This window comes from Terasakiella sediminum (assembly GCF_033100395.1).
Classification (GTDB): domain Bacteria; phylum Pseudomonadota; class Alphaproteobacteria; order Rhodospirillales; family Terasakiellaceae; genus Terasakiella.
In genome coordinates this window covers 1-57,671 of record NZ_JAWLVJ010000002.1, presented here as the reverse complement: position 1 = coordinate 57,671, position 57,671 = coordinate 1, and the positions used below count along the sequence as shown (strand labels likewise).

At 49.3% G+C, this 57,671-nt stretch carries 56 protein-coding genes and 1 tRNA gene (1 of these 57 running past the window's edge); 21 read left to right on the top strand and 36 right to left on the bottom strand.

What is annotated here, in order from left to right; all coding sequences use genetic code 11:
- Nucleotides 1-311, top strand: partial view of a Co2+/Mg2+ efflux protein ApaG gene (gene apaG, locus RYZ26_RS01575; RefSeq protein ID WP_317681373.1) — the 3' portion only. 85 nt of this gene lie to the left of the window's left edge; the window shows 311 of its 396 coding nt (coding positions 86-396); its start codon lies off the left edge, out of view; it ends in the stop codon at nucleotides 309-311.
- Here the strand turns inward: apaG and RYZ26_RS01570 are convergent.
- On the bottom strand, nucleotides 308-1,162 hold the full coding sequence (locus tag RYZ26_RS01570; protein ID WP_317681372.1) for a LysR family transcriptional regulator: 855 nt from the start codon (nucleotides 1,160-1,162) through the stop codon (nucleotides 308-310). The two genes, apaG and RYZ26_RS01570, sit on opposite strands and share 4 nt — an antisense overlap.
- Nucleotides 1,163-1,267: 105 nt before the next feature.
- Here RYZ26_RS01570 and RYZ26_RS01565 point away from each other — a divergent pair, with 105 nt between their 5' ends.
- The 7 genes from RYZ26_RS01565 to pheT all read left to right on the top strand — a co-directional run bounded on the left by RYZ26_RS01565 (nucleotide 1,268) and on the right by pheT (nucleotide 7,379).
- On the top strand, nucleotides 1,268-1,876 hold the full coding sequence (locus RYZ26_RS01565; RefSeq protein WP_317681371.1) for a LysE family translocator: 609 nt from the start codon (nucleotides 1,268-1,270) through the stop codon (nucleotides 1,874-1,876).
- 80 nt (nucleotides 1,877-1,956) lie between these two features.
- Complete coding sequence (locus RYZ26_RS01560; RefSeq protein ID WP_317681370.1) at nucleotides 1,957-2,439, top strand: carboxymuconolactone decarboxylase family protein; 483 nt, start codon at nucleotides 1,957-1,959, stop codon at nucleotides 2,437-2,439.
- 111 nt (nucleotides 2,440-2,550) lie between these two features.
- Entirely contained in the window at nucleotides 2,551-3,033 is a 483-nt protein-coding gene (locus RYZ26_RS01555) for an RrF2 family transcriptional regulator (RefSeq protein ID WP_317681369.1), read from the top strand.
- Nucleotides 3,034-3,201: 168 nt separating this feature from the next.
- A complete protein-coding gene (gene rpmI / locus RYZ26_RS01550; protein WP_317681368.1) occupies nucleotides 3,202-3,399 on the top strand; it encodes a 50S ribosomal protein L35 in 198 nt (65 codons plus the stop codon).
- Between the two features lie 32 nt (nucleotides 3,400-3,431).
- Entirely contained in the window at nucleotides 3,432-3,788 is a 357-nt protein-coding gene (rplT, locus tag RYZ26_RS01545) for a 50S ribosomal protein L20 (RefSeq protein WP_317681367.1), read from the top strand.
- A gap of 118 nt (nucleotides 3,789-3,906) precedes the next feature.
- Complete coding sequence (gene pheS, locus RYZ26_RS01540) at nucleotides 3,907-4,983, top strand: phenylalanine--tRNA ligase subunit alpha (protein ID WP_317681366.1); 1,077 nt, start codon at nucleotides 3,907-3,909, stop codon at nucleotides 4,981-4,983.
- A complete protein-coding gene (pheT, locus tag RYZ26_RS01535; RefSeq protein WP_317681365.1) occupies nucleotides 4,980-7,379 on the top strand; it encodes a phenylalanine--tRNA ligase subunit beta in 2,400 nt (799 codons plus the stop codon). The genes pheS and pheT overlap by 4 nt, the downstream gene beginning before the upstream one ends.
- A gap of 108 nt (nucleotides 7,380-7,487) precedes the next feature.
- On the opposite strand, the gene RYZ26_RS01530 is transcribed toward pheT, so the two are convergent.
- A complete protein-coding gene (locus RYZ26_RS01530; RefSeq protein WP_317681364.1) occupies nucleotides 7,488-7,973 on the bottom strand; it encodes a hypothetical protein in 486 nt (161 codons plus the stop codon).
- A 293-nt stretch (nucleotides 7,974-8,266) separates the two neighbouring features.
- Here RYZ26_RS01530 and RYZ26_RS01525 point away from each other — a divergent pair, with 293 nt between their 5' ends.
- The 4 genes from RYZ26_RS01525 (at nucleotide 8,267) to RYZ26_RS01510 (ending at nucleotide 11,785) form a co-directional block, all read left to right on the top strand.
- On the top strand, nucleotides 8,267-8,716 hold the full coding sequence (locus RYZ26_RS01525; RefSeq protein ID WP_317681363.1) for a hypothetical protein: 450 nt from the start codon (nucleotides 8,267-8,269) through the stop codon (nucleotides 8,714-8,716).
- Between the two features lie 52 nt (nucleotides 8,717-8,768).
- Complete coding sequence (locus tag RYZ26_RS01520; protein ID WP_317681362.1) at nucleotides 8,769-9,191, top strand: hypothetical protein; 423 nt, start codon at nucleotides 8,769-8,771, stop codon at nucleotides 9,189-9,191.
- A gap of 20 nt (nucleotides 9,192-9,211) precedes the next feature.
- Entirely contained in the window at nucleotides 9,212-9,832 is a 621-nt protein-coding gene (locus tag RYZ26_RS01515; RefSeq protein ID WP_317681361.1) for a hypothetical protein, read from the top strand.
- A 309-nt stretch (nucleotides 9,833-10,141) separates the two neighbouring features.
- Complete coding sequence (locus tag RYZ26_RS01510; RefSeq protein WP_317681360.1) at nucleotides 10,142-11,785, top strand: SulP family inorganic anion transporter; 1,644 nt, start codon at nucleotides 10,142-10,144, stop codon at nucleotides 11,783-11,785.
- A gap of 115 nt (nucleotides 11,786-11,900) precedes the next feature.
- Here RYZ26_RS01510 and RYZ26_RS01505 read toward each other — a convergent pair whose 3' ends face one another.
- Both RYZ26_RS01505 and RYZ26_RS01500 read right to left on the bottom strand, forming a co-directional pair.
- A complete protein-coding gene (locus RYZ26_RS01505) occupies nucleotides 11,901-12,989 on the bottom strand; it encodes a site-specific DNA-methyltransferase (protein WP_317681359.1) in 1,089 nt (362 codons plus the stop codon).
- 128 nt (nucleotides 12,990-13,117) lie between these two features.
- Nucleotides 13,118-13,906 carry a substrate-binding periplasmic protein gene (locus tag RYZ26_RS01500; protein WP_317681357.1) on the bottom strand — a complete coding sequence of 263 codons (789 nt, stop codon included), beginning with the start codon at nucleotides 13,904-13,906 and terminating at the stop codon, nucleotides 13,118-13,120.
- 151 nt (nucleotides 13,907-14,057) lie between these two features.
- On the opposite strand from RYZ26_RS01500, the gene RYZ26_RS01495 reads away from it, so the two are divergent.
- Nucleotides 14,058-16,550, top strand: a complete 2,493-nt coding sequence (locus RYZ26_RS01495; protein WP_317681356.1) for a hybrid sensor histidine kinase/response regulator — start codon at nucleotides 14,058-14,060, stop codon at nucleotides 16,548-16,550.
- 60 nt (nucleotides 16,551-16,610) lie between these two features.
- Here RYZ26_RS01495 and infC read toward each other — a convergent pair whose 3' ends face one another.
- The 7 genes from infC to dgcN all read right to left on the bottom strand — a co-directional run bounded on the left by infC (nucleotide 16,611) and on the right by dgcN (nucleotide 22,808).
- Nucleotides 16,611-17,147: a translation initiation factor IF-3 gene (infC, locus tag RYZ26_RS01490; protein ID WP_317681355.1), complete on the bottom strand. Its 537-nt coding sequence runs from the start codon at nucleotides 17,145-17,147 to the stop codon at nucleotides 16,611-16,613.
- Between the two features lie 65 nt (nucleotides 17,148-17,212).
- Nucleotides 17,213-19,132, bottom strand: coding sequence for a threonine--tRNA ligase (gene thrS / locus RYZ26_RS01485; RefSeq protein WP_317681354.1), 1,920 nt, complete (start codon nucleotides 19,130-19,132; stop codon nucleotides 17,213-17,215).
- A 109-nt stretch (nucleotides 19,133-19,241) separates the two neighbouring features.
- Nucleotides 19,242-19,436 (bottom strand): hypothetical protein, encoded by a 195-nt coding sequence (locus tag RYZ26_RS01480; protein WP_317681353.1) that lies wholly within the window; start codon nucleotides 19,434-19,436, stop codon nucleotides 19,242-19,244.
- Between the two features lie 132 nt (nucleotides 19,437-19,568).
- Nucleotides 19,569-19,769, bottom strand: a complete 201-nt coding sequence (locus RYZ26_RS01475; protein WP_317681352.1) for a hypothetical protein — start codon at nucleotides 19,767-19,769, stop codon at nucleotides 19,569-19,571.
- A gap of 186 nt (nucleotides 19,770-19,955) precedes the next feature.
- The gene (locus tag RYZ26_RS01470; RefSeq protein ID WP_317681351.1) at nucleotides 19,956-20,807 is read right to left on the bottom strand and encodes a D-amino-acid transaminase; all 852 of its coding nucleotides are present in this window, start codon (nucleotides 20,805-20,807) and stop codon (nucleotides 19,956-19,958) included.
- Between the two features lie 22 nt (nucleotides 20,808-20,829).
- Complete coding sequence (gene dgcA, locus RYZ26_RS01465) at nucleotides 20,830-21,813, bottom strand: N-acetyl-D-Glu racemase DgcA (RefSeq protein WP_317681350.1); 984 nt, start codon at nucleotides 21,811-21,813, stop codon at nucleotides 20,830-20,832.
- On the bottom strand, nucleotides 21,810-22,808 hold the full coding sequence (gene dgcN, locus RYZ26_RS01460; protein ID WP_317681349.1) for an N-acetyltransferase DgcN: 999 nt from the start codon (nucleotides 22,806-22,808) through the stop codon (nucleotides 21,810-21,812). Before dgcN ends, dgcA begins: the two co-directional genes overlap by 4 nt.
- 116 nt (nucleotides 22,809-22,924) lie before the next feature.
- Between dgcN and RYZ26_RS01455 the strand changes: the two genes are divergently transcribed.
- The gene (locus RYZ26_RS01455) at nucleotides 22,925-23,398 is read left to right on the top strand and encodes an Lrp/AsnC family transcriptional regulator (protein WP_317681348.1); all 474 of its coding nucleotides are present in this window, start codon (nucleotides 22,925-22,927) and stop codon (nucleotides 23,396-23,398) included.
- 92 nt (nucleotides 23,399-23,490) lie between these two features.
- Here RYZ26_RS01455 and folE read toward each other — a convergent pair whose 3' ends face one another.
- The gene (gene folE / locus RYZ26_RS01450; RefSeq protein ID WP_317681347.1) at nucleotides 23,491-24,120 is read right to left on the bottom strand and encodes a GTP cyclohydrolase I FolE; all 630 of its coding nucleotides are present in this window, start codon (nucleotides 24,118-24,120) and stop codon (nucleotides 23,491-23,493) included.
- 121 nt (nucleotides 24,121-24,241) lie between these two features.
- A complete protein-coding gene (gene serA / locus RYZ26_RS01445) occupies nucleotides 24,242-25,477 on the bottom strand; it encodes a phosphoglycerate dehydrogenase (RefSeq protein WP_317681346.1) in 1,236 nt (411 codons plus the stop codon).
- Between the two features lie 248 nt (nucleotides 25,478-25,725).
- Here serA and RYZ26_RS01440 point away from each other — a divergent pair, with 248 nt between their 5' ends.
- Nucleotides 25,726-26,805, top strand: coding sequence for a DUF2336 domain-containing protein (locus RYZ26_RS01440; RefSeq protein ID WP_317681345.1), 1,080 nt, complete (start codon nucleotides 25,726-25,728; stop codon nucleotides 26,803-26,805).
- Nucleotides 26,806-26,815: 10 nt separating this feature from the next.
- Here the strand turns inward: RYZ26_RS01440 and RYZ26_RS01435 are convergent, their stop codons facing one another.
- The 9 genes from RYZ26_RS01435 to RYZ26_RS01395 all read right to left on the bottom strand — a co-directional run bounded on the left by RYZ26_RS01435 (nucleotide 26,816) and on the right by RYZ26_RS01395 (nucleotide 35,406).
- The gene (locus RYZ26_RS01435; RefSeq protein WP_317681344.1) at nucleotides 26,816-27,616 is read right to left on the bottom strand and encodes a hypothetical protein; all 801 of its coding nucleotides are present in this window, start codon (nucleotides 27,614-27,616) and stop codon (nucleotides 26,816-26,818) included.
- Nucleotides 27,617-27,760: 144 nt separating this feature from the next.
- A complete protein-coding gene (gene pxpB / locus RYZ26_RS01430) occupies nucleotides 27,761-28,498 on the bottom strand; it encodes a 5-oxoprolinase subunit PxpB (RefSeq protein ID WP_317681342.1) in 738 nt (245 codons plus the stop codon).
- 43 nt (nucleotides 28,499-28,541) lie between these two features.
- Entirely contained in the window at nucleotides 28,542-28,811 is a 270-nt protein-coding gene (locus tag RYZ26_RS01425) for an amphi-Trp domain-containing protein (RefSeq protein WP_317681341.1), read from the bottom strand.
- Complete coding sequence (locus tag RYZ26_RS01420) at nucleotides 28,808-30,175, bottom strand: metallophosphoesterase family protein (protein WP_317681340.1); 1,368 nt, start codon at nucleotides 30,173-30,175, stop codon at nucleotides 28,808-28,810. The genes RYZ26_RS01425 and RYZ26_RS01420 overlap by 4 nt, the downstream gene beginning before the upstream one ends.
- Nucleotides 30,176-30,182: 7 nt before the next feature.
- Nucleotides 30,183-30,875, bottom strand: coding sequence for a histidine phosphatase family protein (locus tag RYZ26_RS01415; RefSeq protein ID WP_317681339.1), 693 nt, complete (start codon nucleotides 30,873-30,875; stop codon nucleotides 30,183-30,185).
- Entirely contained in the window at nucleotides 30,872-31,825 is a 954-nt protein-coding gene (locus RYZ26_RS01410; RefSeq protein ID WP_317681338.1) for a histidine phosphatase family protein, read from the bottom strand. The genes RYZ26_RS01415 and RYZ26_RS01410 overlap by 4 nt, the downstream gene beginning before the upstream one ends.
- Nucleotides 31,819-32,892, bottom strand: a complete 1,074-nt coding sequence (locus RYZ26_RS01405) for an HprK-related kinase B (protein WP_317681337.1) — start codon at nucleotides 32,890-32,892, stop codon at nucleotides 31,819-31,821. The genes RYZ26_RS01410 and RYZ26_RS01405 overlap by 7 nt, the downstream gene beginning before the upstream one ends.
- Nucleotides 32,889-33,779, bottom strand: coding sequence for a GAK system ATP-grasp enzyme (locus tag RYZ26_RS01400; protein ID WP_317681336.1), 891 nt, complete (start codon nucleotides 33,777-33,779; stop codon nucleotides 32,889-32,891). The genes RYZ26_RS01405 and RYZ26_RS01400 overlap by 4 nt, the downstream gene beginning before the upstream one ends.
- A gap of 1 nt (nucleotide 33,780) precedes the next feature.
- Nucleotides 33,781-35,406 carry a PhoU domain-containing protein gene (locus RYZ26_RS01395; RefSeq protein ID WP_317681335.1) on the bottom strand — a complete coding sequence of 542 codons (1,626 nt, stop codon included), beginning with the start codon at nucleotides 35,404-35,406 and terminating at the stop codon, nucleotides 33,781-33,783.
- Nucleotides 35,407-35,765: 359 nt separating this feature from the next.
- On the opposite strand from RYZ26_RS01395, the gene RYZ26_RS01390 reads away from it, so the two are divergent.
- Together RYZ26_RS01390 and RYZ26_RS01385 are read left to right on the top strand one after the other, a co-directional pair.
- Nucleotides 35,766-36,959 carry a GAK system CofD-like protein gene (locus tag RYZ26_RS01390; protein WP_317681334.1) on the top strand — a complete coding sequence of 398 codons (1,194 nt, stop codon included), beginning with the start codon at nucleotides 35,766-35,768 and terminating at the stop codon, nucleotides 36,957-36,959.
- Nucleotides 36,960-36,994: 35 nt separating this feature from the next.
- A complete protein-coding gene (locus RYZ26_RS01385; protein WP_317681333.1) occupies nucleotides 36,995-38,167 on the top strand; it encodes a S8 family serine peptidase in 1,173 nt (390 codons plus the stop codon).
- A gap of 61 nt (nucleotides 38,168-38,228) precedes the next feature.
- On the opposite strand, the gene RYZ26_RS01380 is transcribed toward RYZ26_RS01385, so the two are convergent.
- From RYZ26_RS01380 to RYZ26_RS01365, 4 genes are all read right to left on the bottom strand, one after another.
- On the bottom strand, nucleotides 38,229-40,373 hold the full coding sequence (locus RYZ26_RS01380; RefSeq protein WP_317681332.1) for a methyl-accepting chemotaxis protein: 2,145 nt from the start codon (nucleotides 40,371-40,373) through the stop codon (nucleotides 38,229-38,231).
- A 392-nt stretch (nucleotides 40,374-40,765) separates the two neighbouring features.
- A tRNA-Gln gene (locus RYZ26_RS01375) sits at nucleotides 40,766-40,840 on the bottom strand.
- Between the two features lie 65 nt (nucleotides 40,841-40,905).
- Nucleotides 40,906-41,760 (bottom strand): 4-(cytidine 5'-diphospho)-2-C-methyl-D-erythritol kinase, encoded by an 855-nt coding sequence (locus RYZ26_RS01370; RefSeq protein ID WP_317681331.1) that lies wholly within the window; start codon nucleotides 41,758-41,760, stop codon nucleotides 40,906-40,908.
- Entirely contained in the window at nucleotides 41,760-43,466 is a 1,707-nt protein-coding gene (locus RYZ26_RS01365; RefSeq protein ID WP_317681330.1) for a tetratricopeptide repeat protein, read from the bottom strand. The genes RYZ26_RS01370 and RYZ26_RS01365 overlap by 1 nt, the downstream gene beginning before the upstream one ends.
- Nucleotides 43,467-43,597: 131 nt before the next feature.
- On the opposite strand from RYZ26_RS01365, the gene RYZ26_RS01360 reads away from it, so the two are divergent.
- Both RYZ26_RS01360 and RYZ26_RS01355 read left to right on the top strand, forming a co-directional pair.
- Entirely contained in the window at nucleotides 43,598-45,412 is a 1,815-nt protein-coding gene (locus RYZ26_RS01360; RefSeq protein ID WP_317681329.1) for a PAS domain-containing protein, read from the top strand.
- Nucleotides 45,413-45,471: 59 nt separating this feature from the next.
- On the top strand, nucleotides 45,472-47,214 hold the full coding sequence (locus RYZ26_RS01355; protein WP_317681328.1) for a hypothetical protein: 1,743 nt from the start codon (nucleotides 45,472-45,474) through the stop codon (nucleotides 47,212-47,214).
- On the opposite strand, the gene rodA is transcribed toward RYZ26_RS01355, so the two are convergent.
- From rodA to RYZ26_RS01320, 7 genes are all read right to left on the bottom strand, one after another.
- Nucleotides 47,215-48,393, bottom strand: coding sequence for a rod shape-determining protein RodA (gene rodA / locus RYZ26_RS01350; protein WP_411576846.1), 1,179 nt, complete (start codon nucleotides 48,391-48,393; stop codon nucleotides 47,215-47,217).
- A 3-nt stretch (nucleotides 48,394-48,396) separates the two neighbouring features.
- Entirely contained in the window at nucleotides 48,397-50,286 is a 1,890-nt protein-coding gene (mrdA, locus tag RYZ26_RS01345) for a penicillin-binding protein 2 (RefSeq protein WP_317681326.1), read from the bottom strand.
- A 9-nt stretch (nucleotides 50,287-50,295) separates the two neighbouring features.
- Complete coding sequence (mreD, locus tag RYZ26_RS01340) at nucleotides 50,296-50,805, bottom strand: rod shape-determining protein MreD (RefSeq protein WP_317681325.1); 510 nt, start codon at nucleotides 50,803-50,805, stop codon at nucleotides 50,296-50,298.
- Complete coding sequence (mreC, locus tag RYZ26_RS01335) at nucleotides 50,802-51,773, bottom strand: rod shape-determining protein MreC (RefSeq protein WP_317681324.1); 972 nt, start codon at nucleotides 51,771-51,773, stop codon at nucleotides 50,802-50,804. The genes mreD and mreC overlap by 4 nt, the downstream gene beginning before the upstream one ends.
- A 63-nt stretch (nucleotides 51,774-51,836) precedes the next feature.
- Nucleotides 51,837-52,877, bottom strand: coding sequence for a rod shape-determining protein (locus RYZ26_RS01330; RefSeq protein WP_317681323.1), 1,041 nt, complete (start codon nucleotides 52,875-52,877; stop codon nucleotides 51,837-51,839).
- A 232-nt stretch (nucleotides 52,878-53,109) separates the two neighbouring features.
- On the bottom strand, nucleotides 53,110-53,775 hold the full coding sequence (locus RYZ26_RS01325; RefSeq protein ID WP_317681322.1) for a zinc metallopeptidase: 666 nt from the start codon (nucleotides 53,773-53,775) through the stop codon (nucleotides 53,110-53,112).
- Nucleotides 53,775-54,125: a winged helix-turn-helix transcriptional regulator gene (locus tag RYZ26_RS01320; RefSeq protein ID WP_317681321.1), complete on the bottom strand. Its 351-nt coding sequence runs from the start codon at nucleotides 54,123-54,125 to the stop codon at nucleotides 53,775-53,777. The genes RYZ26_RS01325 and RYZ26_RS01320 overlap by 1 nt, the downstream gene beginning before the upstream one ends.
- Before the next feature lie 108 nt (nucleotides 54,126-54,233).
- Between RYZ26_RS01320 and RYZ26_RS01315 the strand changes: the two genes are divergently transcribed.
- Both RYZ26_RS01315 and RYZ26_RS01310 read left to right on the top strand, forming a co-directional pair.
- Nucleotides 54,234-54,887 carry a cupin domain-containing protein gene (locus tag RYZ26_RS01315; RefSeq protein ID WP_317681319.1) on the top strand — a complete coding sequence of 218 codons (654 nt, stop codon included), beginning with the start codon at nucleotides 54,234-54,236 and terminating at the stop codon, nucleotides 54,885-54,887.
- Nucleotides 54,888-55,093: 206 nt separating this feature from the next.
- Nucleotides 55,094-55,312 carry a DUF1127 domain-containing protein gene (locus RYZ26_RS01310; RefSeq protein WP_317681318.1) on the top strand — a complete coding sequence of 73 codons (219 nt, stop codon included), beginning with the start codon at nucleotides 55,094-55,096 and terminating at the stop codon, nucleotides 55,310-55,312.
- A 90-nt stretch (nucleotides 55,313-55,402) separates the two neighbouring features.
- On the opposite strand, the gene RYZ26_RS01305 is transcribed toward RYZ26_RS01310, so the two are convergent.
- The 3 genes from RYZ26_RS01305 to RYZ26_RS01295 form a co-directional block, all read right to left on the bottom strand.
- A complete protein-coding gene (locus RYZ26_RS01305) occupies nucleotides 55,403-55,765 on the bottom strand; it encodes a hypothetical protein (protein ID WP_317681317.1) in 363 nt (120 codons plus the stop codon).
- Nucleotides 55,766-55,894: 129 nt separating this feature from the next.
- On the bottom strand, nucleotides 55,895-56,953 hold the full coding sequence (locus RYZ26_RS01300; RefSeq protein ID WP_317681316.1) for a hemolysin family protein: 1,059 nt from the start codon (nucleotides 56,951-56,953) through the stop codon (nucleotides 55,895-55,897).
- Between the two features lie 249 nt (nucleotides 56,954-57,202).
- On the bottom strand, nucleotides 57,203-57,671 hold a 469-nt coding region (locus RYZ26_RS01295; RefSeq protein WP_317681315.1), incomplete at its 5' end, for a hypothetical protein.

The window sequence follows — 57,671 nt, the reverse complement described above, 5'->3', positions numbered from 1 at the left end:
CCTATATGTGGGCCTATCACATTCGTATCGATAACGAAGGGCACGAACCTGTCCAACTGATCTCACGCTATTGGAAAATCACAGATGGCTTGGGCCGCATTCAGGAAGTGCGCGGCGAGGGCGTGGTCGGCGATCAACCCCTTTTGGAACCGGGCGAAACATACGAATATACCAGTGGCGTTCCCCTGCAGACCCCAAGCGGCTTCATGGGCGGATCATATGAAATGATCAGCGGTGTGGGGGAACGTATCAATGTGATTGTGCCAACCTTTTCATTAGACAGCCCCTTTGATCGTCACACAGTCAACTAGGTCATAACGCAAAGAAAAGCATCGACCATCCTTTCCTTAGCTGAATTGGATCGATAGGCACTAATGATGGTGCGTTCAAATCGATGGTCCGTGATCTTTGTCTTTTTGACATTCAGATTATCGATCCAGAATTCCCCCCAGTCCGGGACCAGCGAAATGCCCAGCCCCTGATCAATGTAAAAAGGGATCACTTCAAGCGCATCCAGCGTACACAGATAATCCGGCGTGATCTGGCGATCCTTTAAGAAAGCCTCAGCGCGCATGCCGCCCCAGGATTGCGGGTCATAGCAAATATAAGGATAATCTTTGAACATCTCTTCCAGCGATCCGGTTGCCTCCTTTGGAGACAGAAGCACCAAGGCGTCTTTTCTGATTTCCTGAAACTGAAATTCTTTTGGCAGATCAAATGGTGGTTTGATCATGATCACCACGTCCAGTTCCCCCGCAACAAACTGCTCATAAAGCAGGCGCGATGTACCAGGATAGATTTGCACCTGAATAAAAGGGGCCGTTTCTTTGATCTTACGCAAAGCCTCTGCCACCAGCTTGGGCATGGCCGTCACAATTGCCCCCACCTTCAGGGGACCACGCAAATGTTGATCTTGAATTCTGGATTTTAGGCGATGGGTGCGTTCAACCACATCCCCCATTTCGCCCAGCATCTGCAGGCAGGCCTCGCTCGCCACCACTTGACGGCCAGAACGTTTAAACAATTCGACCTGAAATTCAGCTTCCAGTGCCTTGATCCGCTGGCGAACAGCTGCGGGCGTAATGCCCTGCATACGGGCGGCAGCCGTGATGGATTTATGCTGAACGACTGCCAGGACACTTTCCAGAAATGACGTCTCCAAAAGATACCTTCTCTATCATTTAAACATATAAAAACAAATTTTTTCTATCTTTTAAAATATGGGAGGCTGAGGAAATTACAAACAGTTAATTGAAAGAGACCTTCAATGACCTACTGGATTTTCCTCGTCATGGCGCTGACGACAGTTGCCAGCCCCGGCCCCGGCGTCATCCTGACTTTAAACAACACGATGAGGTCTGATGGCCTTTCTACATTTTTTGGCATCTGTGGTCTTGCCGTCGGCGCTTTGATCGTATCGGTTTTTTCTGCAACCAGCGTGGGCGTTTTGATCACTACATCAGAAACCGCTTTTACCATCATGAAATATAGCGGCGCACTCTATCTCTTTTGCCTAGGCATCAAAATGTTGAGGGCACATTCAACCGAGCAGACAAGTGGACCTCAAAGCAATAGACACGATTATTTCCTACAAGCCCTCTATCTGCAATTCAGCAACCCAAAAGCCGTCTTCTTTTTTCTGGCAACCTTTCCGCACCTCAATACGCACGCCAGCAATGTGGTTGCTTCTTTTTCAATTGGGGTCTTCACCTATTGCGCCTTGATTATAATCGTTCATAGCATTTATGCCGTCTTCGCCCGTCGCATCCGTGGTCATATTTCTTCAGAAAAAGGTAGCCGTGTGATCAGCTTTTTAAGTGGAGCCATGTTCATCACCTTCAGCCTGGTCATGATCCTGAGCGACCCGCCTCAATGATCCAAAATTCACAGAGGCTTGACTCTCTTTTTAATTAAGGATATTTTTTATCCGTAATTAATTTTCAAAGGACATCCCCCATGCAACAACGCCTCAACCATTTTGAACTGTCTGCCCCTCTTTATGAAAAGATGGCCGCCTTTTCCATGGCGACAAAAGAAAAGTCATCCATTGATAAAAAGCTGCTGCACCTGATCGACATCCGGGTTTCTCAACTAAACGGCTGTGCCTTCTGTCTGGATATGCATGTCAAGGAAGCCAAGATCGCAGGTGAGCGTGAACTACGCGTCCATCATGTCGCCATCTGGGCAGAATCTCCACTTTTCACCGACAAGGAAAAAGCCGCCCTCGCGTGGGCAGAAGCAGTCACCAAGCTGGGTCACGACGGAATTTCGCAAGATTTCTTCAATGAAGTGCGTGAAGAACTTTCTGAACAGGAACTCTCTGATCTGACGTTTGCGGTTGCAAGCATCAACAGCTGGAACCGACTTGCCATCCCCTTCACAGTCCCGCCGGGTTCCGCCGATGAATTCTTCGGCCTGAATCGCGCAGGTCTTTCTTAAATAAGAAAGGCCATCTGGCCGCCTTTGTTCTCCCCCCAGGCAAAGGCGGCTTCTTTTTTTTATAAATTATGGGTACAAAGGAACGAAGACCAACCAGCAAAGGCCAAAGATATGATCCTCAAAAACCAGGTAGAATGGGCACTTCATTGCTGCGCCGTGCTCGCAGCCCTGCCACCGGAGACATATCTCTCAACCAAAGCTCTGTCTGAATTCCACGACGTGCCGAAAGAATATCTCTCCAAGGCGCTGCAAAGCCTCTCACAAGCGGGATTGGTAGAAGGCACACTTGGTCCCAAAGGGGGCTACCGGATGGCGAAACCCAATCAAGACATAACCTTTTTAGATATTGTCGAAGCCGTTGAGGGCAAGAAAAGCACGTTTAAATGTAGCGAAATCCGCGCGAACAACCCCTGCCTTGACAAAAAACCGGACCTCACCAAACCCTGTTCCATCGCACGTGTCATGTGGGATGCCGATGAAGCCTGGCGTGAAAAACTGCGTAGCGTCACTCTGGAAGATTTGCAGGCCATGGTCGTCAAGGAAGTACCTGCTGATCAACTTGAAAAAAGCGCTGAATGGCTTTTATCCTACTGACAGGCAGAATCTTCTTGAAACAATTCAAACATGAGTCTATAACCCGCTACCTCGTCGCAGACAGATAAGTCTGTGGCGCTTATTTTGTTAAAGGCATTAAATGATGACGCGTATGGCTAAGGCATGCCTCTCCGTCGGGTTTAATGTAGATATCTAAAGGATAATGAAATGCCTAAAATGAAGACAAAATCTGGCGCTAAAAAGCGTTTCAAGATTACTGCGACTGGTAAAGTTCGCGGTGCATACGCATTTAAATCTCACAACCTGCGCAAGCGTTCCAACAAAATGAAACGCCAGGCACGTGGTTCATTCGTTCTGTCTGCTGCTGATGCACGCATGGCAAAAACAATGTTGCCTTACGCTTAATCGCCGCACACGTTATATAAAGGTTTAAAAAAATGCGTTCTACTACAGCAGTATCATCTCGCAATCGTCGCAAAAAGATTGTTGCACAAGGCAAAGGCTACCGTGGTCGTAATAAAAACGTCCTCAGCGTTGTTCGTCAGAAAGTTGACAAAGGCCTGCAGTATCAATACCGCGACCGTCGCGCCAAGAAACGTAACTTCCGCTCTCTGTGGATTCAGCGTATCAACGCTGGTGCACGTCAGTACGGTGTTTCTTACTCTCAATTCATGAATGGCCTCAAGCTGGCTGGTATCGAGCTGGACCGTAAAGTCCTGGCTGACCTGGCTGCACGTGAGCCAGAAGCGTTTAAATCTTTGGTAGACCAGGCTCAGGCCGCTCTTGCCAAGTAATAAAACGCTCATGTAAAGCTGCTTGCTTTACATTGAAAGTTATTGGAAAAGGGGACTGAAGCCTTATGGCTTTAGTCCCCTTTTTTCTTGTCACACATTTTTCCATTTAGGAACGGATATGGAAAACCTAGATCAAATTAAAGAAGACGTATTGAGCGCTGTTGCAGCTGCAACAGACTCAAAAGCTCTCGACGACATTCGTGTCTCAGCCTTGGGTAAAAAAGGCTCCATCACCTCCATGATGAAAAACATGAAGGATCTGAGCCCAGAGGAGCGCAAAGAAACTGGCATGAAGCTGAACCTTGTCAAAGGTGAAGTGGCCCAGGCTATTGAGGCGCGCAAAACCGACCTGGCAGATGCTGAGCTTAACGCCCGTCTGATGGCAGAAAAAGTGGATGTGACTTTATCCACACGCCCTGAAACATCCGGCACCGTTCACCCGGTCAGCCAGACCATTGATGAAGCCATCGCGATTTTTGGCGAAATGGGTTTCACCGTTGCAGAAGGCCCGAATATCGAAGATGACTGGCGTAACTTCGGTGCGCTGAACATCGGCCCGGAACACCCAGCCCGTCAGGACCACGACACCTTCTATCTGCCACGTGAACAAGACGGCAACCGCATGGTCTTGCGTACCCACACCTCTCCTGTACAAATCCGTTCCATGCAGGAAAAAGGCGCACCGATCCGTATCGTTTGCCCGGGTCGCACGTATCGTTGTGATTATGATGCGACACACACACCCATGTTCCATCAAATCGAAGGTCTGGTCATTGACGAAAAAACACACTTTGGTCACCTCAAGGGCTGCCTGATCGATTTCTGCAAAGCATACTTCGGTGTGGATGACCTGCCTGTTCGTTTCCGCCCAAGCTACTTCCCCTTCACAGAACCGTCTGCGGAAGTGGATATCGGCTGTACCCGTGAAGGCGGTGAATTCAAGATCGGGGCTGGCGATGACTGGCTTGAGATTTTGGGCTGCGGCATGGTTCACCCGAAAGTTCTGGAAAACTGCGGTATCGATTCTTCAAAATACCAGGGCTTTGCCTTCGGCATGGGGATCGAACGGATTGCCATGCTGAAATATGGCATTCCTGACTTGCGCACATTCTATGAATCAGATTTACGTTGGTTGCGTCACTACGGCTTTAAAGCCCTGGATGTGCCATCTATGGTGGGAGGGCTGACCCGATGAAATTCACATATAGCTGGTTGCTTGAGCACCTCGACACGGACAAAACATTCGACGAGATCGTTGAAAAACTCTCCATGATCGGCCTTGAGGTCGAAGGCGTGGAAAACCGCGCAGAAGGTCTGGAAACGTTTAAGGTTGCGGAAATTCTTTCTGCAGAACGTCACCCGGATGCGGACAAGCTGCAAGTGCTTAAAGTCTCTGATGGGGAAAAAGAATATGATGTGGTCTGTGGGGCACCAAACGCACGTGCGGGCCTGAAAGGCGTCTTTGCCACATCCGGTTCTTACATCCCGGGTCTGGACGTCACGCTCAAGCCAACCAAAATTCGCGGCGTGCCATCAGAAGGCATGATGATGTCGGAAGCAGAAATGAAACTGTCTGAAGACCACGACGGGATCGTTGATCTGCCTGCCGACGTTGAAGTTGGGGCGCGCGCTGTTGACGTGATGGGTCTGACTGATCCGATCATTGAAATCGCCATTACACCAAACCGTGGCGATTGTGCAGGCGTGCGCGGTATTGCCCGCGACCTGGCCGCAACAGGTTTCGGCACACTTAAAGACATCAATACGGATGCGGTTGAAGGTACCTTTGAAAGCCCGATCAAGATCAACATTCACGATACAAAAGCCTGCCCGCAATTTGCAGGTCGCTACATTCGTGGCGTGAAAAACGGCCCGTCGCCCAAATGGCTGCAGGACAAGCTGCTGGCTGTGGGCTTACGTCCGATCTCCAAGCTGGTAGATGTGACTAACTATTTCTCTCAAGGTCTGTGCCGTCCGCTGCACGTCTTTGATGCTGACAAGCTTTCCGGTGACATCAACGTGCGTCTGGCCAAGGATGGCGAGACCATGAAGGCACTGGACGAAAAAGAATATACGCTGGATGCGGAAATGACGGTTGTCTGTGATGACACCACTCCACATGCCCTTGGCGGCATCATGGGCGGTGAAGACTCAGGCTGTCAGGACGATACCACCAACGTCTTCCTGGAATGTGCGTTGTTTGATCCGATCCGCACCGCCATGACAGGCCGCAAGCTGGATATCATCTCTGATGCGCGTTACCGTTTTGAGCGTGGCGTGGATGAAGCTGCTGTTATCGAGATGACCGAGATGGCAACCCGCCTGATCGTTGAGCTTTGCGGCGGTGAGGTTTCCAACCTGGTTGTTGCGGGTGAAGAGCCCCAATGGCAACGCACCATCACGCTGCGTAAAGCCCGCGTCAAACAATTGACAGGCGTGGACGTACCCGAAGCCGAAATGGTTCGCATCTTGGAAATCCTCGGCTGTCAGCTGGAAGACCGTGGCGAAACGTTTGAAGTGAACCCGCCAAGCTGGCGTTCAGACATCGAACTGGAAGCTTGCCTGGTTGAAGAAGTCATCCGTGTCTTCGGCTATGACCATATCGAAGAAGTCTCTTTGGAACGTGAAAGCAATCTGCCAAAGGTCGCTTTGACCCCTGCCCAGCAAAAACGCGATGCAGCCCGCCGCACGCTGGTTGCACGCGGTGTGTCCGAGGCTGTCACTTATGCCTTCCTGCCAGAAAAACAAGCCAAGCTCTTTGGCTGGACAGATGAAAACCTGCGCCTGACCAACCCAATCAGTACTGATTTGGAGATTATGCGTCCGTCCCTGCTGCCAAACCTTCTGGCGGCGTGCCAGCGCAATAACGATCGCGGCATGCCAAACGGCTGCCTGTTCGAAGTTGGCCCGCAGTTTGATGGCGACGAAGCCGACCAGCAACCCGTTGTGGTTGGCGGTGTGCGCACAGGCCAGACCGGCCCGCGCAACTGGGCAGAAGGTCCGCGTCGTGTGGATGTGTTTGACGCCAAAGCAGACGTGATCGCTGTTCTGGAAGCTGCTGGTGCCAAGGTTGACAGCCTGCAGGTTGACCCGGAAGGAGCGCCAGCACATTACCACCCGGGTCGTTCTGGCGCGTTGAAGCTTGGTCCGAAAAACACATTGGCTTACTTTGGGGAACTGCACCCCGGTGTGCTTGCGAAGATGGGATATAAAGGCATTGCAGTTGGCTTTGAAGTCTATCTGGGCAACATCCCGGCGGGCAAAGCCAAGAAAACAGGAGCGTTGCGTCCGCTTCTGGTACTAAGCCAGTTCCAGCCTGTTGAACGTGACTTCGCCTTTGTGGTCGATAGCGACATCCCAGCTGCCAAGATCATCCAGTCCGCCAAAACGGCTGACAAAAAACTGATTACCGCTGCCAGCGTGTTTGACGTCTATGAAGGGGAAAATATGGAGGCCGGTAAAAAATCCGTTGCCATCAACATCACTTTGCAGCCCACAACCGAGACCCTGACCGACGAGCAAATCCAAGCCGTCTCTGACAAAGTCGTGGCTTCTGTTGCCAAAAACACAGGCGGTGAGCTACGCGGGTAATTCACGACGCTTTATTGCCTGAATGAGTAAAGCCCTGCTGGAAACAGCGGGGTTTTTTCTTAGGCTACAACACCTCATTCCTGCGCAGGCAATCATATGCTAATTATCTTACAATTGGCATATTGATAGATTTGACGATCCCCAAATTGGCCACGGCTTTATTGGCCAAGTTGCAGATGAAGGGCGCACCATCAAAGTATAGCCACCTGTTACAGATAATTGTTTCCCATTCACCTCCGCGCGCTGGGTTGCTCCAACCGACACTCCTCGTGGAAACTTAAAAGTGTATCTAGTCCCGTCCGCATATGTAACGGCTTTCAGTTCAAGATTGATCAACCAGTCTTTGTAAGTTTTCGTAAGCTGATATTGAAAATGGAGAATGTCATTTGGACAAATTTTCTTATTTGATATGTATATTGGAGAAACAGAAGAACCTTCTATTTCAACATTCCGCCATCCTTTAGCCGAAGAAATTTCTCCTGCAATGGTAACCGGGAAGTTAGGAACATAAACTAGATTGAAATTTAAATCTTTGCACCCTGTGAACATAACGAACAAGCAAACAAAACTTAGACGCCCTTTCCATTTCATCATGTCCTCATCACTTCACCGAAACTCAACACCAAACAAATAAAGATCAAAAACTAAAAGCTGTCAACATTACCAGACAACACAACCATATAAACATCACTAGCAGCTCCATGCTAACCTCACCTCAATAATATCAGAGAGAATCAACCAAATACGTTCTCCAGCGCATGCGTCAACCAACTGCTAAATGTAGAATATCTTTAAGATCATTTAACAGCGCTTAAAAACACTAAGGATTGCGATCCAAATTAATAGGTGCTACCCATGCTAGAACAATCAAGCGCAAGGGATAGACTATGCATTCAATTTTAAACACTTATAACTGCAAGCTTTTATCTTTATTAAGCATCCTCATAATCGTTGGCTTAACAGGATGTGTTGGACGTGAAAAACCAGTTCTTTCGCTGACTGCAAAGCACGCAATTAATTCAAGTGAAATATTCCTAAACAATAAATACGCAGACTTAAAGGCTGATATTCAAGGCTCGAATGCCACCCAGATTATGGGAGGCGGATTGCTTTGGGCTGCGGCAGATATTGCAGCCATGACAGTACAAAGAAATCAACAGCAAGAACTTATGGCCCCTATCCTAGCTGAAATTAAAGACGTTAATCTGCAAAATGAAATTAGAGAAAAAAATCAGCAATGCACTTGCCACTTTCAAGTCAGTGAAGTTTTCCGACACCCCTCTTACAAAAACAGATCTCGACACTTACCTGTCTTCCAACCCAAACAATATAGATAGCATTGGCATTCTTACCCCTAGGTTCAGATTTTCCGAAGATTTATCTACGCTTATGACAACAATTAAAGTGGATTTGTACCCCGTATCCTCAGAGCTAAAGCATGCTCTTGGTGTAAGTGAGAAGTTTGATCGTACTTTCCTAAATACTACTGTGACATTTGAAAGTAAACCCGATGAAACAACCCAGGCACATCCAAGAAGCAGAGAGCTAAAAGCCCAGGCAAAGGAAAATCTTGGTGAAAAATTGCGCTCGGCATATCAACGAGATGTATATAATATGATCTCAACAGAAGTTAAACGCCTGCGCAACCTTATCAAAGAGAAGAATGCAACGATCTGGACCGATAACAACGGTCTTAAAATTAAGGATGCAATAGATAATTCTGCGACCCAGGTTAGCAAACAACTGAAAGACACACTCTCCATTGTGTTCATTAAAGGGACTGAACGTGCCCAGCTTCCCTCCAAACAATAGAATTTATGGTTAGAAGAATAATGAAAAGCAAAAGAGTATTTTCAACAATCGCAGGACTGTGCCTTAGCATCCTAATTACGGGATGCTCCAGCTCTCCTTACAACGACTATCAAGCACTTGTAGAGCGTAAACCTGGCAAAATCTTTGAAAACATAAATGAAATTGTCAAAACCGTACCTGCTAAAGAACTGTCCACAACAAAAGAGCAACTTGCCAAAATTCGAATTACTGACCCGGTTATGCGTCTTGGCAAAGTCGTATCAAATTTTAAACTTTTTAAAAGCGTAGAACTAGACATCGCAACTTATCAGGTCGATATCGTAAGCGACTGCTACGAATGTGTCGGATTTCGAAAGAAAACCGTGCTGCCTTACTTAGAACTTTATGATTCAAATCAAAATGTTGTCAAAACTATCGACACATTGAATCTACTTGGTACGGGTCATTCCATAAACAAAAGCTTCAATGTACTACAGCCTGGATATTATTACTTCTTGGTAGCTGCAGACAATCGAAGTTTAGACGACTCACAAATTACAACGTCTAAAATCTCTACAAGTACTGGCAGCTTTAGTGTACCAATATCCGTGCAAAATAGTCCGGAAGGAGACGTGAAGATTAAACTCTCAAAAATCGAATAGGTCTAGGTGCCGAGAAAAGGTAAATCCGAATATCTCAACCATCTTTTCACTTCATATATTCATAGAAAACTCTGAATACCAGTTAAAACAAAAGCCCACGCTGGTCGAGGGCGTGGGACTTTTACTTTGGGAGCCATTGCTTTGGCCTATGCCCCCCTTTTGGTGTGAGCAGAGTTTCACCAAATTCCAAGACTCTTTCACGACCAACACGTGATCCTTTCGTGACAATCTTCGTTACATATCATCAGTAGCTTTTTCATTCCCTTTATGAAACAATTACTTGCTCATAAAAATAAAGGACGATGGAATATGATTGCCACGTTACGTCTGGACAACCTCAAAGGGGATATATTCGGCGGATTGACTGCAGCTGTGGTTGCCCTGCCACTTGCCCTTGCCTTTGGTGTCGCGTCCGGCGTGGGACCGATGGCAGGATTGTATGGCGCCATACTTGTTGGCTTTTTTGCTTCCCTCTTCGGCGGCACACCTGCGCAAGTTTCAGGCCCTACAGGTCCGATGACGGTTGTGATGACCGCGACAGTCATGCAATATGCCGATCAACCAGCCGTGGCCTTTACCGTTGTCATGATGAGCGGACTTTTCCAGATTGCATTTGGACTAGCGCGCATCGGACGCTTTATCAGTTTTGTCCCTTTTTCCGTTATTTCCGGCTTTATGAGCGGGATTGGCGTAATCATCATCCTACTGCAACTTGCCCCGCTATTGGGTCACAATGTGGCTGCTGGAGGTACAGTGGGGGCAATATTATATTTGCCAGACCTGCTCTCCAATATTCAGATAGATGCCGCTGTTGTAGGGCTCCTCAGCCTCGGCATCATGATCTTCTGTCCCCAACGAATTTCCAAAATTATCCCCGAACCGTTGATTGCCCTTGTAACCTGTACAGTCTTATCCATTTCCCTGCTGCCCACAGCACCTATTATCGGCGATATCCCAAGTGGCCTGCCCGACCCTTACATCCCCCATATCCTGTGGGAACGCTTTCCCGATATGCTGGGCTCTGCCATGATGCTTGCCCTCCTTGGCACCATCGACAGCCTTTTGACCTCGCTGATTGCCGACAATATCACCAAGACAGAACACAATCCGAACAGGGAACTGATCGGTCAGGGGATTGGCAACGCATTGGCCGGCGTCATGGGGGCCATTCCCGGTGCCGGAGCGACCATGCGTACCGTCATCAATGTGCGCGCAGGCGGACAAACACCAATTGCCGGAATGATCCATGCCCTTGTATTGCTGGCAATTGTGTTGGGGCTAGGTCCTCTTGCCAGTCACATTCCCCATGCTGTTCTGGCAGGTATTCTTTTGAAAGTTGGATGGGATATTATCGATTGGCCCTTCCTTAAAATCATCAAAAACGCCCCGAAAATGAGCATCTTCCTCACCAGTTCCGTGCTTATCCTGACGGTGTTTGTCGATCTGGTCATAGCCGTAGGTTTCGGGGTGGTCTCGGCGAGCATGATCACACTGCATCAAATGTCACAATTGCAGCTTCAGGCCATCCGCACCAGCAAGGGAAGCCATGGTAAATCACATTTATCACAGAAAGAAAATGATTTGCTTGCCGACCTGGGGGACCATGTTTTCTACTGCCATTTTGGCGGACCCGTTACATTTGGGGCGGCACGTGGTATGGCAGAAATTCTAAGACCCGATGACAGCTGTGACCTTTTGATCCTGGATATGTCTAAAGTCACCTACATCGACCTGACAACGGCCTATGCCTTGCTTGAAATTATTGAAAATGCCAAAAGCAACGACCTTGAAGTCCTGATGGTTGCAATGTGTGAAACCGTCGCCCAGGTTCTGGAAACATTGGGTATTCTTAATGAGATCAATGAACATCACATCCATCTGACGCGAACAGAATCCTTTAAAAATGCAAAAGCCTATCTTGAAAATAAATACCCCCATCCTGATCAGGGATGAGGGTATTACTGATCTTTCCCCTTTTTATGAAAACGCTACCGGGGAAAGATCAAAACAAAGAAGGCAGAGATGCGAGCGTATACAGCCGCTGCCCGATCATCAGTATGATGAAATATTAAGATGCCATTTCGGCACGGACCACTTCGCGAAGTTCATCGATACAAACGCGATTGCCCGCTTTTTCCATATGCCAGAATGTCCAGCCGTTACAGGCCTGCGCATCCTGAACCTTGGCACCCACCTGATGGATGGAACCACGGAAGTTGGCTGCACTTAAGGTTCCGTCCGCACGGACCTTGGCTTCGTAACGTCCTTTGGCGTCCGTAAGCGTCGCACCAGGTTCCAGCAAACCGCGTTCCAGCAACGTACCAAATGGCACGCGTGGCGCCTGACGTTTGGCTGGTGTGGTCAACAGTGATGTATCGACTTCGGTCTTGATAGACTTGATGCGTTTTTCAGCAACCTTGATGTAATCGGTTTCACGTTCCAGACCGATGAAGTTACGACCCAGTTTCTTGGCAACCGCACCTGTTGTGCCTGTACCAAAGAACGGATCAAGCACCACATCACCGGGCTTGCTTGATGCCATGATCACACGATAAAGCAGGCTTTCCGGCTTTTGCGTTGGATGTGCTTTTTCGCCTTCTTCGTTTTTCAGACGTTCCCCGCCGTTACAGATTGGCAACAGCCAGTCTGAGCGCATTTGAACATCGTCATTGAAGGCCTTCATGGCTTCGTAGTTAAAGTTATATTTGGCTTTTTCCGACTTGGAACACCAGATCATGGTTTCATGCGCATTGGTAAAACGACGACCACGGAAGTTTGGCATCGGGTTAGTCTTGCGCCAGATCACGTCATTGAGCATCCAGTAGCCCAGATCTTGCAGCGTCACACCGACACGGAAAATATTATGGTAGGAACCGATCACCCAGATGGTGCCGTCGTCCTTGAGAATGCGGCGTGCCGCTTTCAACCATTCTTTGGAGAATTCGTCATAGGCCTTGAAGCTGTCGAACTGATCCCAATGATCATCACAGGCATCGACCTTTGTGTTGTTGGGGCGATGTAAATCACCACCGAGTTGCAGATTGTAAGGCGGGTCCGCAAAGATCAGATCGACTGACTTTTCCGGAAGGCTGTTCATCAGTTCAATACAGTCACCCTGCAGGATCTGATTCAGCGGAATTGTTTGTAGCGTTTTCATGAGCCCAATATGGGCGAATCGGGTTAACAAATCGTTTAACCCTTTGAATCTAAAAGGTAAACAAAACCTTAACAACAAACAAAAGCCCCCGAAAACCAACGTTTCGAGGGCCTTTTAAGCAGCAAAAATTATTTTGCGACAATCGGTGTCAATCCATGTTTTTCAGCAGAGGCGGCCAGACGTCCGTCTTTCTTAACCGTTGCCAGAAAATCATTCACAACGCCCAACCAATCAGGCTCATTTTTTGGCACTGCATAAGCATATGGCGTTGGGGCCAAGATTTCGGCAGGTTCCATCAAATGTGCCCAGGTCGTCAGGGCGGCCATCCGTTTGCCGTATGGGTAATCAGTCATGAAAACATCGGCACGCCCGGCTTCTACTTCCTGCTCACGCGCCTTGAAACTATCCACGACAGACAGTTCCGCCTTTTTAAGATAATCGCGCATGACAGGTTCCATATAGGTGCCTTTTTGCACAACAACCACATTGCCCTCCTGGTCAATATCGTCCCATTTTTTGATGATATCGTTGGATTTCATGGAAACGGCGTAAATTCCGCTGATCAGATGCGGCTCACTAAAATCCATGAAAGGTTTGCGATCATCACGCACCCCCACCCCATGCATGGAGATATCACACGCCCCGTTGGTCATATTCTCTTTGATCTTGCCAAAGGAACTATCAACAAAGGTTAGTTTCACACCGAGGTGATCCGCAAAATCCTTTGCCATATCAATGTCGATGCCTTCCAGCATGCCATTACGCGGATTGCGATACGAAATGGCGAAATATCCCGGCCAGATACAGACCCTGACTTCACCCGTTGATTTAATTTTTTCCAGTCGGCCGCCCGCCTGTGCCTGTGTGGAAAGTACAATAAGGCAACATAAAAACATTGCTTGAATAATTTTGATCATGAAATACCTCCTTCCCGTTTCCTAGCGCACATGATAACCCAGAGTCATGACCTAGGACAATTCATGGCAAAGGTTTTCCTTTTATATTAATATAAACAATTCTAAGCCTTCAACCCCAGCGGGACTTTCCCTCAAGACTACGAGCGTAAACGTGAAAAATAACCGACCACGCATATTGAAACGCAACAGACCACCGTTTTTGCGCTACGCCATTATCTCGTTCGGCGTGGTGGGCTTGGTGTTTGCCATGTTGTTGGCGAGCCTGAATAACGAGATTGAAAACCGCAATCAACTGACCCAAGTTTACACCCGCATGATTGAGGGAACCATCACCCGAACCCTTGAATCGGTAGAGAACAGCCTTTTTCCCCTGCTGCTGGAAATGAATGATACCAACAAGACGCCTATTGACGTGAATGACCTGAAAAAACGCATTGATGCGCTGATCTTTTTTGCCCCCCATATCCGGCAAATGGTCGTGTTGAAAGATGGTCAGGCGATTCTGGACAGTAATCCACGGGCAAAAGGAAACTTTGATCTGTCAAAACTGACTTTTCCAAAGTTAGATGCAACCCATTTTTCAGTCAGTATGAATATCGGTAATCCTATAAATGGTCGCTTCCTGCCCATTAAAGAACAATCCGTTTCAAGGAAATCAAACCGTCAACTCATTCCAATTTTACTGGAACGACAATTCCCCAATAAAACCGGACAATATGCCATCCTTGTTGCACTAAATGCAGGCCACCTGGAAGGGATGTTCAGACGACTTGATCTGGAAGAAGCCGACCAGCATTGCCTGATGCGCCTTGATGGCGAGCAACTGCTGAACCGACAAAAAATGATGCATACTGATGCCGTGGCAGAAGGCGTACGCAAGGCCGTTGCAGATAGCAGAGATGACTATATTGTCCAGACTAAGGAAGGCATATTCGTCACCGCGCAATCTTCCATTCAGCTGTCGGCAAAATATCCACTGGCCATTGTCATTACTGCCAACCACTTTCATTCGGTAAAACTGTGGTTTGAGAATAACAAAACCCTGATCATTACCCTGCTGCTTGCGACCGTAGTCGTACTCATCGCTGCCTTTTTGCTCTATCTGGATTTCCATCGCACCCGGCGGCTGCAAAAAGAAGTACAGCTGCTGTCAACGGCTGTGCACCAATCTCCGGTATCCGTTCTGATTACAGATCGCAACGGCATTATCCAATATGCAAACATCGCCTTTGAGCAGGTCTTTGGATATAACAAAGAAGACTGGCAGGGGCGAACGCCATCGCTGTTAAAAAGCGGCCTGACGGGGGAAGATGTCTATCAAAGCCTTTGGTCTCATCTAAAAGTCGGCAAAGCCTGGCAGGGTGAGTTTATGAACAAGACGAAAGACCGTGGTCTGTTGCCCACCATGTCGGCCATCTCCCCTGTGACGGATGAACATGGAAACTTCACTCATATCATCGGTATTCTCTCCGATATCAGCCCGCAAAAAGCCCTACAGGAAAAAGCGCAGGAAGCCTCGCGGCACGCCAAACTCGCCAATGAAGCCAAATCCAACTTCCTTGCGACCATGAGCCACGAGTTACGCACGCCCATGACCGGTATTCGGGGCGTCATTGATCTTTTAAAGGGCCATGATATCAATACAGAAGAAGCCAGGACCTTCCTGAATGACCTGGATAAATCCTCCAACACCCTGATGCTGTTGCTCAATGACATTCTTGATCTCTCAAAGATCGAAGCAGGCAAGTTGCAGATCGAAAGAATCCCCTGTAATCCAAGCGAGATCATCCAGACCGTCTGTCATCTGTTCCAGGATGCGGCGGAACGCAAACGCGTTGCTCTGATTACCAATGCGGATCAATTTAAAGACCAATGGGTCATTTGTGACAGTCTGCGCCTGCGCCAGATCAATTCCAACCTGATCAGTAATGCCATCAAATTCACCATGGACGGCCAGGTCGATGTGCATATGGATGTGATGGCGCTGGATGATCGTCATCTGGAACTCACAATCACCGTCAGTGACACTGGCATTGGAATGAGTGAAGAACAGACCAAACATATCTTTGAACCCTTCACCCAGGCTGATTCGTCCACATCGCGTAAATTTGGCGGCACGGGTCTGGGCCTTACCATCACCAAACAACTGTGCAACCTGTTGGGTGGGGAACTGACACTTTCCAGCACGCCGGGCAAGGGCACCAAATTCAGCATTCGCCTGAAACTTGAAAAAGCTGATGCACCATCTGATAAGAACATCCAGAGCCCTGATCTCGGCAGCCTCAATATCCTGCTGGCCGAAGATAATCCGGTAAACCGCAAAGTCATTTCCACCACCTTTGAGAAAAAGGGCCATCAGATCACCACAGCGGAAAATGGCAAAATCGCTGTTGCCAAGGCAGCACAGAACAAATTTGATCTGATTTTAATGGATGTTCAGATGCCGGAGATGGACGGCATGGACGCCACCAGCCTGATCCGAGAAAGCTCGCCACATAACCAACAAACCCCGATCATTGCCCTGACGGCCGATGCCTTCCCCGAACATCACAAACGGTTTAAGGAAATCGGTATCAACGAAGTGGTAACCAAGCCGATCAAGTGGGATTTGATGGATCAGGCCATCGCGCGCAATCTCAAATAAAAAACGGCACCTGCCACAATAGGCAGATGCCGTTTTAATCATTCAGACAAAATAAATGTCTTATTTTGCACCAGCTGGAAGTGGGCCAAGGATCATGATCATCTGGCGACCTTCCATCTTGGGCTGATGTTCAACCTTTGCCACTTCCGTTGTATCGGCTTTGACGCGGTTGAGGATTTCCATACCCAGTTCCTGGTGGGCCATTTCACGGCCACGATAACGCAGGGTAACTTTTACTTTGTCACCGTTATCAAGGAATTTGAAAACATTGCGCATTTTGACATCATAATCGTGCTGGTCGATGCCCGGACGCATCTTGATCTCTTTGACCTGAACGACTTTTTGCTTCTTCTTGGCTTCGGCTTTACGCTTTTGGGCTTCGTACTTGTATTTCCCGCTATCGAGAATTTTACAAACGGGCGGTTCTGCGTTCGGTGAGACTTCGATCAGATCGATCCCGACACGCTGTGCTCTTTTCAATGCCTCTTCAATCGAGACAACACCAACCATTTCCCCATTTTCATCTACGAGCCGGACTTGCGGTACGCGGATTTCGTTATTGACGCGTGGACCCTCTTGGGACGGTTGCGCCTTCATCGGACGACGAGCTATTGTATTCTCCTATATCTAGCCAAAGTCTAAATGCACGAAAAGTGCGGTCCTCATTTGCCCTGAGGACTCGCAGCTTCACCTACTAGTTTAGTCACAGCTTCATCAAGTGCAAGAATTTCTTGCGTTTTTCCGCCCAAACGACGCATCGCGACGGATTTTGAGGCAACTTCCTTGTCCCCAACGACCAAAATCACCGGAATTTTGGCGTGAGAGTGTTCGCGAATCTTGTAATTGATCTTTTCATTACGAAGATCGGTCTCACAAGAAATGCCAGCCTGACGCAGCGTCTCACAAACTTCACGGGCATAATCATCCTGCGCGCTGACGATTGGGGCAACAACCACCTGCTGCGGGGCCAACCACAATGGGAAACGACCCGCATAATGTTCAGTCAGGATACCTGTGAAACGTTCCAGCGATCCAAAGAGCGCACGGTGCAGCATCACTGGACGCTGTTTTTCACCTTTTTCATCGATGTAAGTCACATCCAGACGCTCTGTCAGGTTCATATCCACCTGCAGCGTACCACACTGCCAGTCACGACCGATGGCATCACGCAGCACGAACTCAAGCTTCGGACCGTAAAACGCGCCTTCACCCGGGTTGAAGCTGTAATCCAGCCCCATGGATTCGAGCGGACGGCGCAGCGCTTCTTCCAGCAGGTCCCATGTTGCATCATCCCCGATCCGTTTTTCCGGACGATCAGAGAATTTGATGCGGATATTTTCAAAGCCAAAGTCTTTGTAGATATCCAGGATCAGCTTGATAACGATCTGACACTCTTCTTCCATCTGCGCAGGTGTACAGAAGATATGCGCGTCATCTTGTGTAAATTCACGCACACGCATCAAACCATGCAACGCGCCTGATGGCTCATAACGGTTTACTTTGCCAAATTCTGCAATGCGGCGTGGCAGGTCTTTATAGGATGTAATGCCTTGTTTGAAGACCTGAATGCCACCCGGACAGTTCATGGGCTTCAAAGCAAAGACACGGTCATCTTCGGTCTGGGTAGTGAACATGTTCTCCCCAAACTTTTCCCAGTGACCGGATTTTTCCCAAAGACCACGGTCCATCACAGATGGTGTGTTGATCTCAACGTACCCCGCACGTTCCTGACGTCCACGCATGTAGGAAATCAGGGTGTTGAACAATTTCCAGCCTTTTGGATGCCAGAAAACCGCACCCGGGGCTTCTTCCTGGAAGTGGAACAGGCCCATTTCTTTACCCAGTTTACGGTGATCGCGCTTTTCAGCTTCTTCCAGCATATGCAGATACTGGCGCAGGGCCTTTTTATCCGCCCAGGCTGTGCCGTAGATACGCTGCAGCATCTCGTTGTTGCTGTCGCCACGCCAGTAAGCCCCGGCAACCTTCATCAGCTTGAAGGCTTTGCCGAGCTTGCCAGTGGATGGCAGGTGTGGACCACGGCACATGTCAAACCAGTCACCCTGACGATAGACAGTGACGTCTTCCCCATCAGGAATGCCTTCGATGATCTCAGCCTTATAAAGCTCGCCCATGTCCTTGAACTTGGCGATCAGTTCATCGCGGTCCCAGACTTCGCGCACGATTTCCAGATCACGATCAACGATCTCTTCCATTTTCTTTTCGATCTTGACCAGATCTTCATCATTAAATGGCTTTTCAGTCGCAAAATCGTAGTAAAAACCGTTTTCAATGGCTGGGCCGATGGTAACCTGTACATTTTCATACAGTTCCTGAACGGCCTGGGCCATAATGTGTGCAGCGTCGTGGCGCAACAGTTCCAGTGCGTCTTCATCCTTGGTCGTGACGATGGACAGGGTCGTGTCTTCGGTCAATTCCAAAGACAAATCTTTCATTTCCCCATCAATCCGGATTGCCAAAGCAGCTTTAGCAAGGCCCGGACCAATATCAGCTGCCACTTGGGCACCAGTTACTGAACCATCAAAATTGCGGACTGAACCGTCCGGCAAGGTAATCGCGACCATTGGTTTCGCACTCACTCTAAAAAGATAAACATTAAGAGGGGCAAATTAGCGTGATTGCACAAACTGTCAAGGATTCTAACGTTCACAAAACGGAAAATTAGCCAAAAGGCTACTTTTTAAACCCGCTGGAAAAGGAACTGAGTTTGGTTTTCAAAGATTGCCCCACCGCGCTGTCAACCGGGGCGGTTTTGCGCTCGTAAATCTTAACACCCAGATACCCCAATAAAAGAAGGGTGATCAGGGCCACAAAAACGGTCATGCGCGCTTCACTTTTTTTCGTGATATTGGGCATTTCGTAACTCATGGGGTCTATTCCTTTGCTCGGTTTTTCTTATCAATGTCCGAGACATAAACCCTACTTGAAGGCTCAGATAAATTGGACCTTCTGGATAATAAATGCCCTATAAACCAAAGTTATACGGTTTGGCGATCCGTATTATCTTTTCTTCCAACCCTCTGCAATTGCGTTGAGATTGGATTCCACGGATGTTGCAGGTGGATTTACTTCATCTTCAACAAACTGGCGCTCGTATACTTTAACGCCGAGGTAGCTGAGCATCATAAATGTTATGACCATCAGCACCGCAATCATTTTGCGTTCATCATTTTTTGATAAGTCGTAGAGATTGTCATGCATTGCCTTTCTCCATAATCTCCAACAGTTGTTTAGAATAATTACAGAGAAAGACATGCCTGTCTGTGACGGCTGTCACCCTATGAGAAGTTGAGTCGTTACTCAGCTTCATCCCCGCAAAAGCGGGGACCCAGAAAACAGTCATTATCCCGGGTTCCTGCTTTCGCGGGAATGACACCAATTTTACAATTAAAGCGACAACGAGAGATCGATATATTTCTGACGCAACTTCTTGGTGATTTCTCCCGGTGTGCCATCACCCAGCACCGCATCATCAATTTTCACCACAGGCATGGTGAAAGCGGAAGCCGAGGTAAAGAACGCTTCTTTCGCCGCGTAAGCTTCTTCTGGGGTAAAAGGCCGCTGTTCGATTTTCATGTCCAGTTCTTCTGCCAAAGCAAGGACAGAACGACGTGTAATGCCGTTTAAGATACTGTTGCTGATGTGACGCGTCACAATCACATTGTCTTCGGTCACGATATAGGCGTTGTTCGATGTGCCTTCTGTGACAAAACCGTCTTCATCCAGCATCCAGGCATCATCAGCGCCGCGAGATTTGGCTTCCATCTTCGCCATACAAGGATAAAGCAGGCCAACAGTTTTAATATCGCGGCGTGCCCAGCGCAGATCAGGCAGGGTCACAACACTGACGCCTTTATCCGCAATCGGGTTGTCCAGCAGCGCTTTAACCTGGGTAAACATCACCAGCGTGGATTTCGCATCTTTAGGATAAGCAAAATCACGGTCTGCCGCCCCACGTGTCACCTGCAGGTAAACCAGACCTTCTTCGATGTTGTTGTCCGCCACCAGCTTTTCCATAGCCGCGAGCAATTCCTCGTCTGAACAAGGGGCTTCGATATCCAGTTCATTCATGGAACGATGCAGGCGGGCCACATGGCCTTCGGTTTCCAGCAGCTTGCCCTTCAGGACAGAACAAACTTCATAGACCCCATCGGCAAACAGAAACCCACGGTCAAAGACCGAAATCTGCGCTTCATTTTCCGGTACAAACTGGCCATTTACGTAAACAGTACGGCTCATTACATCTATCCTTTTATTCTCTCTAGCCCCAAAGCGCCGAGTTCGGCGGGGTCATAATCCCATTGTTAAATTCTAATGCAGCTTCATGGTCTTTTGCCAGCAATAATGGCCCGTCCAGATCAACCACCTTTGCCCCTTGCCCCACCACCATGGCAGGGGCCATGGCAAGCGAAGGCCCCAGCATACAGCCGACCATAATTTCCAGGCCTGCCTTTTCAGCCGCTTCTTTTAAAAGCAAAGCTTCGGTCAGGCCGCCGGTTTTATCCAGCTTGATATTGATCATGTCATATTTGCCTTCAATATCAGCAAGGGACGCCAGACCATGGCACGATTCGTCCGCACAAACCGCAACAGGCCGCACCATATCGCGCAAAACCTCATCCTCACCTGCGGGCAAGGGTTGTTCGATCATTTCGACGCCCAGCTCCACCAGTTTTGGGGCCAGGTCCTGATAAACTTCAGCCGTCCAGCCTTCGTTGGCATCCACGATGATGCGAGAATTAGGTGCGCCATTTCTGACAGCCGCCACCCGATCCAGATCATCCGGTCCGGCCAGTTTCAGCTTAAGCAAAGGCAGGTGCGCATTCTCTTTCGCCTTCTGCCCCATCATTTCAGGGCTTTCCAGTGACAATGTATAAGCTGTTGTCAGGTTGGACATATCAGACAGACCAACCAGATCCCAGACGCGCTTGCCCGCCTGTTTGGCTTCCAGATCCCAGAAGGCGCAATCAACGGCGTTACGGGCTGCACCTGCCTTCATGATCTTTTGCAAACTCACCCGGTCCAGACCATTTTTCAGATCGGCTTGCAGTTCCATAATCTGGTCGGTGACGGATTGAACGGTTTCGCCATAGCGCGCATAGGGCACGCATTCGCCACGGCCCGTAAAACCGTCTTCGGACAGTTCCACCATCACCACTTCAGCAGACGTTTTGGTGCCGCGTGAAATAGTGAAACTGCCTGCGATGGGCCAGGAGGTATGCTGAACCTTCAGTTCAATGCTCATGAAAGCGCATCCACGATGCGGCCCACACCGTTACGTACAGGATCCACACAGGGCAGATTGTATTTGGCTTCGGTTTCTTTCAGGTAAGCTTCGGCCTCAGCTTCGGAAAGCTGCGAGGTATTCACACAAATCCCGACGAATTTTGCATCCTTATTAGTCAGTTGTGCCATTTGCAGGCCCAAAGACATCACATCATCAATGCTTGGTACCGGATAATCCGGCAGGCCGCGCATGTGTGTGCGGGTTGGTTCATGACACAGAACCAGCGCATCAGCCTGCGCGCCATGGATCAGGCCCGTTGTCACCCCCGCAAATGAGGCATGATAAAGCGATCCCTGCCCTTCGATGAGATCCCAGTGGTCCACATCATTGTCAGGCGAAATGGTTTCAACGGAGCCTGAGATAAAATCAGCCGCCACCGCATCAATAGAAACGCCAGAGCCTGTAATCAGGATACCTGTCTGGCCTGTCGCGCGGAAATCCGCCTTCATGCCACGGCCACGCATTTCTTTTTCTAAAGCAAGGGCCGTATACATTTTCCCGCAGGAACAATCGGTCCCGATGGGCAGCAGACGTTTACCTGTGCGTTTTTTACCGCTGGCAACAGGGTACACTTCAGTTGGATGGCGCACGTCAAACAGTTTACGCCCCAACTTGTCGGCTGCTTCCTTCAATTCCGACACGTCTGCCAGTTTATTGTGAAGACCAGCCGCCAGATCAAGACCAGCTTCCAACGCTTCTTTCAACACTTTGATCCAGGCATCAGAAATCACGCCACCCCGGTTGGCCACACCAATCACCATGGTTTCAGCACCAGCAGCAATGGCTTCTTCAATGGTCATGTCCGTCAGACCCAGGTCAGCTTTGCAGCCTTCAAGGCGGAACTGTGCCAATGCATTTTCCGGGCGCCAGTCTTTGATGCCTTGCGCAACTTTGGCAGCCAACGGGTCCGCAGCATCCCCGAGAAACAGGAGGTAAGGGCGTTTGATTTCCATGACGTTTTCCTTTTGAAAGTGAATTCCTTTGTTACATTTAGTTTGCCAGAACCCACAAAGTAATGTACCCAAACATAACCCGAATGCGGGTATTTTGTGTCAATAAAGGCGATAAAATGAGCAAATTACCCACAGAATTGGACCAGATCGATCGCCGTTTGCTGAATCTCTTGCAGCAAAACAACAGGCTTTCTGCGGAAATCCTCGCAGAAAAGGTGGGGTCCAGCCGATCATCCGTTCAGCGCCGCCTCAAACGCCTGCGCACAGAAGGCGTCATTGAAGCCGACATCGCTATTTTGTCTTCCAAGGTTCTGAGCAACAAAGTACAAGCCATTGTCGATGTAAAACTGGACAATGTGCGCGGTGATTTGCTGGATGATTTTCGCCAGTCCATGCTGTCACTGGATTGCGTGCAGCAATGTTATTATGTGACAGGCGAAGTAGATTTCATCGTGATCTTGTCTTTGGACAGTATGCAGGAATATGACCAGTTCACCCGCGCCCACTTTGCCGATGCGCCAAACGTTCGGCGCTATCATTCCAGCATTGTGGCCGACCGGGTGAAGGTCAACTTAAATGTGCCTTTGTAAGGGCTGCCTACAGCGTCCCCCCCCTGCGAAGGCAGAGGGCTTATGACTACCTGAAAAGATTCCTGCCTGCGCAGGAATGACGCTTAAATATCTTAATAAGCCCCGACGGATTGACCGCTGGCCGGATTACCGATCATGGCGAGGAATTCTTTGCGCGTCGCAAGATTATCGCGGAACGCACCCAACATACGCGATGTCACCATGGTTACGCCCGGCTTATAGACACCGCGCGTCGTCATACACTGGTGCTGGGCTTCGATCACCACCGCAACCCCATGAGGTTCCAGTACGTCCTGAATGACGTTGGCAACCTGGGCAGTCATCTTTTCCTGAATTTGCAGGCGCTTGGCATAAACTTCAACCACACGAGCGAGCTTGGAAATACCGACCACGCGATTTTTCGGCATATAAGCCACATGGGCCTTACCCAGAATCGGCACCATGTGATGTTCACAATGGGATTCAAAACGGATATCGCGCAGCAAGACCATTTCATCATAGCCATCGGTTTCTTCAAAGGTGCGCTTCAGGATGTCTGACGGATCCTGTTCGTAACCTGCAAAGAATTCTTCATAAGAACGCACCACCCGATCCGGCGTGCCCAGTAACCCTTCGCGGGTATGGTCATCACCTGCCCAACGGATCAAAGTCCGTACGGCTTCTTCGGCTTCTTCACGGCTTGGGCGGCCACCAACGATATCGAGTTTTGGTTTCGTGCTCACGAGACATTCCTTTCAGATTGGACATTCACTGTGATCTATACGTATGCATAGACCACATGGATTGCCATACCTGAGTAAATAAATCAACTATTTCACAAATTTGTGAAAAGATAATCTATTTCTAGCGCAGGAAACGCAGACGAATTGTACCCGGAATATCGCGCAGTGCCTGGCGGATGCCCTGGCCCTGTTCGATATCCGCATCCACATCCACAACCACATAACCAAATTCACCATCGGTCTGCAGGAACTGACCTGTGATGTTGAAGCCATGCTCGCTCATGATCTCGGCGATACGGGCCATAACACCTGGTTTGTTTTCGTGGATATGCATAAAGCGTGTGCCCGCCCCCTTAACAGGCAGGGATACTTCCATGAAATTCACCGCACCAAACGTGGAGCCATCATCAGAATACTTAACCAGCTTTTCAGCCACTTCTGTACCGATGTTGGCTTGGGCTTCCTGTGTAGAACCGCCAATATGTGGAGTCAGGATCACATTTGTCAGGCCACGCAGTTCGGAAACGAATTCGTCATCCGCTCCTTTTGGTTCAACCGGGAACACGTCGATGGCAGCACCTGCCAGATGTTCGCTCTTGATCGCATCAGCAAGGGCCGGAATATCAACAACCTGACCACGCGCTGCGTTGATAAAGTGCGCACCTGCTTTCATTTCGCCCAGTTCACGCGCACCGATCATATTGCGTGTTTCCGGTGTGTCTGGCACATGCAGACTGACGATGTCAGACATCTGCAGCAGCTGGTCCATGCTTTCACAAGCAGTTGCATTCCCCAATGGCAGTTTGTTAACCACATCATAGAAAACAACCTTGAAGCCCAGCGCTTCTGCCAAAATGGACAGTTGGCTGCCGATATGGCCGTATCCGATGATGCCTAAAGTCTTGCCGCGCACTTCGTAAGACCCGGCTGCAGATTTCATCCAGCCACCTTCATGACAGCTTGCCGATTTAGCCGGAATGCCGCGCATCAACATGATGGCTTCACCCAAGACCAGTTCCGCCACAGAACGGGTGTTAGAATAAGGCGCGTTAAAGACAGGTACACCTTTAGAAAGGGCTGTGCGCAGATCAACCTGGTTTGTCCCAATACAGAAGCAACCAACAGAGAAAAGTTTTTCCGCTGTTTGCAGAACTTCTTCGGACAATTGCGTGCGTGAGCGGATGCCAACGATATGGGCATCTTTGATCTTTTCTTTCAGAACCGCTTCATCCAAAGCTTTCTTATGGAATTCGATGTTGCTGTAGCCGGCTTGTTCAAAAACACGAACCGCGTTTTCATGAACGCCTTCCAATAACAGAATGCGGATTTTATCTTTGGCCAAAGACAAGTTGCTCACAGGACGTCTCCTATAGTTATGTGGCGAAATCGGAAGGGAGTTTTTAAGAGGTCTGCCTTACGAAAACAACATTTTTTGCACTGCAATGGCTCTTTTTCGTCTAAAATGATCAAAAATATGAAGTACCCTTAACTCGGATAGAGAGTGATAGCCGTCACTTCCTATCTGTTTCAAAGATTCTAAACTATGCAAATAGGCAAATTTTGCCTATACTTGTGATTAACTGGAACTCGGGAAACTCTACTAAGATGTCGGAAGTCACGCAGAATGACGTACAGGCCTTATACGACGATGCTTCGCCGGAACGTCGGGCCGTTCTGGCGCAGAAAATTGGCCATAACCTGACCACAGGCACCCTGTCGGAAACAGAGGAAGAACTTGCCGTTGCGATCTGTCAGAAGCTGGCAGAAGACGTCAATCTGACAGTGCGCCAAACCCTGTCCAAAGCCATTAAAAACTGCCCTGACATTCCAAAAGACCTGGCTATTCAGCTTGCCAACGATGTGATCGAAGTCGGCCTTCCGATGATTGAATTCAGCACCCTGCTGGATGACAAAGATTTAATTGCACTGGCGCGCACAGGGGATGTGGGCCGCCAGATGGCAATCACACACCGCAAAACCCTAAGTCCCGTACTTTCCCACACTTTAGCGGAAGAATGCGGTGAAGCGGTTGTCGAGTCGCTGCTTAAAAATGAAGGGGCGGAACTGGTGGATGAAACCTATGAAGCTGTGCTGGACCGCTTTAACAACAGCCCAGCCATTCATACCAGCATGGCCCAGCGTCACAAACTGCCCAAACGCATCATCCAGCGCATGGTCAATCTGGTCAGTGAACAGTTAAAAGCCTATCTGATTGCCAACCATCCTGTCCCCACCGTGCTGGTCGAAAAAATGGTGTTGGAATCACGCGAAGATGCCGTGCGTCGCCTGCTGGCCGACCCTTTATCCACACGGGATGCAGAAACGCTGGTGCAAGAGCTATCCAAACAAGGCCGCCTGTCAACGGAACTGATCTTCCGCGCCCTTGAAATTGGGGATCGCGCCTTTTTTGAATATGCCATGGCAGACCGGGTCAATATCCCGGTGGATGCTGCCCGCACCCTGATCAAGGACCCCGGAGAGCGCGGATTTTCTGCCCTTTATGATAAAGCGGGCATGCCAAAAGAAGATTTTCAGTCCATCAATTATCTGGTGGAAGTGGAATATCGCAGCAGACGTCATGCGCCCTTGACGCGCGCAGAACAACCCGTTCCCGCAGAAGAGCAGGAACCAGAAAGCTGGCTGACAGAAACGTCCAAAAAAAGCAAAAAATGGCGCTTGTTCTAAGCGTTCAGGCTTAACCAAATAATTTATCGATATCATCCTGGGAAGCTTCACCGCCTGCAGGAAGGCTGACTTCCTCTTTCGGCTTTTCTTCCTTGGTCGCAGGGGCTGGTTCAGGATTATCAAACATGCTGTCGATATCTGCTTGCGAGGATTGCGCAGGCGCAGCTTCAGCAGCTGGAGCCGGATTATCGAACATATTGTCAATATCTGCTTGCGAGGATTGCGCCGGGGCCGGGGCTGCACCGCCACCGCTGCCACCTCCGCCAAACAAGGCATCAATATCGTCCTGGGAAACACTTTCTTTCATGGTTTGCGGACCATGCATGGCGATATCACCGTCTTTCATGCCGATGACATCTTCAATAGTTTCATCAGAATTAATCGGCATATTTTCAATACCATCCACACCGACGATGTCCACCAGACTGTCCAGCGTGCCTTCCAGGCGGTTCATGATGCGTACGATCTTGGAAATCCGCTGACCCGTCAGATCATGGAAAGAACAGGATTCAAAGATTTTGTTGGTGCTGTCCATGATGGTATTACAGGAATTTTGCGCTTCATCATATTTGACGTTGGCGCTGAGATCATCCACAGCGGTCAGAATGCCTTCTGCCGATTCCATAATCGTATTGGTGGCTTCCTCGGTTGTTTCACAGATTGTGTTAAGCTGTTCTGCAACCGTGTTGAAGTGATCAACAGAAGATTTCGGGTGTTTGATTGCCGCAAGTTCAGCCTTAATCTTGGTAATATATTCAACCAAGTGACGGATCTGTTCCGCCAATACTTCCATATCTGCCTGCTCGGACATCAAAAACTCCTACGGTAACCGATGCAATCGCCCGATTGCGTGGTTCTTAAATTATGCTGGCCTCTATCTTACCCGCAACTAGGCACCACTGCCAAGCCTTGGCTGTAATAATTTTTCGAATCACCTTGAAATCAGGTCAAAAAGTCACTGATAACGCCGACAGTGGCGTTCTACAGAATAATCTGACTGACCAACTGCTTGTTCGATCCTGTCATATTCTTGTCTGGAAATGGGATAAAATTTCACCCGATCCCCGGCTGCAAGCATCATCGGTGCGTCGCGTGACAAATCAAAAAGCGGTACAGGCATCCGCCCGATCAAGTGCCATCCGCCCGGACTGACCGACGGATAAACAGCGGTCAGTTGATTAGCGATGGCAACCGATCCTTTGGGCACAGCCGTTCTGGGTTCTGCGCGGCGTGGCAGTTGCAGCAACGGATCTGTCACCCCCATAAAACCAAATCCGGGGAGGAAACCCAGCATAAAGACATCATATTCAATACGCGCATGGGCTTTGACAATTTCATCAACCGCCACCCCTTTCATCACAGCCACTTCTTCCAGATCAGGGGCCACGCTCAGGTCATAGCAACAAGGCAGGTCCCAATGATTGGCCTCTTCTAATACGTGATCGGCTTTGACCAGATAGGGACGCACCAATGCCTCAACCTCATCAGGCAGGGTTTTCAAAGGATCGTAATGGACAGTGAGGGAGCGAAAAGTCGGGACCGTTTCAATCAGCCCCGCCATATGGCCCTGGCTGATTTCTTCTTTCAGCATGTGATGGACGACCAGAATATAGCGATTGATATCGATGGATATTTCATCCCCGAATTCAAACGTGATGGCCCGGTCTGCCAGATATAGAACACTGCAATCCATCAATAAGCCCGCTTTCCCCTTTAAGTCCTAAAGAGCAAGCTACCTACTTATCGGTGATTTTTAAATCTTTTTTCTTCGGAATGTTGTTTTCCCCCTGCCAGGAGATTTTGATATTTATACGATTGCGATCATCATCCTGATTGGCGCTGATCTTTAAATGCAAAAGACCTTCCGGTTCCAAAATCATATTGCCGTTATCATCTTCCAGAACGACCTTGCCTTTGCCGATCCCGTTGGTCAGCGCCTTTAACAGCCCTTTGATCGAGTCCGGGCTTTGCAGGGATTCATGTCTAAAACGGTTGGAGTGTTTCATCTTTTGCGTCTTTCTTTTTTGGGTGCTGACAAAGCTTTCAGCGTCAGTTCGGGATCAAACATTTTGATATAAGGGTAATCACTGGAAACCCCCAGGATTTTCCCTTTCGGTTCAATGATGGTCACGGATGCCCCGCGACCACGCACCTTTTCTTTCTCACGCGTATGACGATCCAGGCTGGTGTCGCATTCAAAATTGATCATGGATCGACGAAGTGCGATGCGCTGTCCATTATGCAAGTTGCGATGACCATGGATTACCGCACTGATGCCTGCGCGACGCACATGACGCGCCCCTTTGTCACTGAAAGGATGATCCACATTACGGTATTTGGTGCGCACCGTGTTGCACATGGAGCCATAATAAAAATCAAACGGGCTGGCCTTCAACGCAGCCCGGAAAGCTCGGTTCATTTCCTTTTCCCCACCCTCATTCAGGAACTTGGCGATTTTATTGTCCAGCCCCGCATGCACAAACAGGAAAGACCCATTGCGATAGACCAGACGCATACGACGGTAAAACCAGTAAAACTCCCCTTTCGGATCCAGAAACAGTTCTTTCCATTTTTCAACAGCCGCGTAAACCTGACGCAGGGAAAGCCCCGCCTGTTCACATTTATCTTCAAAACTATCGAATTTCTTGCGGATACGGCTGAGTTCCCGTTCGATTTGCGGGGCAGAAATCCGGCCTTCTGCGACTTGCGGAAATGCGTCAAACCAACCCTTGGATGGATAAAGGCGACGGCGGCATTCCTTTTTGCTGGGAATACCCTTTAGTGCCTGCTTGCCAGAGAGATATTCATCCACAATCTCTTTTAACAACGGGATGATCTTCTGGCCTGTGCGGATAAAGAAATATTCACTTTCCACCGTTTGTTCATGGCCCACACTGACCATGCCAAACAGAACGCGCACATCGTGGTTGCCCGCCAGCACACGCACCCGTGCACCCTGTTTCTTCAAATGCTGAATGGTGCGCAACAAGCCAAGAGAACTTGGACCTTTATCAAAACAATCCCCGCCAATGATGAAGTTCGCCAGTTTACCCTGCTCACTCAAGACAAAATCGCATGGTTTCTCCCCCGTCTTTTTCACCCCGCCACAGGCAACAAGCGAAGCCGCAAAGGCTTCCGGGTCACCATGCAGGTCGGAGAAAAAATAATGACGGCGCTTGGGGAATTTCCAAGCCTTGGTCTTGTTCAAATCTTTTAAAACCGTCGCCAGCTTGGCCTTGCCGCCATCGCTATCGGCAATCGATTTCACCCCGCCATGGGTCCAGTCGCGTACCTCGCGCGGCAAAGGCACATCCAGCCAGGATTTACCATGGTAGTGCGGGCGCAGGCGATTTGATTTCAGTTTCGTCATCTCAAGTTTAATCCGTAAAGCCTTCTTTGGGCGTTCTGATTTTCCAGTTGCCCGCCACATGGTGGTATTTGCCAAGTTTGTTCAGTTCAAACACCACCGGGCTGGAATGATACATGGACAGTTTAGCGATCTCATCAAAGCTCAAAACACCCAGATGGTGGGCCGCATGACGAAACGCAGCGCCATGGCCGACAAACAGTTTCAACTGCTTTTCGCCTTCCTTCACTGTTTGTTTGCGCAAAGTATCACGCACATGTTTTGCCACGCGCGCACCCGCTTCCATCAGACTTTCAGCGCCAATAAACGGCAGACGGTAATGACTGTTGGATTTCCAGTTTTCAGGCGGGGCTTCAAAGCGGGGATCGTCTTCCAGAATTTGTTCAATGGCGTCGGTCGTCAGGTTCGCAACCGCGCCAACACCGCGTTCGGCCAGACAATCAAAACTGTTCACCCGTTTGACACCATCGAGATTTTCCCGATAAATCTCAGCCGTCTGCCAGGCGCGCAAGAGCGTGGAACTGTCAATCACCGGGTTCAGTACAAAGCCCTGTTCAACAACAATTTCTTCAAGAATATCCAGGCTTTCCGCCACCTGAATTTTGGCATCTTCTGTCAGACCGAAAGGTTGATAGGCACTGGGCGCACCGGACATCTGGTGGTAATCCCCATGACGGATAAAAGCAAAATACTGACTGGTCATGAGGTTTTATCGCTTAAGAAATCAGGCAAAGTCGCAACGATGGTCGCAAGGTCCGGGTTATTGACCAGTTGAGCCGCACTTTGGGCATTTACCCAGCGGCGCATGCGATGGCTTTCTTCCCATTGGGTGTCATCCAGTTCGCGTGTGACTTTCATGGCAAAGACACTGACTTCGCAGGTCGCATCCCATTTAGGGTACGAATAGGTCCCCATAATGCCGTCTTTGACATCACCGAGCACGCCGGCTTCTTCAAACGCTTCGTTGGCAGCAGAAGCTTGGGCAGACAGGCCCGGGTCATGAATCCCCTTTGGCACCACCCAATGTTTATTCTTGGAACTGGAAATGATCATCACTTCCAATTGCCCATCCTGCACGCGGTAAGGCACCACGCAGGACTGGGTATAATAATAGGCCGGACGCACGCGCAATTCAGTACTGTCCAGATCAGGGAACGGGAAGAGTTCCGGCAAATTGGTGGCATAAACCAGTTCTTCCATGGTGCAGCAATCGGCATCCAGATCAGCCCACTTCCCATCCACCTTAAAATGCGCAAGGCTGGCTGGTTCCATCGCGTGATAGCCACCGGACAACATGGATACAATGGTGGCAAGTGACGGGTTATGACCGACAATCATCAAGCGTTCCGCATCCTTCGGCGCCTTCTTGATAATATTCAGGACAGTTTGTGGCAGGGCGTTGAACAGACGCTCATCAAAATCAATGACGGAAACATGCAGGCCAGAGGTCTTGCAGCATTTTTCCGCCGTGCGTTTGGCGCGCACGGCAGGTGAAGCGATCACATGGTCCGGGCGCAGATCATTTTGCGCCAGCCAAACACCCATGCGCTGCGCATTGCGTTTGCCCTTATCTTTTAATTCACGGCCAAAATCACCATAGGCAGACTGGTTCTTCGCATGACCATGACGCATGATCAGAAGCTCTTTTACCATGACATTTCCTCAAGACAGAAACGGGCCGCCCCTTCAAAATCCACCGTCCCGCTTGCTTCAAAAATGGGGATATTGGCCAGTGTTTCAAGGTACGGCTGGTCATCCAGTTCGGTCGTATCCATAAAGAACGACCCATCCCCATATTGATAAAACGGCCCTGGTGACTTCATGATGGCTTTATGCAGCAACTCTGGACGTTCTGTTAAATCCACCTGTTTGATGGACAATGGTTCATCCCCATCGCGTTTCCAGTTCAGGATCAAAAAGGCACCCAGCTCTGCCGTCTGTGTGATCTTGCCTGCCCCATAAACTTCATCAACCATCACATCGTATTTTTCTTCCAGATCCCAAAGTTCTTCAATCGGCAGAGCTTTCAGTTCCGCCGCACGCCCATCCGACAGCATGGGGCGCAGGGTTTCGTTATTCAAAATTGTCCCCGGGTTGATCCGTGGCAGTTTTGGGATACCCGTTGCTTTCTTACCCTGAATGAACAGACGGTCATTGGTCAGATAAGACAGACCTTCTTCTTCCAACATTTTCAGCATCAAGGTGGATTTCCCGCCGCCGGAAAAGCCTGCCATGCCCAGACATTTCCCGTTTCGCACAAGGCCTGAAGCGTGACAGATCAAGGCACCCTTTTGCTGCAGCACGTTCATATATTGAGCATTAATGTAATTGATAACCTGATTGTCATTTTCAAGGCTGGGGCCGCTGGCGATCAGATGACCTTTGCTTTGTAAAAACACCATGCCTGTGCGCACTTTCTGCACCAGACGCGCATCATCCAGATCATAAAAAGCATCTTTGCGCCCGGATTTTCCCGGCTCACGCTTCCAATCGATAAATTCCACACCCAGGTCAGGGGCAGGACCATTGATTGCGATGATCAAACAATCCGGTTCAGCCAAAGAGATACAATGGCCAAAATAGTGGCGCAGTTTATCCAGTAATTCCTGCGAATTTGATTGCACCGCGATGTTATACCCATCCAGATCAAGGGTAATACGCGCAGGGTTAATGCGCGTTGCGCCTAACAGTTTCTTGACGGCTTCGGTTGCTGTTTTCATTTTTCAAGCTCCCCCAGAATATAATCCGCATAAAGGGAAGCGGCATCAATACCGATACCTTCTTTCGCGCCTTTAAACCCACCAAAAGCAGAGACTTCAAACACGATGGGCCCGTCATCCGTATCAGCCACATCAACGGTGGTAAAATCCATGCCAAACAGACGTTCTGCCTTGCTGGCGAGATCAATTGTGCTTTGCGGTGGCTCATGCAAAGCGTATTTACCGCCGCTATGGATCGTGGTGTTCCAGCTGCCATCTTTGGAAACACGGGCATAGGTGCCATAATATTTCCCGCCCAGGAACACCATACCGTAATCCCGGCCCGGCAGGTCCAGTTTCTGCTGGATATACATCACCGGATTTTCTTCCTTGAAGGCTTCGATCTCGTGACGGATGGTCGCATCATCACTATCAGCACTGATAATGCACATCCCGCGTGCCTTGGTGGAATAAAGCGGTTTGAAGACAGCTGCGCCATATTCTTTTACGATATCAAAGGCCGTGTTCACATCTTCGCAAACACGCGTCTTCGGCATGGGGATATCGCCATTGCGCAAAGTCACGGTACAGGACAAGCGATCAATCATACGGATGATAGTTTCTGCTTTTGAAAAGACCCGCACGCCATGATGTTCGGCAATGCGTAAAAGTTCAATGCGATCCAATGTGCTGGGGCTATAGACTTGGCTGATTTTTTTAACCGCCAGACCATCCAGTTCACACAGATTTATGTCACCTGCCCAGATGGTGTTGGTTTCCAGGTCTGCGCGCACATCGCCCATATCCAGCACAAGGCGAAAGCCCGTGCGTTCTTCCAAAGCATCGGCCAGCACTTCGGTGGACCATTTACCGGGAATCCCGATGACTGCAATTTTCTTTTTGTTCATTTTAAGCAAACAGCTCCTTAATCGGCAGAGTAAAGGCATTCACATCCTTTTCCTCCAATTCCGCAACCCGTTCCAAGATAAAAGTTCCACGCAGGAACATGGCATTCGCCAATTCCGCATCAAGAATAAAGCGAGTTGAAGAAATAAACGACCGCGCCAGGCCCAACGCCAGGCGCAGATCAAATGTTTTATCCCCATTCTTATGGGCAAAATCACGGGCAAAATCATACATATGGCAAGCCGCAAGCTGGATGCGCTTGCGGGTTTTGCGATCCAGCACCTGCAAACGGTAGTTCGAAATCATAAAGACCGACACATCCTGCGTGTAATCCTGATAGCAGGAACGATGCAGATCAATGAATTTGATCTTCTTGGCTTCCTCATCAAAGATGATGTTATCCAGATTGAAATCCCCATGGATATAAACGGAAAATGGCGGACTGATCTTTTCTTCCAGCGCCTTGGCTTTCTCCATCAGATCAGTCAGGGACAAAACATCCTGTTCTCCCACCTTTACAGGGGCGGTGGCAAAGGAGGAATGAATATCGGTCACCTGGGCCAGACGCTTTTGCAACTGTCCCATATGATCAGGGGCAAAGGATTTCTTGCGTTTGGTTTCTTTCCAGACCGCTTTCAGCGTTTTACAAAGATGCTTTAAGGCCTTTTCCAGTACCTCATCATCTTCCTGCAACAGGATCTTGTCAAAGGTCAGGCCTGGCAAATGTTCAATCAGTAATGATGCATTTTTGCCGTTTTTGCTATAGGATAAAATCTGCGGAGCAAGGCCGGGGAATATCTCGTGCCAATTTTCCACACTTTCGCGTTCTTCCTTCAGCTTTTCTTTTTTGCCATCTTTAAAGATCGCAACATAGCCATCATCTTCCGTCGTTTTATCCGAGATACCGGAAATCCCGCTGCCGGATTTGGTTTCCGCAATCGGTTCCACCTCTGCCTCAATCAACCCGAGGTCAGACAAGGCAGTTTTGAGGGAGCGAAAACGATCAATATGCATAGGCTGCCCCAATTGCGCGGACATAACCGATTCAGAAACCGACAACAACACGTCACCAATTTCTTCGATCCGTTGCGCAATAAACAGCGTGGTGACAATATCTTCGGCCTTTTTGCTTTTGCGCATCTCTTTAATATGGGCGCGAAAGATATTGTTATAGAGCCTGTCCAGCTTGCGTTCGATATTGCCCAGCTTCAGAGCGGTCTTGGTATCTTCCTGATCGATGGCCTGTTCAATCAGCTCAATGCCGCGCAGGGCCTCATCCACCAGAATGGAAATCCCACTTTTTTTCAGAACCTTGGCATCATCAATATTGCCAACAAAGCGCACACATTCAAAACAGATATGGCTGATCCGTTCCAGATCAGATGCAATGGCTTCAGCAGCGCGCAGAGAAAAGACATTCAAACTGCCCTTTGGCCCATGGCGAAGCGCATCAACGCAACCATCATGAATGCGCATTTTAAGATTATAGGTATAGCCCCGACGATCCAGAATACGCTGAGCAACTGTCGTTGCCTGAGTTTCGAGAAGCACCTGGAAATTGGCAATTTGGGAATTTGTCTCGGCTAATAAAAATAATAAATTATCGCGAACGGCTTTTGGCAGACGCATGGGATGGCCACTAATATTTCATAAAAAGTTTATAGATATTTCAGGGTCAGGAGTTATTAATTTAGTACAATTTGGTTTGTATAGAATGCCACAAGATTAGGAAAAGTCTTGTAGGAAGTGCCATTCACTTTCAAAAGACTTTGACGCTATTGTTGTGGCATTCTATACAAATCCCGTAGGGACGGGATGCATTTAAAGAAGGCTCGCGTTATGAAATCCTTAAAGTGCAAGCACTTAGGCGAATTCCATGCCTAATCCTTCTTTAAATGCATCTCCGCCAAATGGACTAAATTAATAACTCCTGACCCAAGACTTACCTTTTATTGTAGTCGAGTTTTATGACAGTTTGATATGATCAAATGAAAAAAGTTACAGTTTGCCGCCAAGTTACCCTGCCCGACCTGCTGCGCATCCGCCGTTATGAGCGTGCGCCCGAACTTGGGCCGAAGGTTCTGTTTTTTTCCGGTGGGACGGCATTAACTGATATCAGCCGACTGTTGAAAAAATACACCCATAATTCCATCCATCTGGTCACCCCCTTTGACAGCGGCGGCAGTTCAGCCATTCTCAGGTCTGCCTTTGACATGCCCGCGGTCGGCGATTTACGGTCCCGATTGATGGCCTTAGCGGACGATACCATCAGCGGTCATCCCGAAGTCTTCCAGCTTTTTGCCTATCGCCTGCCAAAAGACGAAAAGCGCAAAGAATTGATCAGCCGCCTAAACGCCATGGCATCGGGCAAAGACGCACGGGTCAAGGTGATCAAAAACCCCATGCGCAATCTGATCTGCAATCACTTACAGATGTTCATTGATGCCATGCCGGAAAAGTTTAACCTGAAAGGCGCAAGCATCGGCAATCTGATTATTGCGGGCGGGTATCTGAATAACAACCGACAACTTGATCAAGTCATCTTCATGTTTTCCAAGCTTGTCAATGTGCAGGGCCAGGTGGCAACCACCGTCAATGACAGATTACATCTGGCAGCAAAACTTGAAAATGGGGAAACCCTTGTCGGTCAGCATCTGATCACAGGCAAGGAAGTCAGCCCACTGGACAGCCCCATTGTCGATTTCTATCTGGCTGAAAGCCTGGATAGCGATAAGGAAGCCACAGCTGTTCTGCAAAAAAAGAAACGCGAACTGATTAATGATGCAGAAATCATCTGTTATCCGCCTGGTAGCTTTTACACCAGCCTTGCCGCCAATCTCTTGCCCAAAGGTGTAGGCGCAGTTGTGCGCGACAATCCGTGCCCCAAAGTCTACTTCCCAAGTTTGGGTAATGATCCAGAATGCATCGGCATGAGTTTGGATGACACGATTTTCAAACTGATTGAAATTTTGCGCAAAGATGCGGGCGAAGATTGCCCGGCGAACAAGCTGTTGAACTTCATTTTTATCGACACCACCAATGGTGTTGATCTGAAACGCGACACAAAAATAAAGCTTAAAAAGGCAGGCATCCATGTGATCGATACCCGTCTGGTCACTCCGCAAAGTGCGCCTTATTACGAACCACAATTGCTTGTTTCCGGATTGCTGTCTTTGACGTAAACTATTGTCCTTCCCATCTAAGAGGATCGGCCGAAATGAAACATGCTCTCTTGAAATCTACATTGGCGCTTTCCTGCGCCCTGCTTGTAAGCAACTGCACCAGCCTGCCCGATGATCACAGCATTCTCAGTCATGATAACCATCCCATGGATCATGATGAACTGATCGTTCTGGACCCACCCAAAGATTATGTCCGTCACTTGGGCGATCTTGGTCTGGAAGTTGTTGAAGTCCATAAACTGGAAAGCGTAGGGGAGACACTCTATCACCTGCGCATCACTGATGGTGCACATCCTTACGAAGGACGCGACAAACATAAAGAGAAATTCCCCGATGTTCTGGTCGATGCCCATCATCTTTATGAACATCAGGCCCGCAAAGTGGATAAATCCTATACCGCGCGCAAGGCTGCGAAATGGAACAAAGAATCGCGCACCTGTTCCAACGGGATTCAGATTGGGATGATCGATGGCTTTGTCGATACCAGCCACCCTGCCTTTAATGGCACCAAAATCACCACCAAGAATTTCTTCTATAAAGGTAAACAAACAGCCAATACAGGGCACGGCACGGCGGTTGCTTCTGTCATGGCAGGCCATGCGCCTTATAGCGGCGTTCTGCCAGGCGCTGAAATTGTTGCAGCCAACGTGTTTCATGCAGGCAGCAAAGGCAAACCCATTGGCGGCACCATCAGCATCATGCGCGCCATTGACTGGCTGGTCAGCCAGAACGTTCCAATCATTAACATGAGCATTGGCGGATCAAAAAATGCCCTGATCCAGCGCGCGATCAAACATGCCGATGAAAAAGGCATCATTGTTGTGGGGTCTGCAGGAAACAGCGGGCCATTTTCCAAAAAGATTAACTACCCAAGCGCCTATCCATCCGTCATCGCCATTACAGCGGTGGATCGCGATAACCGCAATGCCCGTTTTGCAACGGCCGGGAAATATATCGATTTTGCCACCCCGGGTGTCAACATTTGGACAGCACATTTGAAAAAAGGCGGCAAGGCCATGTCCGGCACCTCCTTTGCTGCCCCTATTTTCACCGCTTACGCCGCAGCGGCCATGCAGCATCATAAAGTTAAATCGACCAACGATATAAAGTCGTACTTCAAAAAATACGCCAAAGACACGGCGGAGATTGGTCACGATAAATATACGGGATGGGGTGTGGTCCTGGTGCCGCCCATTTGCGGAAAATAAATCCAAGAAAAAACCCGAGAGCGCACAACTCTCGGGCTTCCTTTTTCAGCCTTAAAAAGACTTAAGCGTTATCGCGACGAACTTGATCCAGGAAGTTCTTCACTTCTGCGCGCAAGACTTCTGCCTGTTCTGAAAGGTCAGCCGAAGACTGGGAAATTTGTGTGGCAGCTGCCCCGGTTTCCCCTGCAGCCTGTTCCACCGACTGGATATTGTCGGAAACTTCGGCTGTCCCTTGAGACGCTTCTTCCACATTGCGGGCAATCTCGCTTGTTGCTGCATTTTGCTGTTCAACAGCCGCAGCAATGGAATTGGCGATCTGGTCAATTTCCCCGATGGTGTCCCCGATCGAAGAAATGGCCGTGGCCGCTTCCTGCGTGACATTTTGAACTTCACCAATTTGCTTGGCGATTTCTTCCGTCGCGCGTGCGGTCTGATTTGCCAGTGTCTTGACCTCACTCGCCACAACAGCAAACCCTTTTCCTGCCGTGCCTGCACGTGCAGCTTCGATGGTTGCGTTAAGCGCCAGCATATTGGTCTGTTCCGCAATATCGGAAATCAAGCTAATCACCGTGTTGATCTTGCCAACCTCTTCCACCATATTTTCGACCGTTGAGCGGGTTTCCCCTGCCTGACGGGCTGCCTGATCCGCAACTGCCGATGATCGATGCACATGGCGGCTGATTTCACTTTCTGCACTTGAAAGTTCTTCTGTCGCGGATGCCACCGTCTGTACATTTGCAGACGCCTGCTCCGCCGCTGCTGACACAGCTGTCGCCTGCGAACTTGTCTGGGTTGCCGTTGCCGACATCTGCGCAGAAGAAGCCTGCAGTTCGGTTGCCGCAGATGTTACAGTCTGCACCACTTTACCCACACTACCCTCAAAATGATGCGCCATTTCGAGCATGGCTGTCTTGCGTTTTTCTTCGGCAATGCGCTCCTGTTCGGCCTGCAGGGCTTCCAGTTCCTTCACTTTCAGCATTTCCAGCTTGAAATGATGGACGGACCCCGCCATCTCGCCGATTTCATCGGCCTTGTTTGTATAAGGCACATCGGCTTGCAGATTACCCTTTGCCAGTTCACCCATCACGCCTGTCATGGCATTGATCGGTTTGGAAATCGAACGTGACAGGGCAAAGCCGATGATCCCGACAAGCACAGCCAGCCCCAGAACCACAAAGGCCAGAACATTGCGCAATTCAGAAGCAGGTTGATCGACTTCTTCCAAATCAATCTCTGCCAGTACGGCCCAGGTCACCCCATGGAATGTCAGCGGGCTGAAGGCAGAAAGCACTTTAACCCCGCGATAGTCTTCAGTAATCAGCACAGATTTTTCATTGCCAAGTGCGGCCTGAACCGGGGCTGTATCAATTTTCTTTTTCAGGATGGTGCTTTCTTTTTCAAAACGGGAGTCACTGCGCATCAGCATATCGGTCCCGACCAGATAGGTTTCCCCACTTTCACCCAGACCAACCGTCGCATTCATGATCTTGTTAATACGTTGGATCGGCATCTGAATGATCAAAGCCCCCTGAAACAGTTCATCGCGATCATAAATCGGTGCGCCCATAAAACTGGCAGGCGCATTGTTACTAGGCGCATAAGGGGCAAAATCTGTAAAGGCAACGTTTCCTTCTGGCTCCGTCTCCACCATCTTGAAAACACGGGCAAGGTCCGTCTCAGCCCATTCACCTGCCACCAGGTTGGTTGCGAAATCCGCTTCTTTATAAACCGAATAAACAACATCGCCCGTCGCATTGATCAGGAAAATATCGTAATAGCCCCGGCTTTCCAGCAACTGGGTAAACCAGGGATGATAATGAGCATGATGTTCGCTATACTTAGAGCCATCTTTCGCATCATCCAGCAGATGCTTTTCTCCAACCTTGTTGGGGTTCTTGTTGATATAAAGATCGTGCAGTATCTCTTTCTTATTCACGCCAAAATCTTCGATGGCGCCTTCAAACTTTTTAATCGCCGCCAAAGCCATATCGTTAGAGGCAATAACGCGCAGGTCTTCTTCCACCACATGCAGGTAAGATTGCAATTCTTCAATCCGGCCTTGCTGGATGGCTTCCAGCTTTGAAAAAGCGGCCTCTTCCAAGGCATGTTCTGATCGGAAAAATGAGATCGTGCCGGTAATAAAGACAGCAAGAATGGACAAGCCGATGATAACCATCGGCAATTTGGTTGAAATTCTCAGAGACATTTTATCTATTCACACCTATATGTTTGCGACCTGGTCACAACTATTTTTTTTAAACCACGACTTCCTGGCGCACGCCGGATTTTCCGGTCATTAGGCGTAATACTTTAGGGTAGAAAGGAGAGAATTAGAAGTGCATTTTCTGCAATAAAATTTCTTTTCTAAGCAGTAGGAGGCAATTTAGATTAACTCCAAGCTTCAGTTCTAGAGAGTATGTCGCGCCAAGAGATGCAAACGGTCTCACTTGGAGAATAAAATTGAGAGTAAAAACTCTCGAGTTTCTTTTGACACGCGAACCACACCTTTGAAATTTGAATTTCAGAAACGACCAGCTAGCTATACTCCCGTCCCCCAGACAACAAAAAACCCGAGAGCAAAAACTCTCGGGTTTCTTTTGGCTGGGGCACCAGGATTCGAACCTGGGAATGACGATACCAAAAACCGTTGCCTTACCGCTTGGCCATGCCCCATCAGTGATGTGGCGCGGAATATACGGGGGTAATTTCCAAAGTGCAAGAGGGAATTTTCAAAAAAGTTAAATAATTTTTCCCATCGCTGTCCACCAGGACGGATTGGCAGTTTTCAGCGCTTCTTCAGCCCGATCTGCTGCCTCTTTCTCGGCAAACAGGGCAAAACAGGTGGCCCCACTGCCCGACATACGCGCCAAGGACACGCCATCTTGTGTATTCAATGCATCTAAAACATCCTGAATCGAAGGCGCCAATCCCAAAGCTGGTGCCATCAGATCGTTGGTACGCATCTCCAGTTCGGAAATAAAAAGATCATAGTCATATTCATCCACCATGGCGTTCGGTGTCTGAAAGACCCCTGTGCGCGCTTTAAAGACGGCTGGGGTGGAGACCGCCACCATAGGGTTTACCAAAACCATCCAGCACTCCGGTAAAGGGGCAAGCGGCGTGATCTCTTCCCCAATGCCACCCACATGCGCCGCATGGGCTTTTAGACAGATCGGCACATCCGCCCCTAAAGAAAGGGCCAGGTTCTGCAACCCCTTGGGGTCGGGAAATACATTCCAGAGCTGACAAAGCCCTTTTAGCGCAGCCGCTGCATCCCCCGAGCCCCCACCAATCCCGGCGGCCACAGGCAGATGTTTTTCCAGAGTGATGGCCGCACCTTTTTTAATCCCACACAGATCACGCAAACCATGGGCAGCTTTTAACACCAGATTATCTGCCGGGTCTCCGTCCAGAAACGGTGCCATCGGGCCTGTGACTTTCAGGCTGAGGCCATCGGCAGCTTCAAAGCTTAACTGATCCCCCGTCTGGGCAAAACAGATCAGACTATCCAGTTCGTGGTAGCCATTGTCGCGCTTGCCCGTCACATGAAGATAGAGATTGACCTTTGCATAGGCCACACAGGTCAGTGTCATCAGTTTTCGACCAAACCGTTTTCAAGTTTTTCTTCGATGATTTCCAGAACCGCTTCTTCCGGGTTCAGGCTTTTGGCGCGCCTCCATTGGAAACGGGCTTCGCGCGTGCGGCCCACTTTCCAATAGCCATCGCCCAGATGATCATTGATCACCGGATCAGACGGCTGCAGTTCCACCGCGCGTTCCAGATGCGGCACGGCCTTTTCATATTCGCCCAGACGATACAACACCCAACCCAGACTATCAACGATATAGCCATCACGCGGACGCTGGCGCACGGCTTCTTCAATCATCTTTTGGGCGCGGTCCATATTAAGACCCTTTTCGATCCAGGAATACCCCAGATAGTTCAGCACAAACGGCTGTTTGGGTTCCAGCTCCAACGCTTTCAAGAACAACGGTTCGGCTTCGTCCCAGCGTTTGAGGCGTTCCAGCGTGATCGCGCGGGAATAAAACAGGTTCCAGTGATGGCGTCCCACATTGTCACCAATCAGATCAAGCGCCTTGCCATAAGCGACAGACGCCGGACCAAACCGTTCACGGTGACGCAGGATATCACCTAGCGTGACCAGCCCTTCCAGACGTTCCGGATGTTGCTTGATCATTTTTTCAAGCACATCAACAGCTTCATCCGTCTGGCCCATATCATCCATATTCAACGCCATACGCAGGCGCGCAGACCAGGAAAAAGGGTTGGTTGCCGGAATGGTCGCGTAGACTTTGTTGGCATCGACAAAACGTTGATCCGTTTCCAGAATTTCAGCGACCAGAATCTGTGCAATGGGGAAATCCGGCTTAATGTTCAAGGCCAACTGCCCCATGATCAGCCCGGCCTGACGGGTACTGTGAGACCGAAGCGACGAGGCCAGCCCAAAGAGAGTTTCTGCTACACCATCGCGAACGGTTAAATCCGCACGTTTGGCAATCACGCCGCTTTCAAGTTCATCAGCCATGGCCTGAATATAAAGTGAATCGGGATGATCTCTGAAATAGCCTTCATAAACCTTACGCGCCTCATCCATGCGGCCCTGTTTCACCAGCAAGGTGCCATATAGTTCTGCCAATCGCAGAGACATCCCATTGCCACCGCTGGCGGCAAGTTTGTAATGTTCTTCCGCTTTTTCCAGACGACCCGCATATTGGTTGAGCAAGGCGCTATGAAGATTATAAAGCGCTTCCAGCCCTTTTTGGGATTTCAGGCTGTCCATGGATTTCAGGGCTGCATCCACCCCTTCGTTGCCTGCCAGAACCCAGGCATGTATCAGCGGCTTGACGTAAACACCCAACCCGTTCACCGGCATTTTTTCTGCCAGTTCAAGGGCGGTTTTCAAATCATCTTTGCCGACATTCTGCACCACCAGAACCAGACGCCCCATCATTTCACTGGCGGTCATGGTTTTGGCAAGTTCAGCGGCTTCATCAATGCGCCCTTCCCCTGCCAGGATGGTAAACAGCTGGCGATCCAGATTATCAGCCAGCGCCCCGGATAGATTTTCTTGTTCCTGAACCTTCGTCAAAAAATCTGCAGCTTCACCCATCTGGCGATGACGCACCGCATATTGCCCAACCAGATAATTGGAAAAAGCCGACGGTCCGGGTGTCAGTTTAGGCTTGTCCGGTTCATCTGCTGTTGTGCACCCCGAAGCAAACAGGGAGACAAGGACAAAGGCACTTAATATTGTAGTTTTTACGGTGCGCGCAGACATTTTCGACAAACCTCATTCATAAATGGTCCTGCAGTTTAGCCGAGCGTTTACATAAATCACAACCAGTGAATTGGATTTTTCCTATTATTCAGCTATGTTTATATGGTGAAACATAAAAAAGCGATTTAACTGTGACCACTGACACCTCTTTGGAAGCCCTTTTTGAACATGCTATCGACCTGCTCTGTGTCGCAGGCAAGGACGGCTATCTGCAAAAGGTCAACCCTGCCTGGCAAAAGTTACTGGGATATAGTGAAGACGAGCTTCTAAGCACGCCTTTCCTTGATCTGGTCCATGATGAAGATCTGGGCAGGACCATTAATGCGATGTCGGCGCTGGGCACGGGGCAAAAGGTCGTGGATATCGAAAACCGGTATCGCACAAAATCCGGCAATTATGTCTGGCTACAATGGCGCACCCATACAGCAGATGACGAGACAGGCACGATCTATGCCGTTGCGCGTGACATTACATCTGCCAAAAATCGAGAAATCCGCGCTGAAAACGATATCCGCCTGCTGGAAATGGCGGAAAGTACGGCCCGGGTCGGTCACTGGCATTTAGATACCAGTAGTGGTTTTTTGCAATGGTCCAACGAAGTCTTTAACATTTATGGCCGCAAAGCCAACAAGGCCAACATCACCCTTGATGATTTTATCGATGCCTTTGTCGGCGACGATCAAAATCGCATATGGCAACTGATTGAAAGCGCCATTCAGGATGGCAAAGAGATCAACACCGAAGCCCGTTTGCTGCGCAGTGACGGCAGTATCAGCAATGTGGCTTTGCGCGCCGTCTGTGAAAAGACGGACCTGAATGTGGTCCAGGGACTATTTGGCATTATTCAGGATGTTACCATTGAACGTCAGCATCAGGAACGCCTGCGCAGCAAGGAAGAACTGATGTCCATGGCTTTTCGCGCCACATCAGATGGCATCTGGGACTGGGACCTGCGCACCGATCAGGTCTGGTTTTCCCCGCAATGGAAAGCACAGCTGGGCTATACGGATGATGAAATCATCAATCGGTTTGAAAGTTGGGCCGATCTGGTCTTTGAAGAAGACCGTATCAAGGTCTTGGAAGAAATGGACAAACATTTCCGTGGCGATACAGATCGCTTCGAAATGGTTCAGCGTATGCGCCATAAAGACGGTCATACAGTCTTTATTCTGGCGCGTGCCGAAGCAGTACGCAATGAACATGGTCAGGCCATCCGCATGGTGGGTGCCCATACGGATGTGACGGAATTAAAACGCCTGGAACAGGCCAAATCCGAATTTACCTCCATCGTCAGTCACGAATTACGCACGCCGCTGACAGCCATCCATGGGGCCATCGGGTTATTAAACGGCCATTTCGGCAGTGACTTGTCAGATCAGGCAAAATCTTTGGTTCAGGTAGCCAATAACAATTCCGAACGTCTGATCCTGCTGGTCAATGACATTCTGGACATGGAGAAGCTGCAATCTGGCCGGATGGATTTTGACCTTCATCCTATTTCACTGGGGGAATTCCTGCCCCAAGCAGTGGAAAACCATGTCTCTTACGCCAACCAGTTTGATGTCGCCCTTGATTATAACCATGAAGGTGATGAGCTGTCTTTGGTGGGCGATTCTGATCGTCTGATGCAGGTCATGTCGAACCTTTTGTCCAATGCCATCAAATTCTCCAATCCCAAGGACAGTGTCAAAATCCGCACAGGCAACCATCAGGACCATGTGGAAATTTCAGTCATTGATACAGGGCGCGGCATTCCCAAAGACATGCAGCACCGCATTTTTGAAAAATTCATTCAGGCTGACAGTTCGGACCAACGGGTCAAAGGCGGCACAGGACTGGGGCTTGCAATCTCAAAGGCGATGGTTGAAAATATGAACGGGACCATTTCCTTGGTCTCAGAAGTCGATAAAGGGTCCACCTTTACCGTTCGCCTGCCAACCGCATAAGAGCTTGAATAATAAGTCTTTGCCCCTAATTATAACGGGGATCAATAAGGGACAGATACATGGCCAGTTTTCTGAAAAATTTTGCAGACCGTCTGTTTGGCGGCGGAAACCATTCAGACGTGCTGCCCGATGATGGCGGGCTGGCTGACTTTGCCATACAATTTGCAAAACAACTGGAACATGAAGAAAAATTTGGTCGCGGTCCCACTGTTTCTGCCGATAGCGTTTTGAAGGTGCAGCATGGCAGATATGGGTCGAAATCCTATCTGCTGGACACCACCGACTTCAAAAAAGCCATCATGGCGGAACTGCGCGAAAGTGTCGCCCCCGTCACCGAAGGCATTTTGAAGACCCGTTGCGGGGAAAAGGGCAAAGGCTTTATGGTGGTCAAATCCCTTTATATTTTCCATGTCTATAATAAGGACCCAGCGGCAGAATATAACGCGGCCATGGATATTATTGATGACGTGGGGGAACGATTGCTCGGAGATCGCTATATCACAGGGGAACGGCGCATCAATGTCCCGGTGGCACAGATTGAACCGGAAGAGATGTTCAATGAAGATGGCAGTTTCGATCTGAAAAAGGCGAAGAAAACCATCAACTTTGTGCGCGATGCCGGAACACACGGCCCGGTCAATGTGGATTGGGAAAAGCAGGAAGTTCAAAACGCACAAGGGTCCTCTGAATGGGTCGCCAATCACGTTGATAACCCGGACGATAATCTGGGTGATTGGCAAACCCAATCCCATCACAACCAGAAAGAAGATTTGGGTGAATGGAAAACCCAGACCCACAAAGCAGCCGACAAGCCCAAGGGACAATGGGAAAAAGTCGAACATAAATCTGCCAGCCCCCAAAAGGGCGACTGGAAAGAAAACAAGCCTGACGCGGCGGGCGAAACCGATGCGCAGGAATGGAAGTCCGATAAGGAAGAGCCCAAGAAAGAAGAAAATACCGAAGTGGCTTGGGGTGATTTTGACAATAAACCCAAACCTAAAGCAGCCCCTGCCCGTAAAGCCAAGCCGAAAGAAAAAACAGCAGAACCGCCAAAGGCAAATCCCATTGGGACCTTAACCCTTGCCTTCCGCCCCACCTGGCAAACCAGAAATGAAGCCATTGATACCTACGCAGGCTGTGTCTTCAGAAAAGACCTGCAAGGCCATATCCATAATGGGGAACAGATTTATAATGATGACATGGCCGTGGATATGATCACGGAAATCGACAGGCTGGTCGCCGAACAAGCTGCGCGTCATCTGCAAACCACACAAGAACTGGACCTAAAAACCATCATCCTGCCGTTCCATATCGACAGTCTGTTGGCGCCCAAACGCAATTCCCCGCTTAAGCCGCTGCGCAGCCTGCAAAGTGATTTCCGTACCTCTGTCTGGATTGAGATTATCGGTATCAAATCCCGAACATCGCCCAAGGATATTCAGGATGCCATCAAAGCCCATCACCATAAATTCAAAACCTTTGGTCTCCGCTTTGATCTGGGCGATATCTCCCAGTCCCTAATCGATCAGGCTGATCTTCATTTCCTAAGCTGTGATATAGATGCCTCACGTCAGTATGGTCGCCAAATGCGCGATATCAATCATGATCTGCCGGAACTGAAGAGACTGGCAAAATCCAGAAATTTGGAACTTTGCACCTGGGCAATCAAAGACCAGATTGAATTCCAGAAAGCCCTGCGCGAAGGGGCCAAGTTCATCAATGGCAAACCCATTGCAAAAGATTTGCGCAGACCAGGCAAGGTGATCCCCGTTTCCGCTTCCAAACTGATGCGGACAGCCTAGTTACAAATCGTCGTGTTCGCCCTTACGGCCAATGGTCATGTCACGGTGAATGGACACACTCAGCAATAGCCCGAAACTGAACAGGATGGAAATCATCACTGTCCCACCGTAAGAAATCAGCGGCAGCGGCACCCCCACCACGGGCAGCAAGCCCATGACCATGCCAATATTGATGAAGATATAAAGGAAGAAGGTCGTCGTCACCCCAAGGGCAACCAGGCGGCCAAATTGACTGCGTGAACGCATGGCGATGGCATAGCCATAGATCAACAGCAACAGATAAAGGCCAAGCACAGCCAGACCACCCATCAAACCATGTTCTTCCGCCAGCATGGTAAAGATAAAGTCGGTTTGTTTTTCCGGCAGGAAGTTCAAGTGACTTTGGGACCCTTGTCCAAAGCCTTTCCCCGTCATGCCGCCGGACCCGAATGCGATCTTGGACTGCATGATATGATAGCCCGCACCCAGCGGGTCATTTTCCGGATTCAAAAACGTCAGCACCCGTTTCTTCTGATAAGTATGCAGGAACTGCCAGGCAACCGGAATGGCGGCCAAGGCCGAACAACCCACCAATGCAAATTTCCACAGACGCACGCCTGCCAGGAAAAAGATCACACCACTGCCCAAGATCAGCATCAAGGTGGTACCCAGATCAGGCTGGCGCAGGATCAGAACTGACGGCGCCGCCACCATAAAGAGTGGGACAAACAGATAAGGTATGCTTTGAATTTCTTCTAATGATCGCCCATGGAAATAGCGCGCAAGCGCCAGAACCATGGTGATTTTCATCAATTCAGACGGCTGGAGTTGGAAAAAACCCAAGCTGATCCAGCGCTGTGCGCCCATCCCGATAGACCCTTTGACTTCCACGCCAATCAAAAGCCCAAGAGCAATAAAATAAAGCACGTAGGAATATTTAAGCCACAGCCTGATATCAGTCAGGGCAACCACAAACATAATCACCAACCCGCCGCAAAAACGGATCAACTGACGTTTCGCCCAAGGATCCCAACTACCAACGGATCCCGGAACATTCGGATCCCCCGGCGCTGCAGAATAAAGCATGGCAAAGCCGACACTGGCCGTTGCCATCAGTAAAAAGACAAAGCCCCAGTTTAATTCTAAAATCTTACGACCGATGGTCAGCTTATCCTGACCGAGGCGATAACGCGTCATCATGGTTTATGCCTCCTTCTCAGTCTTGACAGCAGGTGCAGCAGCGGGCGGCACCAAAGGCTCACCGCGTGCAGATTCCCTGCGCTGGGCTTCTAACAAAATATCGCGCACAACAGGGGCTGCCGCCTTCGATCCTGACCCGCCATGTTCCACCACCACAGCAGCTGCATATCGTGGCTTATCATAAGGAGCATAGCCGACAAACAGGGCATGGTCGCGCAACTCCCACGGCAATTCAGAGTTTTTGAGAACCCGCGTGTCGCGTTCTGCCTTGGAAATTCGGCGCACCTGTGCAGTGCCGGTCTTGCCCGCCATAGCAAATTCTTTTTCTTTAATGCGTGACCGAAATGCCGTGCCACCTGGAATATTGGTTACCGCATTCATCCCATCCTGAATGATCTTTAAATGATGGTTTGAAATACCCAAGGATTCAAATTCAGGCTTGACCGGGACTTCTGTCCCGTCTGCGGTTGTGATCTTACGCGTTAGATGGGGCACCACTTTTTTGCCACTGACAAGACGAGACGTCATCACAGCCAGCTGCAACGGTGTGGCGAGTACATAGCCCTGACCAATCCCGGTAATAAGTGTTTCCCCACCCTGCCAAGGCGCACCAATGGTTGCCAGCTTCCAGTCCCGCGATGGCATCAACCCTGTGCGTTCTCCGGGTAAATCCAGACCTGTGCGATCCCCGATGCCAAGGCGACGCGCCATATCATGGATACGGTTGATCCCGGTGCGTTTGGCGATTTCATAGAAATAAATATCACAGGAATGCATATGGGCTTCGACCATATTCATCGGCCCATGTCCGCCGCGTTTCCAACAGTGGAAACGTGCATTCCCCAATTCCATATGACCTTCACAGTAAATGCGCTGCGATGGCGTAATCACGCCCTTTTCAAGGGCAGCCAAAGCCACAACCATCTTGAAGGTGGAACCCGGTGCATATTGCCCGGCAATCGCCTTGTTGGTCAGTGGACCACGTGGATTGGTGATCAGGCTCTGCCATTCTTTATGGGATAGCCCCCGATTAAACGCATTAGGGTTATAGGTCGGGCTGGAGGCCATGGAAAGCACTTCGCCTGTGTGAATATCCATCACAACCGCCGCAGCGGCTTCTTCACCCAGACGTTCAGCAACCATTTGCTGCAAGCCCGCATCCAGCGACAGCATGACTTCTGCGCCCGGTTGCCCATCCTGACGTTCAACTTCCTGAATGACACGACCCAACGCATTGACTTCCACCTGCGATGTGCCGCCTGTGCCACGCAGTTTCAGATCATGCAGCTTTTCAATACCCGATTTCCCGATGCGAAAACCAGGTAGTTCCAAAAGCGGATCATCCTTGGCATCACGTTCGGTGACCGCAGCCACATATCCCAGCACATGGGCGGAATAATTGCCTTTGGGATAATGGCGGGTCTGGCCCACGTCAATTTCACTGCCTGGCAAGTCAGGTGTGTTGACCTCAATCTGCGCAACTTCTTCCCAGGTCAGATTTTCGCGCACGGTCACAGGCACAAAGCTGCGTTTACGCTTAATTTCTTTGAGGATTTTCTTCTTTTCTTTTTCGCTGATCTCAATCACCTGACCCAGCGTATCCAGCGTTTCCTTGGGCTTGCCGTTGGTGTCTTCGGCCGTGATGATCACGCGGTAATTCTGTTCATTTACCGCCATTTCTTCGCCAAAGCGATCCACGATTTTGCCGCGTGGCGGTGGCAACAGGCGGATGGAAATGCGGTTTTCTTCGGCCATGGTTTTAAAGCGTGGGGCTTCAATGACCTGCAGATAATACATCCGTCCTGCCAAAGCTGACAGCAGCACGAGCTTACCACCACCGAGAACGGCGGCGCGTCTGCTGAAAAGTTTTGATCTGTCAGAACTGCGATGCATCTTATTTCACTACCTCAATACGGAAGTCTGCCAACGCCCCATCACCCACGCAAGAGGCGGATAAAACCCGACACTCATCAGGTACTGGAACATGACCGGACCGGGGGCAAGCACATGAACGTGATAAGCAGACAACAACAGCCACGCCTGCAAGGCTGCCCCAGCACATATAATGCTGAATCCCAGCCATTCCACCAAAAATGTCTTGCCCAGAAAGAAACGACGCTGCCCCAGAACCACGCCAAAGACGGTCAGATATACAAGCGTGTTCAACCCCATCGGCGCACCGGACAGGCTGTCTTGCAAAATCCCGATTGCGAATACGGCTAGAATGGGGAACAGGTCCGGACGAAAGACCGTCCAATGGAACACACCCATCAGCGCAAGTTGCGGCACGATGGACGCATAACCCGGCAGGTGGGTCGGAATAACACTGAGCAAAATAAGAACAACCGTCAACCCGACCGGTGAGATATTGCGCGCCCACATATCAAGACGCTGCCAAAACGCCGGTTTCATGGTTCAGACGGTCTCCTTTCCGTTCCCGGTTTGGGAACGACGGTACGCATAGGTTCTGGTTCCGCCTTTACGACAGGCTTTTTGACCGGAATATCGTCCTTGGGCAAATCTGTGCGTAGACGATGACGATCCAGAATACCTTCAAGGCCATAATCAACAATACGAACCGCTTCTAAACGCTGTGAATCCACAAATGGTGTGATTTCCACAATGGCATCGTCCACAACCGAGATCAGCCCGACAGGGATACCTTGCGGGAAAGCCCCGCCATGACCGGACGTCACAATGCGGTCCCCCGGCGAGACAATGGTCCCTGGGGGCAGTTTAGTCAAAATCGGTTTGTCTTCGTTGCGCCCGGCCAGAATGCCACGAGCACGCGAACTTTCAATCATCACCGGGATACGGCTGTTCAAATCCGTAATCAGCAGAACGCGTGCGGAACGATGCGCCACACCAGCGATGCGGCCCACAAGGCCTTCGCCAGTCACAACAGCTTGCCCGTTATTTACCCCTTCGCGCACACCGGCATAAACCAGCACACTTTCAGAGAATGTACCACCGTCATCAGAAATGACGCGTGCAGCGATATAAGAGGCTTCCGGTCCGGCCTGAAAGTTCAGCAACTCACGCATGACCACATTTTCTGCTTCGACCTGACGGGCAACGGTCTGCCATTTCAACAGTCGTTTGTTTTCTTCGGTCAGGCGAAGGTTTTCTTCGTGAAGTTCCAGAAGCTGGCGGCCTTCATCCAAATAGCTGCGCACGGTTTCAGCAGGTTCTGCAATGGCTTCAAGGATGGGGGCGAAAGCATCATTGATGCGCGCGCGGACTTCTTCGACAATGACCGTTTCGGCTTTCCCCAACATCATCAGGCCAAACGCCGCCAAAATCAGCCCGAGATATGCAAATCTCTGCAGCAGATTTCGGATCACGTCTACCCGTGTCGGTGCCCCTGGCCCTTGTTTCACCAAAAAAGTCTTCCTTCATCCAAAAAGCTAAAACGCCCTGAAAAAACCAGAGCGTTTTAAATGTTAGTACATTGAGGACAGTACGTGCTTGAGCTTTTTCATTTCTTCAAGCGAGCGTCCTGTACCCAATGCCACACAGGACAGTGGGTCATCCGCAATGGAGACCGGCAGGCCTGTGGAATGTCTCAGCACAAAATCAAGGTTGCGCAGCATGCCTGCACCACCCGTCAGCACGATCCCTTTATCAACAATATCGGCTGCCAGTTCAGGGGCTGTATTTTCCAGCGCCACTTTACAGGCTTCGATGATCGCGCCAACCGGTTCGGTCAGGCTTTCTGCGATTTCGCGTTCTGAAATGACCAGTTCTTTTGGCACACCGTTCATCAGATCACGACCTTTGATCTCCATCGTGCGGCCTTCGCCATCTTCTGGCGGACAGGCAGACCCGATTTCTTTCTTAATACGTTCCGCTGTACCTTCACCCACCAGCAGGTTATGGGAGCGACGAATGTAAGCAATGATGGCTTCGTCCATCTTGTCACCACCGACGCGAACGGAGCGGGCATAAACGATACCACCCAAAGAAAGAACGGCCACTTCCGTGGTACCGCCACCGATATCAACAACCATGGAGCCAGTCGGTTCTGTCACAGGCAGGCCTGCACCGATGGCAGCGGCCATGGGTTCTTCAATCAGCATAACTTTACGGGCGCCCGCGTTTTCCGCAGAATTCTGAATGGCGCGGCGCTCAACAGCGGTGGAACCCGATGGAACGCAAATCACAACCAATGGCGCAGCAAACGAGCGGCGGTTATGAACTTTACGGATGAAGTGTTTGATCATTTCTTCCGCAATTTCAAAATCCGCGATCACACCGTCGCGCAAGGGGCGAATGGCCTGAATGTTACCAGGTGTACGACCCAGCATCATCTTGGCTTCTTCACCAACGGCCAGAACCTGTTTTTTGCCCATATTATCAGCAATGGCAACCACGGAAGGTTCGTTCAGAACAATCCCTTTACCTTTGACATACACAAGTGTGTTTGCCGTACCTAAATCGATCGCCATGTCAGCGGACAGAACGCCGAACAGTTTTGAAAACATTGTGCCTCAACTTTTACTTTATAGGCCAAGCCTGAAATTCACCAAATAGCCCTTCGAATCATCATCCGAAAAACCGATTAACCTTTATAAGAAGTCATGCAACGCAATGCTAGTGCTTATACCGAGTCGCACGCATTTTTTTTGCAATTTTTCTACTTCTTAACTCATGCATCATGGAAGAAACTAGTTAACAAATCGTGAGGAGGTTGAAATTAAAGCATTTTGTTGAAAATCAACGCCGCAGAAACAGCAATCGCAGAATCATAATCAATGCTCCAGACAGATAAGTTAATGCTGCGGCGCGCAAAATTGTCCGCGCAGCAGGTAAATCTTCAGGTGGAAGATAGCCATTTTCAAGAATCGGCAGGGCTTTGTTAAAGCTCGCATCAAATTCTACATCCAGATTGATCAGCCGCACGCCAAATGCGACAACCCCGGTCATGATAAAGAACAACAGGATCAAAAAAGCAAATTGCGGCACCCCGCTAAAGACCGCGCCAGCCAGCGGGATCAGACTTAAAAACCGCACGCCCAGCACCATAAACTGTTCAATGCGCACCATCTTCAGGCGTTTAACAAAGGGCTTATAGTCATCACGGTCCTGAATAGCATGACCGACTTCATGGGCGGCAATGGCAACCGCACTTAAAGATCGACCGTCAAAATGCGCCGGGCTCAGCCGCACGGATTTTTCCATCGGGTCATAATGATCCCCCCGATTGGTCGGCTCCACCGTGATGTGCTGCAAACCCAACTGGTCCAGAATATGACGGGCAAATTCGCCGCCCGTGCCGGGATAGTCGCTGCGGTCTTTGGAATGCTGGCGGATCACCATTTTGACCCACAGGCTGGGCCCGACGATGAGTGCAACAAACAGGATGATCAGAAGGATATGCATCAGCTTTGCCCCTCTGATCCATCAAGTTCGGCCTGTAGTTTCCTTACCTCATCCAAAACAGCGATAAACTTGTGACCAAAATCGGTGACGCCATATTCCACCCTGGGCGGGGTTTCGTTAAAAATTTGTTTTTCCAGAATGTTGAATTCCAGATTTTTACGCAGGCAATCGTTTAACACTTTGGTGGATAATCCCTCAACCGCGCGCACCATTTCGCCGGGGCGATTAATGCCATCAGCCAGCAATTGATAGACCGTCAAAGACCATTTACAGCCGAAAATCGTTTCCACCATGCGGGCGGACTGATCCGGTGTGCGCACCCTTAAATATTTTTTATCGTTTATTTCCATAAAGATGTACCGATTTGTACCTGCCTTACCAAAAAGTACCCACTGGATATCTGCGGGAATAAGCGCCAAATTTCTTTCAAACAGCATTTAATTTGAAAGAACAACACCATGCTCAATATGAATTTAGGCGAACGTATCGTAATTGAAAGCCATAAAATGGATTGGATTGCCAGCCCGGCCCACGGCGTTTGGCGAAAACCGTTCGAACGCGAAGAAGCCGAAAGCGGCCATGTCACCAGTATTGTAAAGTACGAACCCGGTTCTGCCTTCCCCACCCATCCCCATCCGGGCGGCGAAGAAATTCTGGTGCTGGACGGTGTCTTTAGTGATGAGACAGGTGATTTCGGCCCCGGCACCTATATCCGCAACCCGCCGGGTAGCAGTCATGCCCCCTTCAGTAAAGACGGCTGCACCATCTTTGTGAAACTTAATCAGTTTGATGATCGTGATCTGGCATCCGTGCGCGTCGATACTCAAAAAACAGACTGGTTGCCGGGCATTGGGGGTCTGCAAGTCATGCCGTTACATGAGTTTGAACATGAACATGTCGCCTTGGTGAAATGGCCCGCCAATGAAACCTTCCAACCGCATCGTCATTTTGGCGGGGAAGAAATCCTCGTTCTGTCTGGCACCTTCATGGATGAACATGGGGAATATCCGAAAGATTCGTGGCTCAGAAGTCCGCATATGAGCCAGCATTATCCCTTCGTCAAGGAGGAAACGATAATCCTTGTAAAGACAGGACATTTACCCATTTCGTAGATTATTCGAATATCTTGGTCACAATGGCGGCTTTTTCAAAACTTCTATCACAAAAGAGTCAATAAACAGCATTTTATTGCATGCGTTTTTTGCATATCTGATAGGGAAAAACAGCACTCCCTTCGCAGGTGCAACAGGCGTATACCCCGGCCCCAGAGCTCAATGGCTCACTACTTTTGGGAATAGAGATTTTAAGGAATATCGCCATGACTGCTGTTACAATGAACAACATCCCTGCAGGTCACACTTCAGGTTCTAACTTCAACGCCCCTAAAAACTTCTTCAAAGCTTTGATCGAAACTGTTCTGCACGAACTGGAAGTTCGCAAAGCCATTCGCGAATTGAACGCACACAGCAACGAACAACTGGCTGACATGGGTCTGCGCCGCGCTGACATCGAAGCTGCTGTTCGCATGGGTCGCTAAAAAACAGATAGAGACTACCCTTCTCTATCACCGATGCATAAAAAAAGGTCCTCTTGGCGGGGACCTTTTTTGTTTTTATGCGCTATTTAATTAAGCAGCAGAACTGGAAATTTGCGGTGCTTCTTCTGCAGTTTCGCCCATCAGCACAGACAGTGGCATATCCAGATCACCAGCAACGATGGCCATATCATCGGTATATGTAGCGCCCGTTAACAGGAAACCACCTTTAAGCTGTTCCTTGATGTGCAGCTTGTTATACAGGAAGGCAAAAACAAAACCGGACAGACCAAAGGTCACAAGATTCAAAATCAGGATGATCAAGAACCATTTCCAGTCAGCCCGAAAGAGTGCTGGAAAAAAACCAAAGAATAATGTGGTCCATGAAAAGCCAACCGGTGCTTCCCGTTTCATCTGAGAGAACTTGTTTGCCAGAATAATTTTACCCTTAGCCATCTATCTACCCCTATCATGTTTTTTATAAGAGGAGACATCTTTTCTTCTTGAAGTTGTTCCGTCAACTTTTTTCTTATAAGAAGTTAACTTAACAACCACACCGTTCATACAATAACGACCTGAGAGGCTCTATAGTGTCTCGTGATCCATTTCCACACCCATTTTTTTCATGCGGGTGCGCCATTTATCGCGGGCATGAGCCTGCATATCTTCAATGGCATCCGATTCATCGGTGATTTCCAATCCGACCATGGTTTCCACGACATCTTCCAGCGTTACCAGCCCCTGCACCGTGCCATATTCATCCACCACCAATGCAATATGAACCTTATGACGCATCAGTTCATCATAAACTTTGGACGCGGTTGAGGTATCCGGGATGACCAGAAAGTCACGGCGAAATTCGCAAAGCCTGCGCTCAAACTCATCACGGGCCTGGGCGACCAGCAGGTCTGTTTTCAAGACATAGCCCAGAATATCATCCCGGTCCTGCCCATAGACCGGAATACGTGAAAAGGGCGCATCCGCCTTATCCACAAAAAATGCCTGCACCGACATGTCATCTGATGCGGAATAAATCACCGGGCGTGGCGTCATGATATTGCGCACACTCATATGTCGTAACTTCATCAGATTGCTTGCAATTTTGTGCTCTTTGGAACTCAAGACCCCTTCTTCACGGCCCATCTCGATCATAGCGCGAACTTCATTGCGACTAACGGCAAAAGCCCCGCCGTCATCATGCGCAATCAAACGAGTGAGTTTTTCAGAACACCAGACAAAGGGAAACAGCAGGATGGTCATCCAATGGATCAACCGTCCAAAACTTGGTGCCAGTTGCTGCCAGTAAACCGCGCCCAGCGTCTTGGGGATAATTTCGGAAAACACCAGGATCAGGAAGGTGAGAATGCCCGAGATCACACCGAGATATTCATTGCCAAATACAAAAGCAGCCTGCGCCCCCACACCCGCAGCCCCCACCGTATGGGCAATGGTGTTGGCGGTCAAAATGGCGGCCAATGGTCGATCCAGTTTGCCGCGCAAGGTAGTCAGTACCTTCGCCGTCTTGCTCTCCTGATCCAGAGACGCAATATAGGACGGGCGGATAGATAACAACACCGCTTCAGAAATAGAACAAATAAACGAAACCCCGATTGCCAACGCGAGGTAGAAGAGAAGAAGTGTCATGTGTTAAGGGCCCACTTAAAAAATGATAAAAGGATCATAGTCCAAATCTCTTATAATTTCCCATTATCATTTTTCCATTCACTTTTCGGTACAACCTTTTCAATCGTCCCTGAACCTCTGTTCCCTTCACCTCTCACTTGTTGCAGGAAATATTTCTAGTGGAGAGGGTGCTATTGGAAATTTAATTTCGAGGCTGCTCCCTGCATTGCCATTGCTTATTGCCTTTGTGGCAAGAATTTAAAAATTGAATTATATTTTAAACCAGTTTGTTTCTCTAATCGTCAGCAACCAGACAATATAAGATGTAACGCCACCCAAGACACAAGTCTCATAATTCTTAAATGGAACCAGACCTGAATCTTGAAAACCAGATTCAATATAAACACCCAAAAGTGCTCCAACTATAATTAAAGCATATAGATTTGTTATTCTAAGTAACCGTAAAAACAAATAAGGCAGCAGCCCAACCGCTAAAGTGATGATCAGAAAAAAGGGATAAAAAAAGGGAGTTATTAAAAGGAGCCCGGCAACCGAATAGTCGTATATAAAATGGCCAATAAAAAGCAAATAGCTGATTGCAATCACCGATGCAATTGCAGGAGCAACAATAAAGGCTATAAACGTATCACCTAGGTCCTGTTGACAAAGTGGATTTACAAATTGCGTAGAATGTGATTCAAGACTTCTTTTTATGAGGAGAAGTCTATGCGTAATTTGA

Bases quoted from the DNA above. Each gene is read 5' to 3' on its own strand.
- RYZ26_RS01425 (WP_317681341.1), bottom strand. From the start codon at position 28,811: ATGAAACACTCCAACCGTTTTAGACATGAATCCCTGCAAAGCCCGGAC.
- RYZ26_RS01400 (WP_317681336.1), bottom strand. From the start codon at position 33,779: ATGAACAAAAAGAAAATTGCAGTCATCGGGATTCCCGGTAAATGGTCC.
- pxpB (WP_317681342.1), bottom strand. From the start codon at position 28,498: ATGGATTGCAGTGTTCTATATCTGGCAGACCGGGCCATCACGTTTGAA.
- RYZ26_RS01370 (WP_317681331.1), bottom strand. From the start codon at position 41,760: ATGACACTGACCTGTGTGGCCTATGCAAAGGTCAATCTCTATCTTCAT.
- dgcA (WP_317681350.1), bottom strand. From the start codon at position 21,813: ATGAGCATTGAACTGAAGGTTCAGCATACCTCCTGGCCCATCGCAGGC.
- RYZ26_RS01310 (WP_317681318.1), top strand. From the start codon at position 55,094: ATGACTGCTGTTACAATGAACAACATCCCTGCAGGTCACACTTCAGGT.
- pheT (WP_317681365.1), top strand. From the start codon at position 4,980: ATGAAATTCACATATAGCTGGTTGCTTGAGCACCTCGACACGGACAAA.
- mrdA (WP_317681326.1), bottom strand. From the start codon at position 50,286: ATGCATCGCAGTTCTGACAGATCAAAACTTTTCAGCAGACGCGCCGCC.
- RYZ26_RS01315 (WP_317681319.1), top strand. From the start codon at position 54,234: ATGCTCAATATGAATTTAGGCGAACGTATCGTAATTGAAAGCCATAAA.
- RYZ26_RS01510 (WP_317681360.1), top strand. From the start codon at position 10,142: ATGATTGCCACGTTACGTCTGGACAACCTCAAAGGGGATATATTCGGC.
- RYZ26_RS01330 (WP_317681323.1), bottom strand. From the start codon at position 52,877: ATGTTTTCAAAACTGTTCGGCGTTCTGTCCGCTGACATGGCGATCGAT.
- pheS (WP_317681366.1), top strand. From the start codon at position 3,907: ATGGAAAACCTAGATCAAATTAAAGAAGACGTATTGAGCGCTGTTGCA.
- RYZ26_RS01380 (WP_317681332.1), bottom strand. From the start codon at position 40,373: ATGTCTCTGAGAATTTCAACCAAATTGCCGATGGTTATCATCGGCTTG.
- dgcN (WP_317681349.1), bottom strand. From the start codon at position 22,808: ATGGAAATCAAACGCCCTTACCTCCTGTTTCTCGGGGATGCTGCGGAC.
- RYZ26_RS01470 (WP_317681351.1), bottom strand. From the start codon at position 20,807: ATGAGCCGTACTGTTTACGTAAATGGCCAGTTTGTACCGGAAAATGAA.
- rodA (WP_411576846.1), bottom strand. From the start codon at position 48,393: ATGATGACGCGTTATCGCCTCGGTCAGGATAAGCTGACCATCGGTCGT.
- RYZ26_RS01325 (WP_317681322.1), bottom strand. From the start codon at position 53,775: ATGCATATCCTTCTGATCATCCTGTTTGTTGCACTCATCGTCGGGCCC.
- RYZ26_RS01520 (WP_317681362.1), top strand. From the start codon at position 8,769: ATGACAACAATTAAAGTGGATTTGTACCCCGTATCCTCAGAGCTAAAG.
- RYZ26_RS01440 (WP_317681345.1), top strand. From the start codon at position 25,726: ATGTCGGAAGTCACGCAGAATGACGTACAGGCCTTATACGACGATGCT.
- RYZ26_RS01420 (WP_317681340.1), bottom strand. From the start codon at position 30,175: ATGACGAAACTGAAATCAAATCGCCTGCGCCCGCACTACCATGGTAAA.
- infC (WP_317681355.1), bottom strand. From the start codon at position 17,147: ATGAAGGCGCAACCGTCCCAAGAGGGTCCACGCGTCAATAACGAAATC.
- RYZ26_RS01475 (WP_317681352.1), bottom strand. From the start codon at position 19,769: ATGCATGACAATCTCTACGACTTATCAAAAAATGATGAACGCAAAATG.
- RYZ26_RS01505 (WP_317681359.1), bottom strand. From the start codon at position 12,989: ATGAAAACGCTACAAACAATTCCGCTGAATCAGATCCTGCAGGGTGAC.
- RYZ26_RS01455 (WP_317681348.1), top strand. From the start codon at position 22,925: ATGAGCAAATTACCCACAGAATTGGACCAGATCGATCGCCGTTTGCTG.
- RYZ26_RS01525 (WP_317681363.1), top strand. From the start codon at position 8,267: ATGCATTCAATTTTAAACACTTATAACTGCAAGCTTTTATCTTTATTA.
- RYZ26_RS01500 (WP_317681357.1), bottom strand. From the start codon at position 13,906: ATGATCAAAATTATTCAAGCAATGTTTTTATGTTGCCTTATTGTACTT.
- RYZ26_RS01365 (WP_317681330.1), bottom strand. From the start codon at position 43,466: ATGTCTGCGCGCACCGTAAAAACTACAATATTAAGTGCCTTTGTCCTT.
- RYZ26_RS01355 (WP_317681328.1), top strand. From the start codon at position 45,472: ATGGCCAGTTTTCTGAAAAATTTTGCAGACCGTCTGTTTGGCGGCGGA.
- RYZ26_RS01390 (WP_317681334.1), top strand. From the start codon at position 35,766: ATGAAAAAAGTTACAGTTTGCCGCCAAGTTACCCTGCCCGACCTGCTG.
- RYZ26_RS01480 (WP_317681353.1), bottom strand. From the start codon at position 19,436: ATGAGTTACGAAATGCCCAATATCACGAAAAAAAGTGAAGCGCGCATG.
- RYZ26_RS01385 (WP_317681333.1), top strand. From the start codon at position 36,995: ATGAAACATGCTCTCTTGAAATCTACATTGGCGCTTTCCTGCGCCCTG.
- RYZ26_RS01415 (WP_317681339.1), bottom strand. From the start codon at position 30,875: ATGACCAGTCAGTATTTTGCTTTTATCCGTCATGGGGATTACCACCAG.
- RYZ26_RS01515 (WP_317681361.1), top strand. From the start codon at position 9,212: ATGAAAAGCAAAAGAGTATTTTCAACAATCGCAGGACTGTGCCTTAGC.
- thrS (WP_317681354.1), bottom strand. From the start codon at position 19,132: ATGGTCGCGATTACCTTGCCGGACGGTTCAGTCCGCAATTTTGATGGT.
- RYZ26_RS01410 (WP_317681338.1), bottom strand. From the start codon at position 31,825: ATGGTAAAAGAGCTTCTGATCATGCGTCATGGTCATGCGAAGAACCAG.
- RYZ26_RS01435 (WP_317681344.1), bottom strand. From the start codon at position 27,616: ATGTCCGAGCAGGCAGATATGGAAGTATTGGCGGAACAGATCCGTCAC.
- rplT (WP_317681367.1), top strand. From the start codon at position 3,432: ATGCGTTCTACTACAGCAGTATCATCTCGCAATCGTCGCAAAAAGATT.
- RYZ26_RS01565 (WP_317681371.1), top strand. From the start codon at position 1,268: ATGACCTACTGGATTTTCCTCGTCATGGCGCTGACGACAGTTGCCAGC.
- RYZ26_RS01405 (WP_317681337.1), bottom strand. From the start codon at position 32,892: ATGAAAACAGCAACCGAAGCCGTCAAGAAACTGTTAGGCGCAACGCGC.
- RYZ26_RS01530 (WP_317681364.1), bottom strand. From the start codon at position 7,973: ATGATGAAATGGAAAGGGCGTCTAAGTTTTGTTTGCTTGTTCGTTATG.
- RYZ26_RS01305 (WP_317681317.1), bottom strand. From the start codon at position 55,765: ATGGCTAAGGGTAAAATTATTCTGGCAAACAAGTTCTCTCAGATGAAA.
- RYZ26_RS01320 (WP_317681321.1), bottom strand. From the start codon at position 54,125: ATGGAAATAAACGATAAAAAATATTTAAGGGTGCGCACACCGGATCAG.
- RYZ26_RS01555 (WP_317681369.1), top strand. From the start codon at position 2,551: ATGATCCTCAAAAACCAGGTAGAATGGGCACTTCATTGCTGCGCCGTG.
- RYZ26_RS01300 (WP_317681316.1), bottom strand. From the start codon at position 56,953: ATGACACTTCTTCTCTTCTACCTCGCGTTGGCAATCGGGGTTTCGTTT.
- RYZ26_RS01560 (WP_317681370.1), top strand. From the start codon at position 1,957: ATGCAACAACGCCTCAACCATTTTGAACTGTCTGCCCCTCTTTATGAA.
- rpmI (WP_317681368.1), top strand. From the start codon at position 3,202: ATGCCTAAAATGAAGACAAAATCTGGCGCTAAAAAGCGTTTCAAGATT.
- RYZ26_RS01395 (WP_317681335.1), bottom strand. From the start codon at position 35,406: ATGCGTCTGCCAAAAGCCGTTCGCGATAATTTATTATTTTTATTAGCC.
- mreD (WP_317681325.1), bottom strand. From the start codon at position 50,805: ATGAAACCGGCGTTTTGGCAGCGTCTTGATATGTGGGCGCGCAATATC.